Annotated in this window: 60 protein-coding genes, 1 tRNA gene and 1 pseudogene; 16 read left to right on the forward strand and 46 right to left on the reverse strand. The window is 40.9% G+C overall.

The window, feature by feature from the left end; genetic code table 11:
* The 4 genes from A3I9_RS13115 to rpsF all read right to left on the reverse strand — a co-directional run.
* The coding region (locus tag A3I9_RS13115; protein WP_211207796.1) for a transposase at positions 1–137 on the reverse strand (137 nt) is incomplete at its 3' end.
* Between the two features lie 191 nt (positions 138–328).
* Positions 329–568: a 30S ribosomal protein S18 gene (gene rpsR, locus A3I9_RS0101885; RefSeq protein WP_002939250.1), complete on the reverse strand. Its 240-nt coding sequence runs from the start codon at positions 566–568 to the stop codon at positions 329–331.
* Positions 569–604: 36 nt separating this feature from the next.
* A complete protein-coding gene (locus A3I9_RS0101890) occupies positions 605–1,105 on the reverse strand; it encodes a single-stranded DNA-binding protein (RefSeq protein ID WP_018377394.1) in 501 nt (166 codons plus the stop codon).
* A gap of 11 nt (positions 1,106–1,116) precedes the next feature.
* Complete coding sequence (gene rpsF, locus A3I9_RS0101895) at positions 1,117–1,407, reverse strand: 30S ribosomal protein S6 (RefSeq protein WP_018377395.1); 291 nt, start codon at positions 1,405–1,407, stop codon at positions 1,117–1,119.
* A 356-nt stretch (positions 1,408–1,763) separates the two neighbouring features.
* Here rpsF and A3I9_RS0101900 point away from each other — a divergent pair, with 356 nt between their 5' ends.
* The 9 genes from A3I9_RS0101900 (at position 1,764) to A3I9_RS0101940 (ending at position 9,843) form a co-directional block, all read left to right on the forward strand.
* Positions 1,764–2,504: an N-acetylmannosamine-6-phosphate 2-epimerase gene (locus tag A3I9_RS0101900; protein WP_083903909.1), complete on the forward strand. Its 741-nt coding sequence runs from the start codon at positions 1,764–1,766 to the stop codon at positions 2,502–2,504.
* Between the two features lie 149 nt (positions 2,505–2,653).
* Positions 2,654–3,973 carry an ABC transporter substrate-binding protein gene (locus tag A3I9_RS0101905; protein WP_018377397.1) on the forward strand — a complete coding sequence of 440 codons (1,320 nt, stop codon included), beginning with the start codon at positions 2,654–2,656 and terminating at the stop codon, positions 3,971–3,973.
* An 80-nt stretch (positions 3,974–4,053) separates the two neighbouring features.
* A complete protein-coding gene (locus A3I9_RS0101910; RefSeq protein ID WP_425423175.1) occupies positions 4,054–4,962 on the forward strand; it encodes a carbohydrate ABC transporter permease in 909 nt (302 codons plus the stop codon).
* 16 nt (positions 4,963–4,978) lie between these two features.
* On the forward strand, positions 4,979–5,803 hold the full coding sequence (locus tag A3I9_RS0101915) for a carbohydrate ABC transporter permease (protein WP_018377399.1): 825 nt from the start codon (positions 4,979–4,981) through the stop codon (positions 5,801–5,803).
* A gap of 30 nt (positions 5,804–5,833) precedes the next feature.
* Positions 5,834–6,286 (forward strand): NanQ anomerase/TabA/YiaL family protein, encoded by a 453-nt coding sequence (locus A3I9_RS0101920; protein ID WP_018377400.1) that lies wholly within the window; start codon positions 5,834–5,836, stop codon positions 6,284–6,286.
* 15 nt (positions 6,287–6,301) lie between these two features.
* Entirely contained in the window at positions 6,302–6,970 is a 669-nt protein-coding gene (locus tag A3I9_RS12360) for a YesL family protein (RefSeq protein ID WP_018377401.1), read from the forward strand.
* Between the two features lie 17 nt (positions 6,971–6,987).
* Positions 6,988–7,908 (forward strand): dihydrodipicolinate synthase family protein, encoded by a 921-nt coding sequence (locus A3I9_RS0101930; protein WP_018377402.1) that lies wholly within the window; start codon positions 6,988–6,990, stop codon positions 7,906–7,908.
* 20 nt (positions 7,909–7,928) lie between these two features.
* Complete coding sequence (locus A3I9_RS0101935) at positions 7,929–8,828, forward strand: ROK family protein (protein WP_018377403.1); 900 nt, start codon at positions 7,929–7,931, stop codon at positions 8,826–8,828.
* A 49-nt stretch (positions 8,829–8,877) separates the two neighbouring features.
* A complete protein-coding gene (locus A3I9_RS0101940; protein ID WP_018377404.1) occupies positions 8,878–9,843 on the forward strand; it encodes an alpha/beta fold hydrolase in 966 nt (321 codons plus the stop codon).
* A gap of 26 nt (positions 9,844–9,869) precedes the next feature.
* Here the strand turns inward: A3I9_RS0101940 and A3I9_RS0101945 are convergent, their stop codons facing one another.
* The 8 genes from A3I9_RS0101945 to A3I9_RS0101980 all read right to left on the reverse strand — a co-directional run bounded on the left by A3I9_RS0101945 (position 9,870) and on the right by A3I9_RS0101980 (position 17,569).
* Positions 9,870–10,697, reverse strand: a complete 828-nt coding sequence (locus A3I9_RS0101945; protein ID WP_018377405.1) for a MurR/RpiR family transcriptional regulator — start codon at positions 10,695–10,697, stop codon at positions 9,870–9,872.
* 329 nt (positions 10,698–11,026) lie between these two features.
* A complete protein-coding gene (locus tag A3I9_RS0101950; protein ID WP_018377406.1) occupies positions 11,027–12,694 on the reverse strand; it encodes a DAK2 domain-containing protein in 1,668 nt (555 codons plus the stop codon).
* Between the two features lie 2 nt (positions 12,695–12,696).
* Complete coding sequence (locus A3I9_RS0101955) at positions 12,697–13,062, reverse strand: Asp23/Gls24 family envelope stress response protein (RefSeq protein WP_018377407.1); 366 nt, start codon at positions 13,060–13,062, stop codon at positions 12,697–12,699.
* Positions 13,063–13,261: 199 nt separating this feature from the next.
* A complete protein-coding gene (rpmB, locus tag A3I9_RS0101960; RefSeq protein ID WP_018164578.1) occupies positions 13,262–13,450 on the reverse strand; it encodes a 50S ribosomal protein L28 in 189 nt (62 codons plus the stop codon).
* Positions 13,451–13,573: 123 nt separating this feature from the next.
* Positions 13,574–14,908: an APC family permease gene (locus A3I9_RS0101965; protein ID WP_018377408.1), complete on the reverse strand. Its 1,335-nt coding sequence runs from the start codon at positions 14,906–14,908 to the stop codon at positions 13,574–13,576.
* A 161-nt stretch (positions 14,909–15,069) separates the two neighbouring features.
* Entirely contained in the window at positions 15,070–15,603 is a 534-nt protein-coding gene (locus A3I9_RS0101970; protein ID WP_018377409.1) for an ECF transporter S component, read from the reverse strand.
* Positions 15,596–16,450, reverse strand: coding sequence for a pyridoxamine kinase (locus tag A3I9_RS0101975; RefSeq protein ID WP_018377410.1), 855 nt, complete (start codon positions 16,448–16,450; stop codon positions 15,596–15,598). Before A3I9_RS0101975 ends, A3I9_RS0101970 begins: the two co-directional genes overlap by 8 nt.
* A gap of 237 nt (positions 16,451–16,687) precedes the next feature.
* The gene (locus tag A3I9_RS0101980; protein WP_018377411.1) at positions 16,688–17,569 is read right to left on the reverse strand and encodes a class II fructose-bisphosphate aldolase; all 882 of its coding nucleotides are present in this window, start codon (positions 17,567–17,569) and stop codon (positions 16,688–16,690) included.
* A gap of 287 nt (positions 17,570–17,856) precedes the next feature.
* On the opposite strand from A3I9_RS0101980, the gene A3I9_RS0101985 reads away from it, so the two are divergent.
* The 4 genes and pseudogenes from A3I9_RS0101985 to A3I9_RS0102000 all read left to right on the forward strand — a co-directional run bounded on the left by A3I9_RS0101985 (position 17,857) and on the right by A3I9_RS0102000 (position 19,654).
* On the forward strand, positions 17,857–18,177 hold the full coding sequence (locus tag A3I9_RS0101985; RefSeq protein WP_018377412.1) for a DUF3847 domain-containing protein: 321 nt from the start codon (positions 17,857–17,859) through the stop codon (positions 18,175–18,177).
* 101 nt (positions 18,178–18,278) lie between these two features.
* Positions 18,279–18,662 (forward strand): annotated as a pseudogene (locus tag A3I9_RS12365) (hypothetical protein); the annotation flags it as partial.
* A 38-nt stretch (positions 18,663–18,700) separates the two neighbouring features.
* A complete protein-coding gene (locus A3I9_RS0101995) occupies positions 18,701–19,387 on the forward strand; it encodes a hypothetical protein (RefSeq protein WP_245538921.1) in 687 nt (228 codons plus the stop codon).
* A 102-nt stretch (positions 19,388–19,489) separates the two neighbouring features.
* Entirely contained in the window at positions 19,490–19,654 is a 165-nt protein-coding gene (locus tag A3I9_RS0102000) for a transposase (RefSeq protein WP_018377416.1), read from the forward strand.
* A gap of 349 nt (positions 19,655–20,003) precedes the next feature.
* Here A3I9_RS0102000 and A3I9_RS0102005 read toward each other — a convergent pair.
* The 8 genes from A3I9_RS0102005 to truA form a co-directional block, all read right to left on the reverse strand.
* A tRNA-Leu gene (locus A3I9_RS0102005) sits at positions 20,004–20,089 on the reverse strand.
* A gap of 51 nt (positions 20,090–20,140) precedes the next feature.
* Positions 20,141–21,070, reverse strand: a complete 930-nt coding sequence (locus A3I9_RS0102010; protein WP_026217289.1) for an alpha/beta hydrolase — start codon at positions 21,068–21,070, stop codon at positions 20,141–20,143.
* Between the two features lie 68 nt (positions 21,071–21,138).
* Positions 21,139–21,729, reverse strand: a complete 591-nt coding sequence (rpoE, locus tag A3I9_RS0102015) for a DNA-directed RNA polymerase subunit delta (protein ID WP_018377418.1) — start codon at positions 21,727–21,729, stop codon at positions 21,139–21,141.
* A gap of 113 nt (positions 21,730–21,842) precedes the next feature.
* The gene (gene tig / locus A3I9_RS0102020) at positions 21,843–23,126 is read right to left on the reverse strand and encodes a trigger factor (protein ID WP_018377419.1); all 1,284 of its coding nucleotides are present in this window, start codon (positions 23,124–23,126) and stop codon (positions 21,843–21,845) included.
* Between the two features lie 154 nt (positions 23,127–23,280).
* The gene (locus A3I9_RS0102025; RefSeq protein ID WP_018377420.1) at positions 23,281–23,844 is read right to left on the reverse strand and encodes a TIGR01440 family protein; all 564 of its coding nucleotides are present in this window, start codon (positions 23,842–23,844) and stop codon (positions 23,281–23,283) included.
* Between the two features lies 1 nt (position 23,845).
* Entirely contained in the window at positions 23,846–24,313 is a 468-nt protein-coding gene (locus tag A3I9_RS0102030; RefSeq protein ID WP_018377421.1) for an ECF transporter S component, read from the reverse strand.
* Complete coding sequence (locus A3I9_RS0102035; RefSeq protein WP_018377422.1) at positions 24,294–25,067, reverse strand: bifunctional hydroxymethylpyrimidine kinase/phosphomethylpyrimidine kinase; 774 nt, start codon at positions 25,065–25,067, stop codon at positions 24,294–24,296. The genes A3I9_RS0102030 and A3I9_RS0102035 overlap by 20 nt, the downstream gene beginning before the upstream one ends.
* Positions 25,054–25,806 (reverse strand): tRNA pseudouridine(38-40) synthase TruA, encoded by a 753-nt coding sequence (gene truA, locus A3I9_RS0102040; RefSeq protein ID WP_018377423.1) that lies wholly within the window; start codon positions 25,804–25,806, stop codon positions 25,054–25,056. The genes A3I9_RS0102035 and truA overlap by 14 nt, the downstream gene beginning before the upstream one ends.
* A gap of 132 nt (positions 25,807–25,938) precedes the next feature.
* On the opposite strand from truA, the gene A3I9_RS0102045 reads away from it, so the two are divergent.
* Entirely contained in the window at positions 25,939–26,388 is a 450-nt protein-coding gene (locus A3I9_RS0102045; RefSeq protein WP_018377424.1) for a Fur family transcriptional regulator, read from the forward strand.
* A gap of 76 nt (positions 26,389–26,464) precedes the next feature.
* Here the strand turns inward: A3I9_RS0102045 and dnaJ are convergent, their stop codons facing one another.
* The 8 genes from dnaJ to A3I9_RS0102085 form a co-directional block, all read right to left on the reverse strand.
* Complete coding sequence (gene dnaJ, locus A3I9_RS0102050) at positions 26,465–27,601, reverse strand: molecular chaperone DnaJ (RefSeq protein WP_018377425.1); 1,137 nt, start codon at positions 27,599–27,601, stop codon at positions 26,465–26,467.
* A 708-nt stretch (positions 27,602–28,309) separates the two neighbouring features.
* A complete protein-coding gene (dnaK, locus tag A3I9_RS0102055) occupies positions 28,310–30,133 on the reverse strand; it encodes a molecular chaperone DnaK (RefSeq protein ID WP_018377426.1) in 1,824 nt (607 codons plus the stop codon).
* 455 nt (positions 30,134–30,588) lie between these two features.
* Positions 30,589–31,113 carry a nucleotide exchange factor GrpE gene (gene grpE, locus A3I9_RS0102060; protein WP_018377427.1) on the reverse strand — a complete coding sequence of 175 codons (525 nt, stop codon included), beginning with the start codon at positions 31,111–31,113 and terminating at the stop codon, positions 30,589–30,591.
* A gap of 25 nt (positions 31,114–31,138) precedes the next feature.
* Positions 31,139–32,173 carry a heat-inducible transcriptional repressor HrcA gene (hrcA, locus tag A3I9_RS0102065; protein WP_042361592.1) on the reverse strand — a complete coding sequence of 345 codons (1,035 nt, stop codon included), beginning with the start codon at positions 32,171–32,173 and terminating at the stop codon, positions 31,139–31,141.
* A gap of 169 nt (positions 32,174–32,342) precedes the next feature.
* A complete protein-coding gene (locus A3I9_RS0102070) occupies positions 32,343–32,531 on the reverse strand; it encodes a hypothetical protein (protein WP_018377429.1) in 189 nt (62 codons plus the stop codon).
* Positions 32,528–33,067, reverse strand: a complete 540-nt coding sequence (locus tag A3I9_RS0102075) for a DUF2812 domain-containing protein (RefSeq protein WP_018377430.1) — start codon at positions 33,065–33,067, stop codon at positions 32,528–32,530. The genes A3I9_RS0102070 and A3I9_RS0102075 overlap by 4 nt, the downstream gene beginning before the upstream one ends.
* A gap of 50 nt (positions 33,068–33,117) precedes the next feature.
* On the reverse strand, positions 33,118–33,621 hold the full coding sequence (locus A3I9_RS0102080) for a DUF2812 domain-containing protein (RefSeq protein WP_018377431.1): 504 nt from the start codon (positions 33,619–33,621) through the stop codon (positions 33,118–33,120).
* On the reverse strand, positions 33,611–33,934 hold the full coding sequence (locus A3I9_RS0102085; RefSeq protein ID WP_018377432.1) for a PadR family transcriptional regulator: 324 nt from the start codon (positions 33,932–33,934) through the stop codon (positions 33,611–33,613). The genes A3I9_RS0102080 and A3I9_RS0102085 overlap by 11 nt, the downstream gene beginning before the upstream one ends.
* A gap of 158 nt (positions 33,935–34,092) precedes the next feature.
* Here A3I9_RS0102085 and A3I9_RS0102090 point away from each other — a divergent pair, with 158 nt between their 5' ends.
* Positions 34,093–34,827, forward strand: a complete 735-nt coding sequence (locus A3I9_RS0102090) for a MerR family transcriptional regulator (RefSeq protein ID WP_018377433.1) — start codon at positions 34,093–34,095, stop codon at positions 34,825–34,827.
* An 80-nt stretch (positions 34,828–34,907) separates the two neighbouring features.
* Here the strand turns inward: A3I9_RS0102090 and A3I9_RS0102095 are convergent, their stop codons facing one another.
* The 17 genes from A3I9_RS0102095 to pfkB form a co-directional block, all read right to left on the reverse strand.
* Positions 34,908–35,603: a histidine phosphatase family protein gene (locus tag A3I9_RS0102095; protein WP_018377434.1), complete on the reverse strand. Its 696-nt coding sequence runs from the start codon at positions 35,601–35,603 to the stop codon at positions 34,908–34,910.
* 81 nt (positions 35,604–35,684) lie between these two features.
* A complete protein-coding gene (locus tag A3I9_RS0102100) occupies positions 35,685–37,022 on the reverse strand; it encodes a PFL family protein (protein WP_018377435.1) in 1,338 nt (445 codons plus the stop codon).
* Positions 37,023–37,033: 11 nt separating this feature from the next.
* On the reverse strand, positions 37,034–37,300 hold the full coding sequence (locus tag A3I9_RS0102105; RefSeq protein ID WP_018377436.1) for an ACT domain-containing protein: 267 nt from the start codon (positions 37,298–37,300) through the stop codon (positions 37,034–37,036).
* Between the two features lie 121 nt (positions 37,301–37,421).
* Positions 37,422–38,507, reverse strand: coding sequence for a type 2 isopentenyl-diphosphate Delta-isomerase (gene fni / locus A3I9_RS0102110; protein ID WP_018377437.1), 1,086 nt, complete (start codon positions 38,505–38,507; stop codon positions 37,422–37,424).
* A 9-nt stretch (positions 38,508–38,516) separates the two neighbouring features.
* Positions 38,517–39,593, reverse strand: a complete 1,077-nt coding sequence (locus A3I9_RS0102115) for a phosphomevalonate kinase (RefSeq protein WP_018377438.1) — start codon at positions 39,591–39,593, stop codon at positions 38,517–38,519.
* A 4-nt stretch (positions 39,594–39,597) separates the two neighbouring features.
* A complete protein-coding gene (gene mvaD / locus A3I9_RS0102120) occupies positions 39,598–40,623 on the reverse strand; it encodes a diphosphomevalonate decarboxylase (RefSeq protein WP_018377439.1) in 1,026 nt (341 codons plus the stop codon).
* Between the two features lies 1 nt (position 40,624).
* Complete coding sequence (gene mvk / locus A3I9_RS0102125) at positions 40,625–41,548, reverse strand: mevalonate kinase (RefSeq protein WP_018377440.1); 924 nt, start codon at positions 41,546–41,548, stop codon at positions 40,625–40,627.
* 79 nt (positions 41,549–41,627) lie between these two features.
* Positions 41,628–42,914 carry an MATE family efflux transporter gene (locus A3I9_RS0102130; RefSeq protein ID WP_018377441.1) on the reverse strand — a complete coding sequence of 429 codons (1,287 nt, stop codon included), beginning with the start codon at positions 42,912–42,914 and terminating at the stop codon, positions 41,628–41,630.
* A 33-nt stretch (positions 42,915–42,947) separates the two neighbouring features.
* Positions 42,948–43,424, reverse strand: coding sequence for an NUDIX domain-containing protein (locus A3I9_RS0102135; protein ID WP_018377442.1), 477 nt, complete (start codon positions 43,422–43,424; stop codon positions 42,948–42,950).
* A 43-nt stretch (positions 43,425–43,467) separates the two neighbouring features.
* On the reverse strand, positions 43,468–44,952 hold the full coding sequence (gene thrC / locus A3I9_RS0102140; RefSeq protein WP_018377443.1) for a threonine synthase: 1,485 nt from the start codon (positions 44,950–44,952) through the stop codon (positions 43,468–43,470).
* Between the two features lie 108 nt (positions 44,953–45,060).
* A complete protein-coding gene (locus tag A3I9_RS0102145; RefSeq protein WP_018377444.1) occupies positions 45,061–45,762 on the reverse strand; it encodes a hypothetical protein in 702 nt (233 codons plus the stop codon).
* Positions 45,763–45,912: 150 nt separating this feature from the next.
* On the reverse strand, positions 45,913–47,190 hold the full coding sequence (gene ltrA / locus A3I9_RS0102150; protein ID WP_018377445.1) for a group II intron reverse transcriptase/maturase: 1,278 nt from the start codon (positions 47,188–47,190) through the stop codon (positions 45,913–45,915).
* Positions 47,191–47,759: 569 nt separating this feature from the next.
* Positions 47,760–50,408 carry a bifunctional acetaldehyde-CoA/alcohol dehydrogenase gene (adhE, locus tag A3I9_RS0102155; protein WP_018377446.1) on the reverse strand — a complete coding sequence of 883 codons (2,649 nt, stop codon included), beginning with the start codon at positions 50,406–50,408 and terminating at the stop codon, positions 47,760–47,762.
* Positions 50,409–50,762: 354 nt separating this feature from the next.
* Positions 50,763–51,743, reverse strand: coding sequence for a tagatose-bisphosphate aldolase (gene lacD / locus A3I9_RS0102160; RefSeq protein WP_018377447.1), 981 nt, complete (start codon positions 51,741–51,743; stop codon positions 50,763–50,765).
* Between the two features lie 15 nt (positions 51,744–51,758).
* A complete protein-coding gene (locus A3I9_RS0102165) occupies positions 51,759–52,205 on the reverse strand; it encodes a PTS sugar transporter subunit IIA (RefSeq protein ID WP_018377448.1) in 447 nt (148 codons plus the stop codon).
* A 9-nt stretch (positions 52,206–52,214) separates the two neighbouring features.
* Positions 52,215–53,609 (reverse strand): PTS fructose transporter subunit IIC, encoded by a 1,395-nt coding sequence (locus A3I9_RS0102170; protein WP_018377449.1) that lies wholly within the window; start codon positions 53,607–53,609, stop codon positions 52,215–52,217.
* Positions 53,606–54,550, reverse strand: a complete 945-nt coding sequence (gene pfkB / locus A3I9_RS0102175) for a 1-phosphofructokinase (protein WP_018377450.1) — start codon at positions 54,548–54,550, stop codon at positions 53,606–53,608. Before pfkB ends, A3I9_RS0102170 begins: the two co-directional genes overlap by 4 nt.
* A gap of 117 nt (positions 54,551–54,667) precedes the next feature.
* On the opposite strand from pfkB, the gene A3I9_RS0102180 reads away from it, so the two are divergent.
* Positions 54,668–55,414 (forward strand): MurR/RpiR family transcriptional regulator, encoded by a 747-nt coding sequence (locus A3I9_RS0102180; RefSeq protein ID WP_018377451.1) that lies wholly within the window; start codon positions 54,668–54,670, stop codon positions 55,412–55,414.
* A gap of 114 nt (positions 55,415–55,528) precedes the next feature.
* Here A3I9_RS0102180 and hisS read toward each other — a convergent pair whose 3' ends face one another.
* Positions 55,529–56,809: a histidine--tRNA ligase gene (gene hisS, locus A3I9_RS0102185; RefSeq protein ID WP_026217290.1), complete on the reverse strand. Its 1,281-nt coding sequence runs from the start codon at positions 56,807–56,809 to the stop codon at positions 55,529–55,531.
* Positions 56,810–57,073 lie beyond the last annotated feature (264 nt).

Below are 57,073 nucleotides of genomic sequence, written 5' to 3' on the forward strand. Positions count from 1 at the left end.
CATAGATGACGGAAAATCTCGATGAAGTTTTGTCTAATTTTATAGTAGATGGATTTTCTACGATACTTCGGAGTGAAGACAATGTGATATTTGCACATCCATTTGCTGTGTGATAAACTATAGCTGGTTTTAGCCATTGCTAAAATAGTCCATTGGACTATTTTACTCCTTTCTTTATCTAACCTGAACAATTAGATGATACTTGGAAAAATAAATGGAAGCTAGAAGCCTTATCAGCCACCAGATTAGCTGGTGGTTTTCTTGTTTTTCTCTACGAGAAAAACTGGCTTGAAGCCATAACAAAAAACCAGCCTTAGCTGGTCTTCAATCAATCTTCATTTACGAATGGTAGCAAAGCCATTACGCGTGCGCGTTTGATAGCTGTTGTTACTTTACGTTGATTCTTCGCTGACGTTCCAGTTACACGACGTGGTAAAATTTTTCCACGTTCTGAAATGAAACGGCTAAGAAGCTCAGTGTCTTTGTAATCAACATATTCAATTTTGTTCGCTGCAATGTAATCAACTTTTTTACGGCGTTTGAATCCGCCACGACGTTGTTGAGCCATGTGTTTTCTCCTCTTTATATTGTTATATTCGTTCCATTAAAATGGAAGATCGTCATCTGAAATATCCATTGGATTTGACGCTCCAAATGGACTTTCGTCTCTGCCAAAGTTAGGTGTTTGTGGTTGTGAATAACCAGCATTTGACGATCCGCCAAATGAATTATTAAAACCGCCAGCAGATTGCCCATAAGAACCAGATGCTCCGCCTTCACGTGCAGTACGACTTTCCAACAATTGGAAATTGTCAGCAATCACTTCTGTTACATAAACACGTTGACCTTGTTGATTTTCATAATTCCGGGTTTGAATCCGTCCTGTAATCCCAACAAGAGCGCCTTTTTTTGCCCAGTTTGCCAAGTTTTCAGCAGGTTGGCGCCAGATGACACAGTTGATGAAATCTGCCTCACGCTCACCAGCTTGATTTTTAAAATTGCGATTTACAGCAAGTGTAAAAGTCGCAACAGCTTGGTTAGATGGAGTATAACGAAGTTCTGCATCTCGGGTCATTCGACCAACAAGTACTACATTATTAATCATATATTACCTTCTTAAGCGTCAACTTTAACGATCATGTGACGAAGAATGTCACCGTTGATTTTTGACAAACGGTCAAACTCATTAAGAGCTACAGCGTCAGTCGCTTCAACGTTAACGATGTGGTAAAGTCCTTCGCGGAAATCTTGGATTTCGTATGCAAGACGACGTTTTTCCCAATCTTTTGATTCAACAACAGTTGCACCGTTGTCAGTCAAGATAGAGTCAAAGCGTGCTACCAAAGCGTTTTTAGCTTCTTCTTCAATGTTTGGACGAATAATATAAAGAATTTCGTATTTAGCCATTGATATTTCCTCCTTTTGGTCTAATGACTCATGACCTTTGCCATGAGTAAGTGAGGTGCACTCACAAATAATCATTATACAGGAAATACGAGAGAATTGCAAGGAAAACTATCTTTTTTATTGTTCAAATTTAGCTCAAATTTTAGCCAACATACAACTAGATTCAAGAGGAGCATTCCCATTTCTAAAAATAGTTTCAAAAATCACGAAAATTTGCTTTTCTGTGAAACTATTTTCTGTTTTGCCAAAAGGAATTGAAATGGTGAATTGAAAGTATTACAATACCAATGTAAACGTTTACCAGATGGTTGGTTTGGCATCTATTCACATTTCAAATCAGCTTCTATCCACTATAAATGAAGACATTTCATCGGACTACTATCAGACATACTAAGGAGGTCAATGTGAAAAAAGAAGCATTTATGGAACAAATCAAAAATGGAATCATTGTTTCCTGTCAAGCTTTACCTGGAGAACCTTTATACACAGAGCAAGGAGGCATCATGCCCTTGATGGCTCTTGCAGCTGAAAGTGCTGGTGCAGTTGGTATCCGTGCTAATTCAGTACGCGATATTCAGCAAATTAAAGCTGTCACTAATCTCCCTATCATCGGGATTATTAAGCGAGATTATCCACCGCAAGAACCCTTCATCACTGCCACAATGAAAGAAATTGATGAATTAGCAGCTCTGGATATTGCCGTCATTGCCTTTGACTGTACTCATAGAGAACGCTTTGATGGAAAAACAATTCAAGAATTTATCCAAGAAGTTCGAACAAAATATCCTGACCAACTCTTCATGGCAGATATCAGTACCTTAGAAGAAGGATTGACCGCTTTCGAACTAGGGATTGATTTTGTTGGGACTACACTCTCTGGATATACTTCTTATAGTAGACAGGCAGAAGGTCCTGACCTTGAACTTATCGAGGCACTGTGCAAAGCAGGTGTTGATGTCATCGCAGAGGGAAAAATTCATTACCCAAGCGATGTGACCGAAATACTCCATTTGGGTGTAGCAGGCATAGTTGTCGGAGGAGCAATTACCCGACCTAAAGAAATTGCCGAACGTTTTATCGCTGCTACAAAATCCTAACTTGTCCACACATCTTCTCTTTTAAAGAGAACTAAAACATTACTTATAAAGGAGGACATGCCATTACGAGTTAGCCATCAAACTTACTTTATACGTCTACTATCCTAATTCTAGGATTCACTTTATTTAATCTTTTAAAGGAGAAAATCATGAAGAAATTCCTACGTTCAATGTTAACTGGTGCTGCAGTCCTTGCTCTTGCAGCATGTGGCAATGCAGGAGGCGATGCAAAAGAAGCAGATACAAGCTCTAAATCCGGTGATAAAACAGAAATTACTTGGTGGGCTTTCCCAGTATTTACACAGGAAAAAACAAGCGATGCTGTAGGTACTTATGAAAAATCTATTATTGCAGCATTTGAAAAAGCAAATCCAGATATCACAGTGAAATTGGAAACAATTGACTTCACATCTGGTCCTGAAAAAATTACAACTGCTATCGAAGCAGGTACAGCACCAGATGTCCTCTTTGATGCACCAGGTCGTATTATCACTTACGGAAAAAATGGCAAATTAGCTGACTTGAATGATCTCTTCACAGATGAATTTGTGAAAGATGTGAATAACGACAACATCATCCAGTCAAGTAAAGCTGGCGACAAAGCCTACATGTATCCAATTAGCTCTGCTCCATTCTACATGGCCCTAAACAAAAAAATGTTGGAAGATGCAGGCGTAGCTGACCTTGTCAAAGATGGTTGGACAACAGAAGACTTTGAAAAAGTGATCAAAGCCTTGAAAGACAAAGGCTATAACCCAGGTTCACTCTTCAGTAACGGTCAAGGGGGTGACCAAGGTACACGTGCCTTCCTTTCAAACTTGTACAGCGGTAGCATTACAGACGAAGGTGTAACCAAATATACAACAGACGATGCGAAAATGGTCAAAGCTCTTGATACTGTGAAAAAATGGATGGACGATGGTCTCATCATGAACGGTTCACAATATGCAGGTGGTGATGACATTCAAAACTTTGCAAATGGTCAAACTTCTTATACAATCCTTTGGGCACCTGCTCAAAACGGTATCCAAGCACAACTACTTGAATCAAGTGGTGTAGAAGTTGTGGAAGTACCATTCCCATCTGAAGATGGCAAGGCAGATTTAGAATATCTTGTTAATGGATTTGCAGTATTTAACAACGGTGACGAAGCAAAAGTAGCAGCATCTAAGAAATTCCTTCAATTTATCGCCGATGATAAAGAATGGGGGCCTAAGAATGTGATTCGTACTGGTGCATTCCCAGTTCGTACATCATTTGGTACATTGTATGACGACAAACGTATGGAAATGATTAGCGATTGGACAGAATACTACTCACCATACTACAATACAATTGATGGATTTGCTGAAATGCGTGCTCTCTGGTTCCCAATGCTTCAAGCCATTTCTAACGGAGATGAAAAACCTGAAGCGGCTTTGAAGACATTTACTGAAAAAGCAAACGAAACGATTAAAAAAGCTCAATAATTCGTAAAATCTACTAACTGACCACCCCTTTCTCGTGACAATTTGTGTGGTATGAGAAAGGGGCTTTTTTCAAAAAATAAATGCAAAGAGAGGTACTCCTTGTGAGAGTTAATCAATTAAAAATGAGAGAAACATTAGTTTCTTATGCATTTTTAGCACCAATTCTACTCTTCTTTACAATATTTGTTTTAGCACCAATGGTAATGGGGTTTGTCACTAGTTTCTTTCACTATACGATGACAGATTTTACCTTTGTTGGTCTAGCAAACTATACTCGCATGTTTCAAGATGAGGTCTTTATCAAATCTTTGATTAATACTCTCATCATTGTTGTTGGTTCTGTACCAGTTGTTGTCTTCTTCTCTCTATTTGTAGCCTCACAAACTTACAATAAAAATGTTTTCAGCCGTTCCTTTTACCGTTTTGTATTCTTCCTTCCAGTAGTAACAGGTAGCGTTGCTGTAACGGTTGTTTGGAAATGGATTTATGATCCACTGTCTGGAATATTAAATTTCGTCTTAAAATCCGGTGGTATTATCGAACAAAACATTAGCTGGCTAGGAGATAAGCAATGGGCCCTTATTGCCATTATTATCATTTTATTGACTACTTCAGTAGGCCAACCAATCATCCTCTATATTGCCGCAATGGGAAATATTGATAACTCTTTGATGGAAGCAGCTCGTGTTGACGGCGCTAATGAATTCCAAGTTTTCTGGAATATCAAATGGCCAAGTTTACTGCCAACAACACTTTATATCGCCATTATCACTACTATCAATTCCTTCCAGTGTTTCGCACTCATTCAGCTCTTAACATCTGGAGGACCAAACTATTCAACTAGTACCTTGATGTACTACCTATACGAAAAAGCCTTCAAATTATCTGAATATGGCTATGCCAATACAATGGGAGTCTTCTTGGCTGTTCTCATTGCTATCATCAGTTTTGCCCAATTCAAGATTTTGGGTAATGATGTCGAATATTAGAAAGGAGACGGAAGCTATGAAAAAATTTAGTATTTTTGATGTGTTCACCACTCTTATCCTCTGCCTCCTCACAGTCTTGTTCATCTTTCCATTCTATTGGATTTTAACAGGGGCATTCAAATCTCAACCTGCGACCATTATGATTCCACCACAATGGTGGCCACAAGAGCCGACATTAGAAAACTTCGAGAAGCTCATCGTACAAAACCCAGCTCTTCAGTGGTTGTGGAACAGTGTCTTCATTTCGCTAGCAACCATGATTCTCGTGTGTGTTACTTCTTCACTGGCTGGATACGTACTTGCGAAAAAACGCTTTTATGGTCAAAAATTACTCTTTAGTATTTTTATCGCAGCTATGGCCTTGCCAAAGCAGGTAGTGCTTGTTCCACTTGTTCGTATCATTAACTTCATGGGAATTCACGACACATTGGCAGCTGTTATTTTGCCTCTCGTTGGGTGGCCTTTCGGGGTTTTCCTTATGAAACAATTTAGTGAAAATATCCCAACTGAGTTGCTTGAATCTGCTAAAATGGATGGCTGTGGTGAAATCAGAACATTTTGGAGCGTAGCCTTTCCGATTGTTAAACCCGGCTTTGCAGCTCTTGCAATCTTTACCTTCATTAATTCATGGAATGACTACTTCATGCAGTTGGTTATGTTGACTTCCCGTCAGAATTTGACTATCTCTCTTGGTGTTGCAACCATGCAAGCTGAAATGGCGACCAACTATGGGTTGATTATGGCAGGCGCAGCTCTCGCAGCTGTTCCAATTGTAACCATCTTCCTCGTCTTCCAAAAATCCTTTACTCAAGGAATCACAATGGGAGCTGTCAAAGGATAAACTGCTGCTCTTCCAGTTTTAGGAGGTCTTATGTTATTTGATACACTGAACCAACTTCAACGGTATCAAGGGCTGCATCCCAACCTAGATACTGCCCTTCATTACCTTATGTCTCATAACTTAAAAGAAAAAGCCAATGGGACTTATACTGTCGAAGGAAATAAGGTTTTCTTCTTCATACAAGAAAATCAACTCAACCAAGATACTAGTCAAGAATTTGAATACCATCACCATTACCTAGATTTACACTTCTTACTCGAAGGAACCGAGATCATTCAATTTGGCCATCTTGTAGACCAGGTCACTTCTCCTTATGATGAAATAAAGGATATCGGCATGGTTACCTGCCAGGAACATACTACTTTCCACCTAACAGGGGATGATTTCGTTGCATTCTTTCCGGGAGAAGCGCACCAACCTAACCAATACAGCGGACAAGAAACCCATGTTAAAAAATGTGTATTTAAAGTATTAATCGACTAAACCAAAGGAGGAATTATGGAGAATAATGCACGCAGACTCATGAAATCACTTTTCAATGTAGATAGCCGGTTTATGAGAATTGCTGAGCGCATTTACGACTTGGTCATCTTAAACCTTCTTTTCCTCTTGACTTGTCTGCCAATCATTACCATTGGATGTGCCAAACTTAGTCTTTATCACGTTTTACTTGAAATGAAACAACAACAGCACCTACCAATCATCAGTCTCTATTTTGGTGTATTGAAAAAGCATTGGAAAAATGGACTGATTCTTGGCAGCATTGAATTAGGAATCACACTGATTTGTGGAATAGATTTCTTTGTCTTGCAACAGGTTCAGGCTACTTGGGCAACAGCGCTGAAAGTTCTCTGCATCAGTCTGATGATTCTAACTACTATCACTTTTCTCTATGCCTATCCACTGAGCATTCACATGCGCTTTCCTACACGAGAGCTGCTAAAAAATGCCTTTATGATTGCGGGTTTACATTTCCCAAAAACTTTTCTTATGCTTGGAATTTTGGTCATGCTATTCTTTAGTTTATACCTTTCTTCTTGGAGCTTTTTATTAGGAATTTCTTTATTCTTAGTGATTGGCTGTTCAGGATTAGGATTCTTATATATGCAACAAATGGAGAAGATTTTAGGAACATACGTAAATGCACAATTGGACAACAATCACTAAAATGGAGTTATTATATTATGAAAGATTTATCAAAATACCAAGGCGTTCTTCCTGCCTTCTATGCCTGTTATGATGAAAACGGAGAAATTAGTCCTGAACGAGTACGCGCCTTAACAGAATACTTTATCTCAAAAGGTGTACAAGGTCTCTATGTAAATGGCTCTTCAGGCGAGTGCATTTACCAAAGTGTCGCAGACCGCAAATTAGTCCTAGAAGAAGTGATGGCTATCGCAAAAGGGAAGTTAACCATCATTGCCCATGTCGCTTGCAATAGCACAAAAGACAGCATCGAACTTGCTCAGCATGCTGAAAGTCTAGGAGTAGATGCGATTGCTGCGATTCCACCAATTTATTTCCGCCTACCGGAGTATTCTGTGGCAGCTTATTGGAATGCGATTAGCGCTGCAGCGCCACATACAGATTTCGTTATTTACAACATCCCACAACTAGCTGGTATTGCTCTAACGCCTAGCCTCTATCATGAAATGTTGAAGAATGAGCGCGTCATTGGGGTTAAAAACTCTTCCATGCCAGTACAAGATATTCAAACGTTCTGCTCTATCGGAGGCGAAGACCATCTTGTCTTCAACGGTCCTGACGAACAATTCCTAGGCGGTCGCTTGATGGGTGCTGCTGGTGGTATCGGTGGTACCTACGGTGCCATGCCTGAACTCTTCTTGAAATTAAATCAATTGATTGCAGAGAAGGAATTAGAACGGGCGAAAGATTTACAATTTGCCATCAACGACATCATCAGCGTATTGACTAGTGCACACGGAAATATGTATGGTGTCATCAAGGAAGTACTTGCTATCAACGAAGGACTTGAACTAGGATCTGTTCGTTCGCCACTAACACCTGTAACAGAAGCAGATTGTCCAATAGTGGAAGAAGCAGCCCGTTTAATTCGCGAAGCAAAAGCAACCTTTTGTAACTAATCACAGATAGGAGGTTTAGGATGAAAACCTATGTTGCAATTGATATTGGTGGAACCAGTATCAAATACGGTTTAATTGATGAAAACGAGCAACTACTAGAAAAGAGCGAAATGCCAACAGAGGCCCAGTATGGCGGACCTGGAATTCTCAAGAAGGTGAAAGGGATTGTTGAAAAATATCTTGAAACCCAGAAAATAGCTGGTATTTGTTTGTCATCCGCCGGTATGGTCGACCCAGATAAAGGAGAAATCTTTTATGCCGGTCCACAAATTCCAAATTATGCTGGAACAGCCTTCAAAAAAGAACTAGAAAATGCTTTTCAGATTCCTTGTGAAATCGAAAATGATGTGAATTGTGCAGGCTTAGCAGAGGTCATGTCAGGAAATGCTAAAGAAAGCCAAATCGCAGTCTGCCTAACCATTGGTACTGGTATCGGAGGCTGTCTGATTAACCAACGCGAGGTCTTTCACGGCTATAGCAATTCCGCTTGCGAAGTAGGCTATATGCACCTACCAGATGGGGCCTTCCAAGATTTGGCATCAACAACTGCCTTGGTGGAATATGTTGCAGAACTTCATGGCGAATCAGCAGATCAATGGAATGGTTTAAGAGTCTTCACAGAAGCTACTGAAGGCAACACATACTGTATGCAAGGAATCGAGCGAATGGTTGACTACCTCGGAAAAGGAATCGCAAATATCTGCTACGTTGTTAACCCCGAAGTCGTTGTTCTGGGAGGAGGAATCATGGCTCAGGAAGCCATCCTCAAACCAAAAATCCAAGCCGCTCTCCAAGCAAATCTAGTTTCAAGCCTTGCAGAAAAGACAAAACTCGCCTTTGCCCATCACCAAAATACAGCAGGCATGTTCGGCGCTTACTACCATTTCCATCATCAACAAGCCAAACGATCACTACCATAACCATTAGAGCTGCGGATTTCCCACAGCTCTTTCCAAATAGGAGTACATTATGATTGATACTATGTCATTAGAAGAAATGCAGACCTATACAGGTAGGCAAGACGTTCCTGAAGATTTTGACCAATTTTGGCAAACTGAACTCGAAACGATAGTTCCGATTCCACATTACCAATTAAAAGCAATGGATTTCCAATTTTCACATGCTGATTTCTATGAATTGCGTTTTACTGGAACACTAGGGGCTGAGATATTTGCAAAATGTATTTTCCCAAAAACCAATCAGCCTTTCCCAGTCTTATTTTACTTCCATGGCTATCAAGGACAGAGCCCTGACTGGACTGAAAATCTAAAATTTGTGGCAGCTGGTTTTGGTGTAGTTTGTATGGATGTTAGAGGCCAAGCTGGGCAATCCATTGACCGAGGCGATTTTGATGGTATAACTGTAAAAGGGCAAGTCATTCGTGGAGCAGTTGCCGGAAAAGACAAACTATTCTATAAAAATGTCTATTTGGATGTCTATCAACTCATTGAAATTATTGCCCAACTCGATAACGTGGATGACACAAAACTATATAGCTATGGAGCTTCACAAGGAGGGGCCTTAGCACTCGTAGCAGCTGCTCTCAATCCTCGCATCCAACAAGTTGTGGCGATTTATCCATTCCTTTCAGATTTTAAACGAATTTTGGAGCTCGGTAATCTGGCAGAACCTTACGATGAAATGTTCCGCTATTTCAAATACTCTGATCCTTTCCACGATACGGAACAAACTTTTCTAAACACCTTATCCTACATTGATATTAAAAATATGGCCCATCGCATCCAATGTCCTGTCCATATGATAACAGGTTTAGAAGATATCATTTGCCCTCCTTCCACACAATTTGCTATCTACAATCGATTAGATTGTCAAAAAACAATGAAAGTACTCCCTGATTACGGTCATGACGCCTTAAATATCAAAGTAAATGACTATGTCTACGACATACTATTTGGGACAACTATCACCAGCTAAAATGACAAAAAGGTCTGAACAAACATTCAGACCTTTTGTTTCATTTTATCAATATAAGCATTGAAAATCGCTTCTTTTCGTGGACGATCAATTTCAAGGAAATAAGCATACAAGATATCTAGGACGAACAACATTGGAAACTGAGGGGAAATCCTTGTCCCATAATCCAAATGTCGTACAGAAGCCAATGCAATCGTATCAGAAAATTTACCCTGAAACTCCTTGCTTGCCGTCGTGAACAAGACCACCTTGGCTCCCTTTTCCTGCGCCGCAAACAGACTATCGATGACAGATGCACTCTGCCCAGATAAGGAAAACCCCATCACTAAACATTTTTCATCCAAAATACTCAATGACCAAGCAAAACTATCTCTCTCTGTAAAAGCTTCACAAATGACCCCTAGACGCATGAGTCGAAGCTTCAATTCTTTCGCAACTAAACCTGAGCTCCCTTTACCAAAGAAATATACTCGCTCTGCCCCTTCAATCATCTGTGCGACACGTTGCAACTGCTCCTCATCAATCAACTCATGACTTTGTCTAGTGAGCGCATCATAATCCAAGAACACTCGCTTTGTCAGATCATGCTGAATCGTTGGAAAGGTTGCTCGAATCTTCTCTTGATGACTCAAAAATTCAAAAACAAATTCACGGTATCCATTAAATCCACATTTTTTTGCAAAACGTGTTAAGGCTGCTTGAGAAATATGAAGGACATTCGCAATATATTGCGAAGATAAGTCGTCCGACGTCAAAGCTTGCTCAATAAAGTAGTGAGCGATTAACTGTTCCACATCGGTCATATCCGATAGATGGGATTCAATAACAGTGATAATGTTGGATTTATTTTTCATATATGTTAGCGTTTTCTATTATTCTTGTTTTTATTATATCATATTTTGAAACAATCCTTTTAAATATTACTCTGATTCATGAAAACAGAGATGCTCCTACAAATTTTTGCATCTCTTCTTCATGCTATCACTTGAAGAAATATCATTGACTTTTCCTTCTTTATTGAATTTTTAAAACCTTATTTTCAAATCCTTAAATTCACGAGAAATAGCCCACCAGTACCTATTGCGCTTCCGAATTTTTAAGCACAAGAAAAAACAGTCCCCCGGACTTAACTCGCTTTCCAGTTTCTAGGCTCGTGAAAAAGAAGTCCGTTAGGACTTCTTTTTTACTCTACACTAAACAAGTATGGATAGACTGGTTGGTCTCCTTGATGGATTTCAACTTCGATATCTTCGAATTTTTCTTCTAAGGTTTCAGCTAAGGTTTCAGCTAATTCTTGTTTTCCTTCTTCACCGACATAGATTGTCACAATTTCGCTATCTTCATCTAACATCGCATCAAAAGTAGCTTCCAATGTTTCCATCATATCAGGATTAGAGACAACAATCTTACCATCTACCATACCAAGGTTATCATTTTCATGAATTTCAAGACCATCAATCGTTGTATCACGGACAGCAGTTGTCACACTGCCACTCTTCACATCAGCGAGAGAAGCTGTCATCGCCTCAAAATTCGCTTCAATATCACGTCCTGCGTCAAAAGCAAGCAAACTTGTCAACCCTTGAGGAACTGTGCGAGCTTCAACAACTTTTACCGCAACCTCTGCCACTTCTGCTGCAGACTGTGCAGCCATGAAGATGTTTTTGTTATTTGGCAAGATGATGACATTACGTGCATTCACTAAGTCAATTGCTTTGACAAAGTCCTCTGTAGAAGGATTCATTGTTTGACCACCTGAAATCACATAGTCTACTCCTTGAGATTTCAAAATTTCTGTCAATCCTTCGCCAGCAGCTACTGCAATTAAAGCATATTCTTTCTGCTCAGTAGGTTTTTGGAAACCAGTCGCTTCTTTCTCAAGGACAGCATCATGTTGGTTCCGCATGTTGTCCACTTTGACTTTGACTAAGCTACCATATTGAAGTCCCGCCTGCATCACAAGTCCTGGGTCTTCAGTATGAACGTGTACTTTTACAATCTCATCATCATTGACTACAAGGAGAGAATCTCCGAGATCATTGAGATAGTTACGGAATTCTTCGTAATCAAAATCTTTCACATAAGTTGGGCCTTGACGAAGTGCCACCATAATTTCAGTACAGTAACCAAATGTAATGTCTTCAGTTGCCACATGACCAGCAACAGACTTATGGTGTTCTGCATTAATCATCTCGCTCATTACAGCCGGAGTTGCCTGAAATTCATCTGATGCGATGTATTCGCCAGTCAAAGCAGAAAGGAAGCCCTCATAGATGTAGACCAAACCTTGACCACCAGAGTCCACAACGCCTACTTCTTTCAAGACAGGAAGCATATCTGGCGTTTTAGCAAGAGCGCGTTTTGCACCTTCAACAGTTGCACGCATAACCTCAACGGCATCATCTGTCTCTTCTGCCTTTTTACGCGCAGCAGTGGCTGCTCCACGAGAGACTGTCAAAATGGTCCCTTCAACAGGCTTCATGACTGCTTTGTAGGCTACTTCTACACCATTTTGGAAGGCAAGTGCCAAATCTTTCCCATCAAGTTCCGTTTTTCCTTTGATAGATTGCCCAAAACCACGGAATAACTGAGACGTAATCACACCTGAGTTTCCACGCGCGCCCATCAAAAGCCCCTTAGATAAGATTTGACCAACTTCCCCAACAGTATCCGCATGCTTATCTGCTACTTCTTTTGCTCCGTTCGTGATGGTCATTCCCATGTTTGTACCTGTATCTCCATCTGGAACAGGAAAGACATTTAAAGAGTTGACATATTCGGCTTGTTTATTCAAACGAGTCGATGCAGCCTGCACCATTTCTTGAAATAAACTTGTTGTAATTTTTGACACAATTATTCTCCTACGACCTTGATATTTTGAATATAGACATTAACAGTATCAGCTGTGATACCCAATTGATTTTCCAAGTTAAATTTCACACGTTCTTGGATATTGCGTGATACTTCAGAAATCTTCACACCATAGCTCATCACAGTATAAACATCTACTGCAATAGCACCATCTTCTGTCGTCTTGACCACAACGCCCTTAGCATAATTTTCTTTTCTTAAAAGAGCTTGGAAGTTGTCTTTAATGGCTGCTTTACTAGCCATTCCCACTACACCGAAAATCTCAGTCGTCGCACCACCAACCACAGTAGCAATCACTTCGTCTGTCAATTCGATTTGGCCGTCTTTTGTATTAATCTTAACAGTCATGTTTGGTTACCTCAAATAGTTTTATCACTCTATTTTACCACATTTCCTCTTGAGTGTAAAAAGAAGACTGTCACAACTGAAAGAAGAAATAGGGATTCCCCTTGTATGCAGACGACAAAAGACAGCCCCCACTAGGTGCTTTGCGCTTTTGCATTTTTGGAGCAAAAAGAAAAAACAGCCCATTGGACTGCCATTTCAATTAAACGCGTTCTACTTTGCCTGATTTAAGGGCACGAGCTGAAGCCCAAACTTTTTTAGGTTTACCATCAATCAAAACAGTTACTTTTTGAAGATTTGGTTTAACAGTACGTTTTGTTTGGTTCATTGCGTGTGAACGGTTGTTGCCTGATACAGTCTTACGACCTGTAAAGTAACATACTTTAGCCATTTGTGTTTCCTCCTACGTAGTATATATAAGGATGTGCTAGCACCACATACTTAAACATTCTATCAGAATTCTAGTGTTTTGGCAATAGAAATCTCCCAAATATTTTCATCTAAGAGCGTAATTCTACTCATTTTTTTGATTTTTTTGGTAAAAGGCAAAGCTACATAGACAGAAAATAAGACAAAACACAAAGAAAAGACAAACTGTCGCAAAATTCGTCATCAAGCCACCAACAAGTAAAATAAGTGCGGATAATATAGCTAGTATTGGTGCCACCAGGCCTGTCAATTTATTCTTTATGATACCTTTTCGATAAAGATTTAGAACAATGCCATAAAGAAAGACAAAGGACAAATTATTAAAGACAATCGTAATTTCACTGATATCACTTCGCGGTAGAAGATTAAACTTGGTTACTATATAATGAACCCCCAGCCACATCATCGTAACAGCCGCAACTGATAAACTAGCGGGAATAGACAATTGATATTTCAAGTGGATACGGGCAAGTCGTGGGCTATTAATCCAACCTAACTCCGCAAATGCTTGTGGTAATCGCATGGTTGCTAAAAGCATCCCATTTGATACCCCTAACACAGCAATAATAATGACTACCAAGAGTAATTTGCCAATCATTTTTCCATAAATCATACTCGTCGCATGTACAACAGCATCATTGCCAGCTTGTAAAATAAAATCTGGTCCCAAAATACGATTTAGTCCATAAAAGAACAGAAGATACAAACCCAATATGACAAGGGGACCTATCACAAAGGAACGGGATAAATTCCGTTTAGGATTTTTAATTTCAGGTGCAATACTAGCCACAATTGTCCAACCATCATAGGCAAAATAGAGTGGTAGTAAGCCCGATACCCAATTCCAGCCCACATCAATTGGCGTCACTTGAGGTGCAGCAGGAAATTCTCCCTGCCAAAAAATCCCAACAAGCGCAATTGCTAATAGCGGAAGTACCTTTACGATTGTCGACAACGATTGAAAATATCCAGCCAACCACTTTGAATAGATATTTAATCCGGTCAAAACAAGCAAATAAATAGCCGCCAAAAGGGTGGTCATCTCTAGGCTAGCCTGACTCCCTAAAGTAAAATTAGCCGCCACCCAAGCGACTACCGCAATGACCGTTGGCAAATAAACATAGGCCGTGAATATACCTAGAGAAGCTGCTAAGCCCGGATGGATATAATGGGCATAATAATAGAAAATTCCCCCTGCTTCCGAGTGACGAATGGCTAATTCGGATAAACTCAAACTACCAAAAACAATCGCAAAGGATCCTAGAACAATAATCAACATTCCAAGCCACACATTTCCTCCTGCATAACTTAAAATGTCATCGACCTTAAAATAAATTCCAGAACCAATGACAATCCCAACAATCATAGCAATCGTCATCATAGGGCCATACGTTTCCCTACTCTCTATTTTATGTGACATTTTTCTCTCCTCTGTACACTATTTTGTCTATTATAACGTAAAAAAACCGAATATACAATAGAGTGTCTTAGCCCTACACGATATAAAAGAACTGCATCAACAAAGGAGGTTTCTTTCTAAACTGAACCAGAAACAATAAGCCATGGCAGGACAGAAAAATTTTATTGTTTGCTAAGCAGTTTTTTAAATATAGGGTACAATAACGGGACAGCAACTATCGTCACAAGAGCACTGCCAAATGTCCCCGTTATTTTTACTAAAGAAGCCATCAGAGCAGCAGAAACTGGCAATTCTGCAACGATTATTCCAGTAACTGTATACTTAAAAATATTCAGTATAATTTTCGTCACTGCAGCAACGACACCAGACGCAATGATATTCCCTAGCTTGTCATTTCGATTTAATAGTCGTTCATAAAATAAATGTAGGAACAAGCAGACAAGTAAGGACTCTAGCACCGTTATCCAAACCACACTGGCATACCCATTTAACACATCGAAAACCCCTAGACCAATCGTTGCAGACAAGGCCCCTCTTTTCGAGCCAAATAGCAATACTCCCACGACCACCAGTGCATTTCCCACATGTACAAACTGACCACCTGGTACAGGTATTTTTAAAACTGAAACTGCCAAAAAAATCAAAGCTGCAAACAAACTTGTTTCTGCAATCCTTCGCGTCTGTGTATTAATCATCTTTCTCCTCCAGATAGGGGGTTATGTGTTGTATTAAACGAGCTAAATGAGGCTCAAAATAAAGACCATATTTTAAATCTCGTCCCAGCGCCAAAGTCGTCTCAATAGTCTGTTCAATAAAATCAAGTGCTGTTTTGATTCCCTCTTCAAGAGGCGCTCCCTGGATATAGAAAGCCGACACAATTGATGTGAACAAATCCCCCGTTCCAAAAAAATGATGGGGGGACGCTGGTCCTGCAAAGTAGCTAAATTGTCCCGTCCTCGCATGATAGTAAGCAGCTCCTAGCTTTCCTTCTTCTAGACTGACTCCAGTTATGATAACTTGTTTCGGACCCAATTCTGAGAGGGCAACTAGCAACGCTTCAACATCTGCTCGGTGGTATGTTTCACCTAGATAGGGCCTTCCCGTTAGAAATACCGCCTCTGTAAGATTGGGCAATAACAATTCTGCTTCTTTCGCAAGACGTTTTAAGTTCTGCACCTGTCGCAGATCAAATCCAGCATATAATTGACCACGATCTCCCATTATTGGATCTACGAGCAATGGCAATCGCTTTTGTTTCGCAAACGTCACTATTTCATCCACTAACGAATCAGACGTTACGTATCCTGTCACAATTCCATGGATTGGGCGTTCTATCTCATCCCACTGCTTCAGAAACTCGCGTGCCTTTTGGCTATAATCTTCCACAAAGATATCTGAAAATCCACCTGTATGCGAAGATAAAATCACCGTGGGTAGTAAACTGGTCTCTATTTGACAATTAGCCATGACCACCATACTAGGGAGCATGGCAACCTTTCCCATTCCAGCCAAATCATTGGCAATGATCACGTGTTTTGGCATACTTCCTCCATCATTCTACATAGACTTATTGTAATGAAAGTCTCATCTTTTCACAAGTCCCTTCTCCACCAACTGTATGGGGACAGATTTTACCAATCTCCTTATAAGAACGTTCGAAATTGCAATTGACGAGATTGACACGACTCCTGTTTGAGCATTCTTTCGCAAGTAGAGAACTTGTATTTAGCTAAAAAAAAGCCTACCGAAGTAGACTTTTCATATTATTCGTAAGATGAATTAAGCTTTACCAGCTGAACCGAATACGTCGATACGTTCTTCAACTGATTCTTGGATAGCTTTCACACCATCAGCCAAGAATTTACGTGGGTCGAAGAGTTTCTTCTTGTCGTATTCTGCTTCGTTTGCTTCATAAGCTGCTGCAAATTTACGAGTTGCGTTTGCAAATGCGATTTGGCATTCAGTGTTTACGTTAACTTTTGCAACACCAAGTTTAATCGCTGCTTGGATTTGGTCATCAGGAATACCTGAACCACCATGCAATACGATTGGGAAACCTGGAACAGCTTCTGTCAATTTCTTCAAGTGGTCAAGGTCAAGACCAGCCCAGTTTGCTGGGTAAGGACCGTGAATGTTACCGATACCTGCTGCCAAGAAGTCGATACCAGTTTCAACCATAGCTTTTGCATCTTCGATTGGAGCCAATTCGCCTGAACCGATGATACCATCTTCTTCACCACCGATAGTTCCCACTTCAGCTTCTACTGAAATGCCTTTAGCGTGAGCCAATTTAACAACTTCACGAGCTTTCTCAAGGTTTTCTTCAACTGGAAGGTGTGAACCGTCAAACATGATAGAAGTGTAGCCAACTTCGATACACTCAAGTGAGTCTTCGTAGTGACCGTGGTCAAGGTGAATAGCAACTGGAACAGTGATGTTCATAGATTCGATCAAGTTTGCGATCAAATTACGAGCAACTTTGTAACCACCCATGTACTTAGCAGCACCCATAGATGTTTGGATAAGTACTGGAGCTTGTTTTGCTTCTGCGGCACGCAAGATTGCTTGAGTCCACTCCAAGTTGTTTGTGTTAAATCCACCTACAGCATATCCGTTTTCACGAGCTGCTTGGACAAATTTTTCTGCTGAAACTAATGGCATTAGTATCGCCTCCTATTATTTTTTGGGGTTAACCCCATACAAGTTCATTTTATCACTTTTTCGACGAAATTGCTAGCTAAAATTAAAGAACCTACAAGATTTTCAATTTTCTTTCAAGAAATATTTTCCTCAAGATTTTGATAGCGTCATAAAGAGAGAGTCTATTCTTCATAAAAAGGCATAACTGACTCCATTTCCTATCTGATAGTTTGGACAATTTTTAATCTTTATTTTCTATTTATTCTTAGCATTTCTCCTTAATTTTAGGAAAAGAAAGGACAGGGAAAATGAAAAACATAGATGAAAAAATTTTAATGGCAGAAGAAGAAATTAAGCAGTTACAAAATAAAAGAAAAAAGCTCATCAGTCAGCAGAAACAGGAAGAACGAAAAAAGAGAGATAGACGCCTTTATGAAAAAGGAGCAGTTTTTGAAAGTATCTTTACCGAAAGCAAGGACTTTAGCAAAGACGAATTCTATCAGCTAATCACATTTTCAAATATCAAAGAAGCAATCAATCAAAAAATCTTAAAAATCATAGAGAAGCGAGAAGAAAACGAAAACCAAAATATAGAAACACAAGAGGAAGAAACGGACATAGAGGAATAGTCCCTTGTTTACAAGGGCGCACTTATACACCCTAAAGGGTGTGTGCGTTCTCCGAAGGCTCTTGCAGAGAGCATATCAGCTAAAGCTGATACAGGGGAGCTACCGAAAAGCAGATTGATGATAGAGTACAACTTATCAACCAAGCCGAGAAATATTTGAATCATAAAGACACTTACAAAGCCTATACCAAGCTAAAGAAAAACAAACAAGATACTTTCTACAATGAACATACCGCAGAGATTATTTTATTTGAAAATGCAAAGAAATATCTCAAAGAGCATTTAGGAGAAAGCAAGACCTAAAATGTATCCAAATGGAAATCGGAAGTTGCCACTTTGAAGAAAGAAAAAAAGAGCCTATACAATCAAATATTAGAAATACGAGAAGAAGTTGAACAGTCAGAAAAAGTTAAGACCTGCATAGAGCAGTTACAGGAACAAGAAAAGCGACTAACACAGGTAAAGAGGAACGAGTTAGACCTATAAAACTTGGCTTAAATGTGGTATAATATCATGGATATAGAGTGAAACAAATTAGAATTTGTGGGGTATTTATGATAAGGGTTTTGAATGATATAAGGAATGCTGAAAATCCAATATCTAATAATAAAAAAATTATAAATACTATTGTGCTATTGTTTCTTGGAATAGCTTTGGGAACCTTTTCAAAATATTTGGATTTTAGTCAAGCTGAACTTCCGAGTGTGCTTATGGCAATAAATGGAGCATTAGATATTGGTAATTTTCTTGGACGTTTTGCAATCTGGATATTGATTGCATTGTGTATCTCTATTTATAGCAATTCTGCAAAAAGAGCAAGCATCAATGTTTTTATATTCTTTGTTGGTATGGTTGGAAGTTACTATTTGTATTCAAACTATATTGCAGGATTTTTCCCAAGAAGTTATGCGATGATTTGGTTTGGATTTACAGCTATATCTCCATTGTTGGCTTTTGTTTGTTGGCATGCAAAGGGGAAAAGCAAACTGGCATTTATACTGTCGGTGCTGATTTTGGCAGTATTGTTCAATATGTGCTTTGTATATGGGTGTTGGTATTTTAGTGCATGGTCAGTGTTGGAATTGATAGTATTTATTATTGGACTTATTGTTTTGAGGAGAGATACATTGAGGAGTTTTGCATTAATGGGAACAATTAGTATCGTTCTTGCATTCCTGTTTAATATTATTATTCCATTCCCTTTTGGATAGACAACTCCCAATTTGCTTAATTGAATATAAGAATTTGAGGAATAGTAAATTGAAAAAAAGGTTTACTGTTTTTTCTTTGTCTAAAAGTGGAAAGGAGGACTTATGGAAGACGAAAAAAGAGAAATAAAAACACCACCTAATGAACAGTTAATAATGAATATTGGAAAGACAAAATATACTGTAAACCTATATTTTAAGCAAGGTACAGGGGAAACATACAAGGATAAAATAATAAAGCTAATCAAGATAGAAACAGAGAAGATATAAATTTATCAAAGAAATTTTGTTTATGTCCTTGACAAATCTTTCCAAATGGACAGGTCAATATATTTCCCAGATTATATTATAAAAATTCCAATATAATCTATTGATTTAATGATTATGTTTTCTGAAGTACTTGATAGCTACCTATAAAGTTAACGCACACCAACTTGCTATTTTCTGCCTTTTTCTTTCCCATGTTGCTTTGTTGAATACTATTTTTTCTCTCCACTCAATTATCACATTCATTTATCGCTCAATATGTCTTGTACCTACCTAGCCTTCTTCGAGACATTCATCTCCTTCTCTACCTGAAAAAACAAAAAAACAGGCCTTATGCCTGTCCATCTTTCGATGCGGAAAGGGGGACTTGAACCCCCACGACCTAAAGCGGTCACAGGATCCTTAGTCCTGCGCGTCTGCCAATTCCGCCATTTCCGCTATTCTTAACAACGTAGATTATTATATCAAGTTAGAAGAACTCTGTCAATACTATTGACCATATTTTTTCAAAAAATCAGCAATTCTTTTTTGATAGGCTTCTGGGTCTGTCGCAAAAGCCTTGGCATGCTTAGCCCCTTTTACAATATAGAGTTCTTTTTCGCCTTGACTTGCTTCATAATTGTCATAGACCATTTCTGTCGGTACAAAATCATCCGCATCTCCATGGATAAAGAGCGTTGGCAAATCATTCTTAGCCAGTTGCTTCACACTGCTAGCTTCTCCATAGGTGAATCCTGCTCGTATTTTTGAAATAGTAGACACCTCGTACAGAATTGGAAAAGCGGGAAGCTGGTACATATCTTTTGCTTGGTATTTGAGTTCTTCCCATACACTGCTGTAGCCACAATCTTCAATGATATTTACCACCTGAGATGGGAGACTTTCTTCCCCACTCGCCATCATTACGGTTGCCCCTCCCATTGACAATCCAAAAAGGGTCATTTCGCTAGATGGATTTTTTTCAGCCATCATCTCAGACCATTTGATGACATTCAGACGGTCATTCCAGCCAAAACCAATCAAGTCACCCTCACTTTTCCCATGAGCCATATTGTCAGGCATAAGGACATGATATCCTAAGGTATGAAATAGAAAGGCATACGGTCTCATGTCTTCCTTATCGCTTCCAAAACCATGTACAACAATTGCTACTTTATTGGTCTCAGAAGCAGCCGGTACATACCATGCTTCTTGTTTGAGCCCCTGATGAGTCATCGTAAGGGTTTCTTTAGGCAATTGATCGAAGGATTTCTCATAGGAATAAAGTGGATCCTTTTCCGTCCGAGGTTTATTATTGATGAAAGATTTCTCTTCTCTAACTTGGGCTACATGGAAGAAATAAAAGCTGGCAGCGACCGAAATCACAGCAAATAATAGTACAGCAAACATAAAATACTTTGATAATCTAATTTTTTTCATACTCCCTATTATACACTATTCTTTTCAAACAGTAAAAAAATAGCCTCCTAATTTAGGAGACTACCACATTATTCTTCATCCAAATTTTCTTCGTCGTCTGAAAATTCGTCATCCTCTTCATTCAACTCAACTTCTTCATCACCTAACTCATCATCAGGAATGATTTCATTGATTTCAGAATCGTAGGATTCCACTTCATCTTTCTCATCATCTGGATTTTCTTCATCATAAGATGCATGTTCATTGTCACCATCATATGAATCTTCATCTTCAGGATCATCATTTCCATAATCAATGGCATCATCATCCCCGTCCATGAAGGCATTGACACGTTTTTTCTTACGTTTTGGTGCATCTTCATCATCTTCTTCCAAGGTGATGACTTCTTCGTCGATCTCGTCAATCGCATACCACGAACGAAGTCCCCATTTATTCTCACCAAGCGGAATAAAGCTACCATCTACATTTAAATCTGAATAGAAGGTTGGAAGTGCTGCACGAATCTCACTGTTTGATTTCTCAAGGTAGTTTTGAATCTCATTGACCAAGTCATTGAAGTACATTTCATTGTCACGGCCACGCTCTTCTAAGATAGCACGCGCCACTTCAATCATGGACAATTCACTTTTTTCTTGACCTGCAAATACGTTTAATTCCAAGGCTGTTCTCCTTTTTTGTCTTTCCTTACCATTTTACGCTAAAATCAACAATTAGTCAAAAATTTTCGCGTTAAAATAGAAAAGTCGAGAAAACTCTCGACTTTAGAATGTATTTATTTTACAGTTGCAGTAGATGTTACCAATTCAACTGCTTTTTTCACAGCGATGTCGTGTTGTAACATTTCTGGTGAAAGAAGGTTACGAACTTGATCTGCTTCCATGTTGTAAGTTGCTGCTAATTCTTCGATTTCTGCATTCACTTCTTCTTCAGTTGCTTCAAAACCTTCTGCTTTCGCAATCGCTTCTACAACCAAGTTTGTCTTCGTACGTTTTTCAGCATCTGCTTCGTATTGTTTGTGAAGATCTTCTTGAGTTGTACCAGTGATTTGGAAGTACATTTCTGGTGAAATACCTTGTTGTTGCATGCCGCTCAAGAATTCATTCATCGCACGGTGTACTTCTTCATGAACCATTTCACCTGGAAGGTCAACGATTTCTGCATTTTCCACTGCCAATTCAAGTGCTGCTGCTTCAACTGCGTCATCAAAAGCGATTTCTTTTGCTGCTTCTAATTCTTTGCGGTATTTTGCTTTCAACTCATCAAGTGTTTCCACTTCTTCGTCGATATCTTTTGCCAATTCATCGTCAAGTGCTGGTACTTCTTTTGCTTTTACTTCATGAACGGTTGTTACAAAGAGGGCATCTTTACCAGCAAGATCTTCTGCTTGGTAATCTTCTGGGAATGTTACGTTTACATTGACAGTTTCACCAGCTTTGCTACCGACCAATTGGTCTTCAAAACCTGGGATGAATTGACCGCTACCAAGTTCAAGAGAGTAGTTGTCGCCTTTACCACCGTCAAATTCAACACCGTCAACCGAACCAACAAAGTCAATCACAACAGTGTCGCCAGATACAGCAGCATCTTCTTTAATGACTAACTCAGCCAAGTTATTGCGCTCGCGTTCTACTTTTGCATCTACTTCTTCATCAGAAACTTCTTTTGACACATCTACTGAAACAGCAAGGTCTTTGTAGTCACCCAATTTTACTTCAGGTTTTGTCACAACTTCAGCATTGATCACCCATTCTTGACCTTTTTCCATTGATACAACATCAATTTTTGGTTGTGCCACTACTTCAAGTGCTGCTTCTTTCACAGCTGCTTCATAAGCGTTTGGCAAAAGGGCATTAAGAGCATCTTCGTAAAGTGCTTCTTCACCAAATTTTTGGTTGAAGACAGGGCGTGGCAAGTGGCCTTTACGGAAACCTGGTACGTTAATGCTTTTCTTAACTTTGTTAAAAGCGCGGTCCAATTCTGGTTGGATAGCATCTTGACCAATCGTAAAGGTCAATACACCGCGGTTTGTTTCTTTTGATTCAAATGATACAGACATTCGGTCTTACTCCTTAAAATTTTATTGTCATTCCTAACAATTCTATCATAAAGTGTGGAAAAATAAAAGATTTTCCTACTTTTTTTGTAAATTATCGTGGATGGTAGCAAGCAAAAAAAGCAGAAAGAAATGCGCCTTTCTACTTTCCACTTACTTATGATTTCCGGATTGCATCTTCTAAATACTGGGCACGTGCACCGCCGATGAGTTTAGGACGACTTGCAAGCGCCGTTACATGAGCACCACCTAGTTCTCGTTGTATTGGAACAAGTGGTACCTGCACACGTTTGACATGCATACCAATACTGGTGTCTCCAATATCCAGTCCAGCATGAGCAACCACTTCTTCGACCTCAACAGGGTCTGTCATAAATTTAAAAGCAGCTAATTGCCCGCTTCCTCCTGCATGAAGGCTAGGGAGGACATTGACAATCTCCAAGTCTTTCGCTTCAGCTACTTCACGTTCTACCACAAGGGCACGATTCAGATGTTCACAGCCCTGTACTGCTAAATGAATTTCGCGCTTCGTCAGTTCTTCCAGCAAGGTTTCAACAATTACCTCACCGATTTCAAGGCTACTGTTCTTGCCGATTTGCCCGCCCGCTACCTCGCTTGATGACAAACCAAGGACAAAAAGTTGCCCCTTGCGAATTGCAGAGCGTTCAATGATATCCACAGCAATTTGCCGTGTTTGTTCTTCTAAGAGTTGCATATCCATATTATTTCACGTCCATTCGTTTAAAAGCCAATAGGAGAAGGTAGCCACCAATCACACCAACGACATTTTGCATAGTATTGGTCAATACTTCTGCTAAGGCGGCGCCGACACCGTTCATAACACTAGATGCCAGAAAGTAAGTCCCAACCATGACAAGGGTAGCGAATACGATGCCAAGCGGCCGTTTCTTTCCTTCCAAACCTGCCAGATAACCTTGAGCCCCGTGGGCAAAGAGGCTGATAAACATCCACTGCGGATAACCTGCAAGCATGTCAAAGAGAAAAGCAGAAAGGCCGCCGACAACAACTCCTTGCTTCCCCCCTAAATAGAAGGCCGTAAAATAAATCCCCACATCTAATAAGGTGGTGACACCTGTCGGAGTTGGCATTTTACCAAACATTCCTAAAACGATAGTCAGAGCTGTTAAAATGGCAAGCAAAGTGATTTCTTTAGTCTTCATGTGTTGCATATTGTTGTTTTACCCCGTATTGATCTGAATGTAGAATGGCTTGATAAACAAAATCTTTGGCTTTTTGAACAGCGGTTGCTACCTCTTCTCCCTTGACAAGGTTACTTGCAATGCTCGAAGCGAAAGTGCATCCTGCACCGACATTATTGGTTTGTGAAATAGGATGTGTGAACACCTGAAATTCTTGTCCATCATAAAAGACATCAATCGCCTGTTCTTGACTGAAGCGATTACCACCCTTAATAACAACAGTTTTAGCCCCTAAATCATAAAGAATCTTCGCCGCTTCTTTCACATTGTCCAATGTTTGGATAGTAATTTGCGATAAAATTTCCGCTTCTACCAAATTGGGGGTGACAATCGTTGCACAGGGGAAGAATTTTACCAATTCATCCCGAAGGGCGCTGACCTCTACATCGTGGGTTTCTTTACAAACCAAGACAGGATCTAAGACAACTGGAATATCTGCATGAGCTTTGACAAAATCCAATGCCTGCTCTGCAATGTCCACATTGGGCAAGAGCCCTAGCTTAATAGCAGCAAAAGGAACATCTTTGAGACTGGCTAATTGGTGACCGAAGATCACGGGATCAGTACCGAAGACTTCAAATCCATTTTCAGTCATAGCTGTCAAGCAGGTCACCGCAACAAAGCCATGCATGCGATTGGCAGCATAGGTCGCCAAATCCGCATATAAACCGCCACCACTATAAATATCATTTCCCGAAATGGCTAAAATATTACTCGTCTGCATATCGAATCTCCTTTAAATACAAGCCATTCCCAGCAGCAGTCGGGCCAGCTAAATCACGATTTTTACTTTCCAGAACTGTCTTAATTTGACTGACTGGCATCCGCCCGTTACCAATCTTGAGAAGGGTTCCGACCATATTGCGCACTTGCTTATACAAAAAACCATTGCCAGAGAATGTAAAGACGAGGAAACCTGTCTTGTCATCCACCGCTAGACGGGCCTCTGTAATCGTACGAACCTTGTTTTCCACACTCGTTCCCGAGGCTGTAAAGCCGGTAAAATCGTGGGTCCCGACTAAATCCTGAATCGCTTCTTGCATAAGAGCGATATCCAATGGATAAGGATAGTGAGTTGCATAGTGGCGCATCATTGGATTTTTCGGACGACCATTGTCCACCAGAAATTCATAGGTCTTGCTATGCTTGTTGTAGCGAGCGTGAAAGTCTTCTGAAACCTTTTCAACTGCGCAAACATCAATATCCTCTGGTGTCTGAGTATCGAGTGCAAAACGTAATTTCTCCAAATCACGCTCTTGTGGTAAATCAAAATGAATGACTTGTCCATAAGCATGAACGCCTGCATCTGTTCGACCCGCTCCATGAATAATGACTTCTTGGCCCCGATTAAGACGTTGAAGCGTCCGTTCAATCTCCTCTTGAACGGTACGTGCCTGTGGCTGCCGTTGAAAACCTGAAAAATTTGTTCCATCATAGGAAATAATCGCTTTATATCTTACCATAGACACATTGTACCATTTCTTTTTTTACGTCACTAGCCATTCGTTTTCAAACTGTCCCCGTACAGTTTCAGCCAGCAATTTCATTCGCACTTTCACCATAAAAAGTGTATAATGACAAAAAGGAGGACTACGATGAAAAACGATCATGCCACTGCCTTTCAAGATGTGTTGGACTACCTAAAACAAAAACAGATCCGCGTAACTAAGACGAGAAAGGCCGTTATCCAATATTTAATTGAGAGTACAGCGCATCCTAGCGCAGAGATGATTTATCAAGATCTGCTTGTGCATTTTCCAAATCTTAGTCTTGCCACAGTTTATAATAACCTTAAATTGTTATTGGAGGCTGGTTTTGTCACAGAGATTAAGCGCAATAATGATACCACTGTCTATTACGATTTTATGGGGTACAACCATTTGAATCTTATCTGTGAGCAATGCGGAAGCATTTCCGATATCGAAATGGAACGCCCATCATTTGCATCAGTTTTACAGGAACAAACAGGTTACAAAATCACAAAAGAAGTCCTCACTGTGTATGGACTTTGCCCAGATTGCCTCGTTAAAAGCAACTTGTCCTAATGTATCTAAATCGATTACCACATCATAAAAAAGTGTTGAAAACCAAACTAGTTTTCAACACTTTTTTATTGTATATTTATAAATCTTCCAAAGCATCTTTCATCTTATCGAAGAAGCCTTTTTTCTGTGGCGCTACTTTGATATTTCCAGCATCCGCAAATTCTTTTAAAGCTTTTTTCTGACGGTCATTTAAACCTGTCGGAGTTACTATATTGACAGTGACATATTGGTCTCCTGTTGAATTACCACGGAGACTTGGCGCACCTTTTCCTTTAAGGCGGAATTTACGACCTGTCTGTGTCCCTTCAGGAATCACCAAGTCCACATCACCGTGAACAGTTGGTACATGAACGGTATCACCCAGAGCCGCTTGCACAAAGTTTAAATTCAACTTGTAATGAATGGTTGTTCCATCACGTTCAAACTTATCAGAAGGTTGTACTTGGATAATGACAAAGAGATCCCCATATGGTCCTCCGTTGAACCCTGCTTCTCCTTGGCCTGCCAAGCGAATTTGTTGGCCAGTTTCAACTCCAGCTGGAATTTTTACCGTTACAGTATGAGATTTCTTCTCATGACCAGTACCATGACAGGTTGTACAAGGATCTGTAATTTGTTGACCACGACCATGACAGACATCACAAGTCATTTGACGACGCATGGTGCCAAGAGGCGTTTGTGTATCCACATTGATCACACCAGAACCATGACATCGACTACATGTAACGGGGCTGGTCCCAGGTTTCGCACCTGTACCTGTACAAGTATGACAAGTAGCCTCACGATTATAGCTGACCTCTTTTTCTGCTCCAAAAATCGCTTCTTCAAATTTTAATTGGACACGGTATTGGAGGTCATCCCCTTGACGCGGCGCATTTGGATTACGTCGTGAAGTATTCCCTCCAAAAAAGCTAGAGAAAATATCTTCAAAACCACCAAAACCAGCACCATCAAAGCCACCAAAACCACCAGCCCCGCCTCCGAAGCCACCATTGGCACCAGCAGGGCCATATTGGTCATAAGCAGCACGTTTTTGCTCATCACCTAATGTTTCATAAGCTTCCTGAACATCCTTGTATTTCTGCTCAGCACCAGCCTCCTTATTGATGTCTGGATGGTATTTCTTTGACATCTTGCGATAAGCTTTTTTTATTTCGTCTTGCGAAGCGTTTTTAGAAACGCCCAGACGATCGTAATATTCTGTATTGTTCATATAAGATACCAAGGGCGTTAAGCGAACACTGCAAAAATAGGAGATTTGACAACGGATGCGTGCATCCTAGGAAAATCTATCTTTTTTGCACAGTCCGTAGCCCGGGTTCATTTCCTTTCTATGTAAAGGTTCTTCTTTCGACAAGCTCCCAAGAACTAGAAAACTGCCCGATGATGTCTTGCATCTAGGTAAAGTTTATCTTTTTCACTAGGTTTTTAGCCTGTGTTCGAATAAACGAACTTGTATTCCTTTCTACATATTTAGAAGGTTATTTTTTGATAATTTTCTTACGTGGTGGGGACGGCAGTAACCGACTTCGTCGTTTCATGACTTATTTTTGGGCCTAACGTCTCAAAAATCCCCTCATGGCGAAAATTATTGTAGTAGACGGTCTTTCAACCGCTTTAGTGCTGTCGTTTTTAGCCAAAAACAGAGGCTGGGGTTCAACCTCTGTGATTGGTTTTTATCGTTACGACATGAGAATGCAAAATCAATACTATTTTGCTGACGAGTTAGTAAGACACTTGACAATCATGAATTGCTTGGTAACCTTCACCACTCGCTCCTAATTTCTAAGCTCGTGGGCTAAAATAGTCCACTGGACTTACCTCGCTCTTGAATTTCTAGGATCGGGATAAAAAGGTTCCCCGAGCCCACTGCTCGTTTCTTATTTCTAGCTCGCAGGCTAAAACAATCCACTGGATTGTTTTACTTCTCCGTAAACTCGCCATCTACCACATCATCGCCTGCGTTATCAGCTGTTTGTGCACCTTCTGCGCCTTGAGCTGCTTGTTGTGCTGCGGCAGCTTGTTCGTACATCTTAACTGCAAGAGCTTGTGCTTTTTCATTCAAAGCTTCCAATTTCGCTTTCATATCGTCGATATTGTTGGCTTCTTGGGCTGCTTTCAATTCATCAAGAGCAGTTTGAGCGGCATCACGTTCAGCATCAAAGCCTTTGCCTTCCGTTTCCTTGATAGTCTTTTCAGTCGCAAAGATCGCTTGGTCAACGTTATTGCGAAGATCTACTTCTTCTTTACGTTTTGCATCTGCTTCGGCGTTTGCTTCTGCATCTTTCATCATGCGGTCAATTTCTTCGTCAGTCAAACCTGAGTTAGATTGGATCACGATATGTTGTTCTTTTTGTGTACCAAGGTCTTTTGCCTTAACAGACACGATACCGTTTTTGTCGATGTCAAATGTTACTTCAATTTGTGGAATACCACGAGGTGCTGCAGGAATGTCTGTCAATTGGAAGCGTCCAAGTGTTTTGTTGTCAGCTGCCATTGGGCGTTCACCTTGAAGCACGTGAATGTCAACAGCTGGTTGGTTGTCTGCTGCAGTTGAGAAAACTTGTGATTTAGAGGTTGGAATCGTTGTGTTACGGTCGATAAGTTTTGTAAATACACCACCCATCGTTTCGATACCAAGTGACAATGGTGTTACATCAAGAAGAACAACGTCTTTGACATCACCAGTAATGACACCACCTTGGATAGCAGCACCCATCGCAACCACTTCGTCAGGGTTCACTGATTTGTTTGGTTCTTTACCAGTTTCAGCTTTCACTGCTTCCACAACAGCAGGAATACGAGTTGAACCACCGACCAAGATAACTTCGTCAATTTCTGACAAGCTGAGTCCAGCATCTGAAAGGGCTTGGCGAACTGGGATTTTAGTGCGTTCCACAAGGTCACGAGTCAAATCGTCAAATTTCGCGCGAGACAAGCTCATTTCCAAGTGAAGAGGTCCAGCTGCGCCGGCAGTAATAAATGGCAAGCTGATTTGTGTTTGAGTCACACCTGAAAGATCTTTTTTCGCTTTTTCAGCAGCGTCCTTCAACCGTTGAAGAGCCATCTTGTCCGCTGACAAGTCAATTCCGTTTTCTTTCTTGAATTCTGCTACTAAGAAATCAATAATTTTTTGGTCAAAGTCATCACCACCGAGTTTGTTGTCACCAGCAGTTGCCAATACATCAAAGACACCATCACCTAATTCAAGGATAGACACGTCAAAAGTACCACCACCAAGGTCAAATACCAAGATTTTTTCATCTTTATCTGTCTTATCAAGACCATAAGCAAGAGCCGCTGCAGTTGGTTCGTTGACAATACGTTCTACTTCAAGACCTGCAATTTTACCTGCGTCTTTTGTTGCTTGACGTTGTGCATCGTTAAAGTAAGCAGGAACTGTGATAACAGCTTTCGTCACTTTTTCACCAAGGTAATCTTCTGCATAACCTTTCAAATATTGAAGAATCATAGCAGAAATTTCTTGTGGTGTGTACTCTTTGCCGTTTGCTGCAACTTTTTCAGCTGAACCCATTTTTGATTTAATAGACATAATCGTATCTGGGTTTGTAACTGCTTGGCGTTTTGCAGCGTCACCAACGATGATTTCACCATTTTTAAATGATACTACTGAAGGTGTTGTACGGTTCCCTTCTGGGTTTGCAATAATTTTTGATTCAGTTCCTTCAAGAACTGCAACTGCTGAGTTAGTTGTTCCTAAGTCAATACCGATAATTTTAGACATAATATAAGATACCAAGAACGCCGAGAAAGCGATTAGAATTTTAGGAAATCAACGCAGTGTGCTTGCACACAAGGCGATTTATCTAAATTCCGAGCTTTCCGTTCGGGTTCAATTCCTTTCATTTTCCTCTTTAATAATTTTTTCTTTTTAATAGTTTTCTTAGGTGGTGGGGACGGCAGCGACCTCCAAAGGAGTTCCATGCCTAAATTTTGAACCTAAGGTTTCAAAATTTCCCTGTTAGATAACAATTCTTGTTATCTAACTAGCACCACGGCGAAAACTATCGCTTTAGGCAAGCCAAAGGCTTGCATTCTCTATCTATTTTCATAGTTTACCGTCATTTCGGACGTGATTGCTAGAGACAGTTGGGCAAAGTCAATCTAGGTAAAGCCTCGATGATTGTACTGATGGTACATCAAGAGGCTTTAACGACGAGTGACGCAGGCCAAATGTTTCTAGTTGTACACCACCACCATAGCCGGTCTTAATAGGCGTTCATGCAACTTATAGCCTTTTTGGAAGACTTGTGCAATGCTGTCTGCTGGGTGTTCGTCATCTGCTGGTAGGGTTTGAACAGCCATGTGAAGGTTGTGGTCGAATGTTTCCAATGGAACCTCTTCGATTCCTTCTTCCTTGAGAGCTTGAATGAGACTCTCTTGCACCATTTCAAGACCTTTTTTCACATCGTCAGTCAAGCCTTCAACAGCAAGGGCACGCTCCAAGTTATCCAAACTTGGTAAGATTTTCTTTGCCAAGTCCTGAGAACGATACCGTTGTAAGGTTTGGCGTTCTTCGTTAGCACGGCGCTGAATATTTTGCATTTCAGCATGTGCTCGAAGGTATTTATTTTCAAAATCCTCCGCACGTTCGTTTGCCAATTCTAATTCTGTTTTTTCAGGAGTTTCAGTTGCTTCTTCGACGACTTCTTCCGCCGTTTCCACTTCCTCAACGACCTCTTCGTTTTTTGTTTCTTCTGACAAGGTTACACCTCTTTCCTTTCATTCATTAATGAACTTCATAGTGGTTACTGTTCAAATAGCGATAATAATCACCCAGTTTCATGACCAGAACACGACCAATAACATTGATCAAGCTGACACTTCTACGGTAATCCATATCAATGGGACCAATCAAGCTGAGAAGCCCAAAGCCACGATAGGGAATGAGAAATTTATGGGTCAGCACTGTCACATTAGCGAGGGCAAGTTCTTGGCTATCCGCCACCTGCACACTGGCCATCTCATCTTCCGACAAGGTTCTCCGTAGTGCCAAAGCAATGTGCTGAGGATTATCCAAAAATTGGTAGGTCCTCAAATCTGCATAGTCTAGGGAATTGACCTTTCCAGCTACAAAAACCGTTTCCTTGAAAAGTTCTGCAAAAACGTAATCAAACAAATCCAAGACATTGTCTGTCGTTGTAAAATAGCGTTGCACAATTTGCGGAATTTCCGTTCTCAGCTTGTAATGAATATCCATTACAGAGCGCCCCAACAGTCGATCCTTCACAAGAGCTTTCAGTGTCAGTAAATCACGTGCTAGGAAATTTTTAGGAATAGCAAATTGAACTGTTACTGGTTTGGATTCATCCAAGGTCAAGACAGCTAATGCATCATGACTAGAAAACTGAACAATGTCAAATCCTGTTAATTTTTGCTGAGCAGGCTCCACATCCAGCAAAACCGATGTATAACCTGTCATATCCGATAAAATCTGCCCTGCCTTTTGCAAAATATCTTCCAAGCGGAAGGCTTCAAAATCAAAGGCCTTGACTACTTGATAAATATCTTGTTCATCAATGTTATCTAGACTCAATGAATGAGTAACAAAATATTTAAAACCGGCTGGGCTAGGCATTCGACCACTAGACGTGTGGGCTTTTTCTAGCAGCCCTAACTTTTCCAGTTTTGCCATGTCATTGCGAATGGTGGCACTAGACGAATCAATGACTGCTTGAAGCGCTTTGGAACCTACAGGCTCATGAGTCTGCGTGAACAATTCTACAATCAGATTTAAAATCTCATTTTGCCGTTGTGTAATCACAAACCCAATCACCTCTCTTTCAATTTTAGCACTCTAACTCATCGAGTGCTAACTCATGATTCTATTATACTCCATTGTTCCCCCATGTCAAGAGAAAAATCACAAAAATTAGCACTCTTTTGCCAAGAGTGCTAAAAATCGGTCTGAGGACGGATACTGACTTTGACAGCTACTGCCCTTTCTTATCTTTTAAAAGATGGTAGCCCAACACCAGCATCAAGACCACTTGTACCATTGCCAAGTTATTAATCAACCATTTTAAAATAGAATCGGATTGAAAGTCTACTCTTGGTAGGATATAAAGTCCAAAGAGCATCAGATTCAAACCCAGTGACGCCAACACTTTTTCTCTTTTCATCTTCCGTACTCCTTTTTCAACCGATAAAACTGCCAAAATACATAACTGAACCAAGCTAGCAACAATGCTCCTTCAAACAACCAAGAACCAAGCGATTTTTGACTGTTTAATAGAAAATTTGGGATAGACGTCATCACAGGAACAGCAAAAACTAAGCATCGTTTCCAGACAATTTTCTTTTGATAACCATAGACTGTGTCGCGATCACTATATAATTCTAACTCCGCTCCCTTTGTTTCATCCGTAACAGGTTTTCTGAAAATCACATACGGCGCCACTCCACAAACCATTTCCCAACCAGCATCTTGAAAATACTGTAAGTAGATATGGTCATACTCTGGAAAGAAGCCCGCTTCAGAATGACTCGGCTGGTAAACATCAATACGATAAACAACACGAGCAGGTTGACATTCTTTAAATGTTACATTCCCTGTAAAAGGACTGATTTCTTTTAAGGCATATCCTTGACGGTGTTGCTCTTCAAGATAAGTCAGGATACTCTCTGGGTATAAGGCATTAAACATCTTTTCTTTCATAAATGATACCTCGACTATTCTGATACATTTATAGGTAATCTAATTCCAACTTACTTTAATTGTTTGCGCAATTGGTAGAAGCGATAAGCTAAGTAGAGAAGGAGCGGTAGATAAATCAGGCTAACCCCAATTCGGAAGGTTGTGTTTTCATCTTGAAGGACAATCAAGTAAAGATATAAAAACATGCTAAACAAGAACCGTCGTTTAAAAATTCGTCCAATCATTTCTAACTTGCTAGCGTTATCGCTGAAAATCTCGACATCTTCGCCATCCACAGCATTCTTACGAAACAGTCGAAAACTACGACACGTATTTACAAGTTCCCAATCATAATCTTGATAAAACTGCACATAAGAGACACTTTCTTCCTTTTTCATAGGCTTGAAGTCAATCTTATAAACCACATCGGCTGGGTCACATGCTTCAAAATGGTAAAATACTCCCCACTTTACTTCAGTCAACTTCCAGCCTTTTTTGTGCATATCTGCTAAATATGCTTCTATCTTTTCAAAATCCGTGATAAGAAATAATTTAAATACAACTTTAGTTTTCATACTTTTCTCCCTTACTATTTTTATACAACCGCTCAATCCTAGCGAGTTCGATCCCTAAGACTTCTTTGCCTAAGCCTGTGATGCGATAGAGCTTTCGCTTCTCTACTTCTCTTACAAAGGCAATCAAGCCATCCTTCTCCATCTTAGACAGCGTACCGTACATAGTCCCTGGACTAATAACGACCTGCCCTGCTGTCATTTCCTTGGTTCGCTGGGTAATCTCGTAACCATGACATTCTTCCTGCAAAGCAAAGAGAATATAGAAAGCCGATTCTGTCATCGGCAGATAGATGCGTTTAATTTTATCCTCCATATTATGTACCCTCCTGTATTGCAATTTGATATATCGACCTTCGATACATCGAGTATATCGCACTGCGATATATTTGTCAATCCTCTTTAAAAAAATTTTTTTACCACTTGACCCTCACCTAACGTTATCCTTTATAATAAACTTGTCAGGAGGAAAATATGTATTTCGTTAAAGAAGTTGCGCAACTTTCAGGTGTATCTGTGCGTACCCTGCACCACTATGATCGCATTGGCCTGCTCTGTCCGCAAAAAGCAGAAAACGGCTATCGCTACTATACAGAGGAAAATCTGACACAATTACAGCAGATTCTCTTCTATAAATATCTGGGATTCCCACTCAAGAACATCAAGGAACTTTTGGAAAACGAGACAGACAGCCTCGTTCAACTTGAAGAGCAGCTCCGCTTATTAACAGCTGAACAAGAGCGACTAAACACTCTCATTGACACCCTAACAAAAACCATTCAAGCAAAGAAAGGAATGATTCAAATGACAGCAAAAGCAAAATTTGCAGGATTTACCTATCAAGATAGCCTCGCCTATCAAGACGAAGCAAAACAAAAATATGGAAAAGAGGTCATTGACCAGTCACTCGCCAAACAAAAAGGACATGAGAACGAAGTCACAGAAGGCTTCAACTCTATTTTCCGACAATTTGCAGACAACCTACTCTCTGGACTGACAGTTGAAGAAAAAGAGAATCAGAATCTAGCCAAACAACTCTTAGCGCATATTCGTTCCTATGCTTTTGACTGCTCGCTGGAAGTCTTTGGCTATATCGGAAAAGGTTACGTTGAAAACCCAGACTTTAAACACAATATCGACAAATTTGGCGAAGGCGTCGCCCAGTATATCTGCGATACCATTCAAACCTATGTCCGGCAACAAAGTTAGATTCACAAGAAGCATAAAAAATAGAGATCCGTATGAATCTCTATTTTTTATAGTTTGAAACGAATATTCAGTACCGTTTCCTATTTTCCTTGCGCAATGAGTTCTGCACCACGATGGCGATAGGACATATCACCTACTGATTCAATGGTGAGTTTCCCATCTTTATAGTTTAAGACAGTAATACTACCGTTATCTAATGCAAGATTGGTTGGTCGTTCTGGCTCTAACAAGTCTACTAAAGTCGCAATGGTCATACCATGGCTCACTACGAGAGCATTGCCCCCTCCCAATTTTTCAACTTCTTGAGCAATTGATTCGAAACCAGATAAAATCCGGCCACTCAATTCTTCCCAAGTTTCTGACCATTTGGCAGAATCCGCTTGATAAATACCATTTGCAATCTCTTCAAAAGTCATATCATCCGCTTCAACAATACCATTAATCCGTGGCAAAACACCACTGAATAATTCGACATCGTACATCCCTTCAAAGCTACCAAAACACCATTCGCGGATTCGCTTGTCTTGATAATAAGGAATCTTCCCTAAAATTCCTAGCTCACGCTGAGCAATCGTAATGGTCTGTACAGTTCGACCCAAATCACTAGATACTGCTAATTTAAAATCAAGTCCTGCATCTTTCAAGCCCAGACCTAACTCACGAATCCCTTCTTCTCCAATCTTGGTGAGAGGGGTATCACACCATCCTTGGATTCGACCAATGGTATTAAACATGGTTTTTCCATGACGCGAGATATATAGTCTTGTTTCTGTCATAACTTTCCTCCTCGTATGTATTTCTATTATATCACGAAACAAAGAAAACGTTCGCACTTGTCGAACGTTTTTCCGCATTTTTTAATTCTTAAAACTATGAATCGGAGCTGGAATTTGTCCGCCTCTATTGATGAAGTCTGCTGATGAGTTCTGATTGACCTTCATAACTGGTGCAGTTCCTAAGAGGCCACCAAACTCAATCATGTCCCCTTCTTTGCCTTTTGGAATAATCCGAACCGCTGTTGTCTTCTGATTGATGACACCGATAGCTGCTTCGTCCGCAATCATAGCCGCAATGGTTTCAGAAGGCGTGTCTCCTGGAATCGCAATCATATCCAGACCAACCGAACAGATGGCTGTCATAGCTTCCAGTTTTTCCAAGTTAAGAGAGCCACTCTGCACCGCTGCAATCATTCCCTCGTCTTCTGATACAGGAATGAAGGCACCTGACAAGCCACCCACTTGGTTGCAGGCCATAACACCACCTTTTTTGACAGCATCATTTAGAAGCGCAAGCGCAGCTGTTGTCCCATGTGTTCCAACTGTTTCTAAGCCCATCTCTTCAAGTACACGCGCTACCGAGTCGCCAACAGCAGGTGTTGGTGCAAGAGATAAATCGACAATCCCGAATTTGACACCGAGGCGCTCACTAGCCATTTGACCGACTAATTGACCAATACGGGTAATCTTGAAAGCTGTCTTCTTAACCGTCTCAGCCACCACATCAAAGCTCTCACCACGGACTTTTTCAAGAGCACGCTTGACCACACCTGGACCAGATACCCCAACATTGATCACTACATCAGCTTCGCCGACCCCATGAAAAGCACCTGCCATAAAAGGATTGTCCTCAACCGCATTAGCAAACACCACCAATTTTGCAGCCCCCATATCAGAAGCCTGAGCGGTTTCCTTAATGATACGTCCCATATCACGCACAGCGGTCATGTTGATACCCGACTTGGTCGACCCAATATTAACTGAAGCACAGACCTTGTCTGTCTGAGCCAAAGCTTGAGGAATCGAGTTGATGAGAATCTCATCCCCTTTTTGGTAACCTTTTTGTACCAAGGCGGAAAAGCCACCGATAAAATCAACTCCAATCGTTTTAGCCGCACGATCGAGGGCATGTGCCAATGGCAGATAATCTGTCGCATTCGTTGCCGCACCAATCAAGGCAATCGGTGTCACACTGACACGTTTATTGACAATGGGAATCCCAAGCTCTGCTGCAATCTCATCACCAACCGCTACTAGGTGCGCTGCCTTAGTTGTAATTTTGTCATAAATTTTCTGCGCAGCTTTTTCAATATCTGAATCCATACAGTCTAAAAGGGAAATCCCCATGGTAATGGTCCGAATATCAAAGTGCTGTTCTTCAATCATAGCAATCGTTTCAGTAACTTGTCTAATATCCATCCCGATTCTCCTTACAAATTGTGCATGGCATCAAAAATAGCTGCGCTCTGGATATTGATTTTCACATTCAAAGTCTTGCCAAATGCTTCCAAGTCTGAACGGAGTAAGGTGAAATCTTTCGAATCACCACTCGATACAAGTGCCATCATGGTAAAATATTCATCCAAAACAGTTTGCGAAATGTCATCAATATTTAAATCTAACTCCGCCAGTTTCCCTGCAACACCAGCTACAATCCCCTTGCTATCTTTTCCAACGACTGTTACAATTGCTTTCATCTCATTGCTCCTTTTGTTTTTCTTTATTCTAACACAATGCATCGTGAAATGAAATATTTCACAGACAAAAAAGCCTTTAAAAGGCTTTTTTACTCGTTTTTTCCGAACATTTTATCCAACTCTATCCCTTAGAACGATTAGCATAGTGTTGCCAGTCAATTCCACGAGCCTGGCACCAGTTTTGCACAGCTGGCGAAAGAACCAAGTCCTTCTGTCGCAATTCAGACACTGAACGAGCACCCAACATCGCCATCAACATCTGGATTTGTTCTTCTATGATGCGGATTTCAAGCAGGGCATTCTCCAAATTTGAATCTTGTTGTACCAGCTGTAAAATACGATTTGACATCCCAACAGCATTGGCGCCCAAGGCTAACGATTTGACAATATCCAGTGGATTTTTAATCCCACCAGAAGCAAGAATTTCAGGACGTTCTGCTTCAGCAATTGACATAGCTTCCACTAAGGATATGACAGTCGACTGTCCCCAACCATGTAAGTAACTGTAATGGTCTAAGGAACGACGAGCGTCTTCAATTTTTGCAAAATCCGTGCCCCCAGTCCCAGATACATCAATCGTTTGAACACCGACAGAGGCAAGTTGGCGGACGGTTTCACGACTCATGCCAAAGCCAACCTCTTTAACAATCACAGGAACTCCTACCTCTTGCACGATTTTTTCAATATTGGCCAGCCACATACTGAAATCCCGATCACCTTCAGGCATGACAATTTCCTGAGGAGCATTGACATGAATCTGAAGAGCGTTGGCCTCGAGTAAATCTACTGCACGCTTAGCATTTTCCACATCATGGTGCGCTCCCAAATTGGCAAAGACAATCCCTTTCGGATTTTCTTCTCGTATGACTGAAAAGGTTTTGGCAACTTCTGGATCCTTAATGGCTGCACTAACAGAACCAGAAGCCACTGGAACCTTGGTGATTAATCCAAGAATCCCTAAATTTCGATTAATTCGTCCTGTCTTTTCAGTACCACCTGTCATGGCATTAATGAAGAAAGGCATCTTGGTTTTAATTCCAGCGATAGTAGAGGAGGTATCTACATCATCTACCTTTAGTTGTGGTAAAGATTGATGGACGAGGCGGGTTTCCTCAAAATCGCGTGCTGATTCCTTTTGAAACTGCTGGCGCGCCAATAATACGTGCTGATCCTTGCGATTTAATCCAAAGTAACTATAATCAAACATTGTTTCTCCTTATTTTTCTGGTGCAATAGAAAAAGGTAAGGGTAGAATGCCTTTTTCCTGCCATTTTTCATAAATGATTCCTTGCTGCTTTGAACTGGTCACAAAACAAATCCCACAATCACCACCGCCAGCACCAGAAGATTTGGCAACTGCACCTTCTTCCAATGCGATGTTACAAAGTTCCGCCAAAGTTGGTGTCTCAATGACCAACCCCATCACTGCAGCAAATTTTCCTAATAACTCACGATTTCGCTGAATCCCTTTCTGAAACTCTTCACATTGATTGTCTACACAGGCTTTGACAAGGGCTGCCACACATTGTCGACTCTCCTGCAAGAAAACAGGATAGTATGCTGCTTTGCCGTCTTGATAAGAATTATATCCTGCTTGTTTCACCAACTTTTCTGTAGAAGCAGCACTACCAGTCCAACCAATTGACAGGGTCAAGTCTGTCGGTAAAGAAACCGTTTGGATAGACAACCCCTTCCACGAAAGGCGAAGTAAATCACGTAATAAATAGTGCTGAACAGCATCTTGTAGCCAGCCACGATCTACAGAGCGATAGGCGACGACACCACCATAACTGGAAGCTGCTAAATCACCAAAAGATCCCGTCATTCCCAGTTGGAGTTGCGTTAAGACCGATAGCTGGTAGACAAGATAAGGATCTACTACTTGTCCATAAAAGGCTAATAAAGACTGAACAGTCGCGACTGTTACAGCTCCCGATGATCCCAAACCATATTTAACACCTGTCTCTATGTGGTCTAGTTCAGTTTCAATCATGACAGAAAAAATGCCCGTCGTCTCCACACCCTGTTGTTGCACGTAAGCTTCGACCTGCCTTAAGGCCGTTACAATCAATTTATATGGATGACCAGCCACCACCTTAATCTGGTGACCAACACGATCCCAAAAAACAGTCTCTTTTTGTTGGTCAGAATAGATTCTCCCCTCAGTACTGGTCTCAATTGTCACTGTAATCGACTGATCAATCGCCGCAATGAGGGCAGGATTCCCTGCCTCCACCACAGCATATTCCCCAGCTAGAAACAACTTCCCTGGAGCACTGGATTGCACTTTCATTTTACTACATTCTTTCTGAAAATTTTTTCTGAGATGCGCCCCATTCCACCTCTGTTAAGAACCGAGCCGCCTCACCTGGTAAACTCGTAATAATTTTTTCACTTGGAAAATATTCTCCCAGAACCGATACCAAACGATCCATATCACTAGCACGACAGAGAACCTTTACATTTGGACCGGCATCCATGGTCATATAAGCAGGCACTTGTAATGTTGCCCGCACCTGACGCACCGCCTCCTGTGCTAGTAGCGAATCTGCAGACCAATAAGTAAAAGGAGGATTAGCCGATAAAGTCGTTGCGTGCATCTTCATCCCATTATGCTCTGTAATCTTGCCAACTGCCTCAAAATCCTTATCTGCAATCGCTTTTTTTATGGCTACTAGATCTGTCTTGGCCGTTTGAACCCAACTATCATAGAAGGGGGATGTTTGAACCGTGTGTTCCATGCCAACCCGACTGGCGATTTTTTTCTGTTGCGTATCAACCGCAAGGACAATCATCCCAATGTCCCAATCTGCATCATCAATCGGATGCGCCATCGAATCCTCAGAACACGTTCCCATGTCCCATTCGACAAAGCCGCCAAAAAGACTGCGGGTGCTAGATCCAGACCCTCGTCTAGCAATCGTTGACAATTCTTCTCTGGAAATCGTGAGATGTAAAGCTTGAGCAGTCGCCATAGCAAGAGCTGCAAAAGCAGAAGCAGAGCTTGCTAAACCAGCAGCTGTTGGTACAAAGTTGAGACTTTCAACTCTGGCAAATCCCCGTTCACCTATATATTCGCAAAACAAATCCAAAAAATGCGAAATTTTTTGAATTTCTTTTTCTGATTGCAATTCCCCATTTAGATAAAAAGTGTCTGTTGTGAATTCGTCATCAAAAACCACCTTCGTATCTGTATAGAAGGCGTCCAAAGTCAACGATAAACTCGAATTCATCGGCAAAAATAATTCCGCATCGCGTTTTCCCCAATATTTTATCAACGCAATATTGGTATGCGCACGCGCTATTCCCACAGCTTGTGTCATCTTATTCTCCTAAGTATTGTATCCAAGTCTGACGAGCGCCAGCTTCTTGTAGGGCTTGGGCAATATTGTATGCAACGGCCTTTTGATTGGTCAAGGCAATCATGCAGCCTCCACGGCCTCCTCCTGTTAGCTTGGCTCCCAAGGCTTGATTTTTTCTGGCTACTTCGACTAAAAAATCGAGACGTTCATCCGAAACCCTTAGTGCCTGCAATAAATCATGGGACCGATTCATCACACTTCCCAATAAGTCTACTTGATTCATTGTCAAATACTCTTTTGCTTGATAGGTCAAATCCCCTAATTCTTCAATCCAATTTTTCGCATCCGGATTTTCCTCACAAAGCCTAGCTACATCTTGCACCGCCTCTAACGTATGCCCTGTTTTCCCTGTATCTCCTACAACTAAATAGGCATCCATCTTAATCGGCAAAGGTTCAATAGGCTGATTTTTCACAAAGAAAATTGGATGCTCTCCACTCGTTGTCGCAGTATCCACCCCCGATGGATTACCATGCGCAATTTTTTCAGATGATTGCACAATATCCCAAAGTTCCTGTGGATGCAATTCTTTCTCATAAAAGGCAAACAAGGCTCGGGCTACTGCCACAGCGACCGCTGCACTAGATCCCATCCCACGTTCCGCTGGAATAGTCGACGTAATCTCAATATGAATGGCTGGGTCCGTGGGAGCTCCTATTCGGTACAGCGAAAAACGAATTGCATGTTTCAACCCTTCCCAAATTTTTGGCATCTCATGCACCAGACCTTCATAAAAATCACAGGAAACGGTCAACGCCTCACCAACAGCTGTCACCATTGCAGAAATTTCGACAGCAGAAAAAGGCATAGCAATGGCTGGCTGACCATAGACCACTGCATGCTCTCCCATCAAAATAATTTTGCCACTTGCCTTTCCCTCGCTCATACGCAACTCCTTTTCACTCCTACCATTATATCATTTTCAGCACAATCCTTCTAGATTTCCTAACAGAAAGAAAGGCACCCTAGTGAGGTGCCAATATCTTGCGAGAATTTCTTCTAAACATCACATATAAAAAGATCCAGCGACACAAATTATCCAGCAAGGTTGCCAACCAAACCCCAGCTAATCCACATTCTAAAAATGTGATGATGCAATAACCGACTCCAATCCGAATCACCCACATACCAATCGTCGTTGCATAGAAAGGAAGTTGAGCATTACCATTCCCTTGCCAAACCGCTGTATATACAAGAGTACCAGCAGTCATTGGTGTTCCAAGCAAGGAAGAAACGATCACTACCAAACTAGACTCTATTGCAGTCTGATCCTGTGTGTACAATGCTATCAGAGGATTTGCAAATAAAAATACGAACAAAGATATAAGGAGCATTGTTACAAGAGACAAGAGGAAACCAGCTTTTCCCAACCTACGTACTTGTTTTATGTCTCCTTCTCCCTGAGCCTGTGCCACCAAAACCACCAGCGCTGTCGCAATCCCCATACCAGGCATGTAATTAAATTGTGTCAATGTTTCTCCAATGGCATTTCCCGCTACAACCGCCGTTCCAAGCGAAACAATTAAAGCGATAATCACCACATCTCCAGCCCGCATCATCAATCGCTCTCCCGCCGCCGGTAAGGCCAAGCGCAACAAGTCCTTATTCATTTTCCAACTAGGGGCATTTAGGCGAAATGGCAACTGTTTCCACAAAATCCAGCAAGCAACAACACGAGCTAGAACGGTCCCAAGTGCCACTCCTACAATCCCCGATTGAAAAACAAACACAGCCACAGCTGAAAAAAAGGCATTTAACACATTACTGAGTAGACTTACAAACATGGGAGTCCGACTCTTTCCTGCCACTCGTAAAATAGCTCCTAGGGTCGTCATCAATCCAAGTAAGACAACGCTCCCACCAACCACAGAAAGATAGAGTCCACCCGCTTCTGCCACAGCAGCTTCTGTTCCCAATAAACTCAACAAGAAACGTCCTCCAAAAATGGAAAGCAACCCCAAAAGAAGGCTCACCATCACCGTTAGTTGGATGCTTTCTGTTGCTGACACCGATAGGCGGTTCGTTTGTTTCTGTCCTATGAAACGAGCTAAAAGTGCCGAGGTCGCAGCTCCCAACGCGATAAACAAAGCCTGATAAATCGTAATGATATTGTTTGCAACCGATACCCCTGAAATGGCAATGAGCCCCAAATGGGCTATTAAATAGGAATCGATCATCCCCATCAAAAACTGTAAAAAGTTTTCTGCCATAGCTGGCAAGGCGATATGTAAAATTTTTTTCGTTTCCGTCATATTATTTAAAGAAGAAAAAGCTGAGATTAGCACTCAGCTTAAAGGTTGAAAAGTAGCATTAGTGTCTGTCACTAACACACCATACATGTTATTGGAATATTGTCCCTCATTTGTATAATGTCGTATCACTAATTCTGACGTCCGAGGCATTGGTAACTTTTCCAAGTCTTGAATATCCATCCAATGCAAGGTCCCTTCCTTACTTTCTGTAATCAATGTTTTATCTGGTAAATCTGCAAAATAGTAATAATTTTGGCGTAACTCCCCGCCAGTAAAGTATATACTAAGATAGCGGCATTGAAGATTGTTTATTTGAGATGAATCAAGGCCAAGCTCTTCTTCCAACTCTCGTAATACACAACCAGTAGGATTATTCAATTCTTCTGGCTCAAAATGACCACCCGCAGAGCCGATATAAAGATTATTGACGACGCAAGAACCTTGTCTGTAAAGTAGCAAAAGTTCATTTTTATATCTAAGATAAAGACTTGTCATATTACGTAGTTTCATTTCAACATCCCCTGATTTTGGCCAATACTTCGTATAACAGCTGCTACAGTCCTAAATAGCGCTCCACTTCTGCCTGCATCTCTGCAGTAGCAACAACAGTATCATGAAGCACAGGCGCTGTTTCCAAGCCATCGACTGCTTTTGGATAAGGTACACCAGACACCTCATGCAAGACCTCTAATGCCTCAAAGTCTGACAAGTCTGTCCTACCTGTGACTGCTTCTACCGCCACAACTGGGAATTTATAAGGACTCGCCGTAGAAACAATCACTGTCGGCGTCTCATCTCCTGTTTCCTGACGATAAGTCTGATGCACAGCAGAAGCAACCGCCGTATGCGGATCTTCAATGTAGGCATTTCCATCATAGACACGTTTGATTTCAGCTACCGTTTCATCTTCTGTCGCAAATCCTGCTGCGAACAAATCAAGAATTTCTTGGTTCACATCGGCCAATGTATACTCTCCATCTGCCCCCAATTGTTCCATCAATTCTTTGGTTTTTGCAGCACTATTTCCTAGCAAGTGGAAAATCAAGCGCTCTAAATTTGAAGAAACCAAAATATCCATAGACGGGCTTGTTGTCACCTTGAAAGTACGTTTTTTATCATAAACCCCAGTTGCAAAGAAATCAGTCAACACCTTATTTTCATTTGACGCACAAATAAGTTTTCCAACAGGAAGGCCAATTTGTTTAGCATAAAAGGCTGCTAGGATATTTCCAAAGTTTCCTGTTGGAACCGTGAAATTCACCTCATCGCCCGCAGTAATTTCACCCTGTTTCACCAACTGTGCGTATGCCCAGACATAATAAACCACCTGCGGTACCAAACGACCGATATTCATTGAGTTGGCAGATGAGAACTGCTTGCCATGCGCTGCTAATTTTTCCCGCAAAGCCACATCATTAAACATCCGCTTCACATCTGTCTGTGCATCATCAAAGTTCCCATCAATGGCTACAACGTGCGTGTTGCTACCGGTCTGCGTCGTCATCTGCAATTCCTGCACCTTGGATACCCCATCACGTGGGTAAAAGACAATAATCTGGGTCCCTGGAACATCTGCAAAACCAGCCATCGCTGCCTTTCCAGTATCACCAGAAGTCGCTGTCAAAATCACAATTTCCTTGTCCAAACCATGCTTTTTGGCAGCCGTTGTCATCAAGTACGGCAAAATAGACAAGGCCATATCTTTAAAAGCAATCGTTGATCCATGGAAAAGTTCCAAATTGTACTGACCATTTAACTTGACCAGAGGGGCAATTTCTGGTGTATCAAATTTACCATCATAAGCCGACCGGATACAGTCATCCAATTCTTCTGATGTAAAATCATCCAAGAAAGCAGACAAAACAAGCTTCGCCACTTCTTGGTAACTGGCATCTTTTAACTTGTCAAAATCCAGCTCTACCTCTGGACATGTCGTTGGAGTGAAGAGTCCACCGTCATTTGCTAGCCCCTGCAAAATGGCTTGACTAGCTGTTACAGTGTTCTTTTCGTCACGAGTTGATTGGTATATTAGAGCCATCGTCATCCCTCATCTAAAATCTTTTTTTCTATTGTATCATAATTTGTCTGAAAATTTGCAAAAACCACCCAGCATTTACAATCCTAGGTGGTTATATCTTTCTATTCGCTATTTTTTCTTTTCAAAGACCATATCGTCTTCATCTTTTTCACCTTCGAGTGTTAATTTACCATCTTCGTAGGTATACTGATAAGATTCTCCCTTCTTAACAAAATCTTTTCCGAAGGCCCCACCAACTTTTTTAATTTCAAATACTCTTGATCCGCGATTAACATCTGCTTGAAAAACAGTTGCCTGGATAAGGCCTTTCTCAGCAGAATATGACCCGCCCATGTCCTTTGCAAGATGTCCAATCGTCTCCGAAATAAATGTACGCATCATGTCTTCCGACTGCATTTCTGCTTGCATTTGTGTTTTTTCTTCTGGAGTCAAATTATCATAAGAGAGCCCCTGTTTTTCAAATTCTGCACGAACAACAGCTTCTTGTTCCTCTTTCAAGGCATTGACAAAGGCTTCCTCATCAATATGAATGAACACTTCGAACACCGCCTTGTCATCCTTGATATCCAATTCAATCTCACTCTGAGTAACAAGTTCAGCAAAAGAATGGTCTGTATAAGTAAACACTCCCTCTCCAGCTGCTTTGATGATTTCATCATACATATCTTTGGCAGCTGTAGGACTAGTCCAATTCCCATCTAAACTTTCCCCTTGCAGAAGAGAACAAGCAGACAAGCCAATAAAGGCCATCACAACGAACAAACTTTTCAATACAAGTCTCATGACTGCTTGACCAGTATTCTTTTCCATATAGATACCTCGCTTTATATATTTATACAAATATTATAGCGTGAATCCGAAAAAAAGTAAACTGTTACCCAGATATCCCCTCCACAATCGAGTAGGGACTAAGACTAGTCCCTCTCACACCACCGTGCGTGCCGCTCGGCACACGGCGGTTCAACTAACTTTTAACGCATGTCGTTCAAGATAATAATCTAAGCAGGAAACCAGTCCTCGTTTGATGAGGACTGGTTTTGATATGGCTCGTTTTAAGACTGACTTGTGCGCCACTAATTGATAGTGGTCACCCCAGCCAGATACTTTATCAGCTATCCACCTCGGAACGCCTAGTTTAAGAAGTCCCCAATGTCGCCTTGATTTCTTCTTCCATTGTTTCCAGATATCAACTCTAATTCGTGTCCGCAATCGTTCATCAATTTCTGCCATAGCAGATTTCATGTTAGTCAAGGAGAAATAGTTTATCCAACCTCGGATAAGCCAGTTGAGTTTCTCAATACGACTGTCCAAGTCAATGCTCCATCTGCGTGTTGTAAGTTTCTTAAGTTTCCTCTTGAAACTCTGTACACTATCTTGATGCGGACGACTTTTCCAACCTTGAGCTGACTTCCAAAATCCAAATCCTAAGTATTTCAGCTTGCTTGGTCTCACAACCTTAGTCTTGATTATGTTGACTTTCAATCCTAGTCGTTTCTCAATAAAGCGACTGACAGAGTGCATCACTCGCTTAGCAGCTGCCTCACTCCCGACAGTGATAACGCAGTCGTCTGCGTATCGGACAAAGTGGAGTCCTCGGTTTTCAAGTTCCTTATCTAGTTCATTGAGCATGATATTAGACAAGAGAGGAGAGAGGTTTCCACCTTGAGGGGTGCCTATCGGAGTTTCTTCTACTTGACCATCACTGAGAACGCCTGATTTGAGGTATTTTCGAATCAGTGATTCCGTCTCACCATCTTGTATGATAGTATGGACAAGCGACATCAGTCTATCTTGAGGTACTGTGTCGAAGAATTTCTCAAGGTCAATGTCTACAATCCACTCATAGCCGTCATTAAGGTATTCTAATAACTTGATGATGGCTTTTTCACATGACCTCATTTCTCTGAACCCATAACTGGTTTCAGAGAAATGAGGTTCACATAGGGGACTGATAACTTGTACGATGGCCTGTTGAATCATTCTGTCCATTACTGTTGGGATACCAAGCTGACGGACTCCCCCATTAGGCTTTGGGATTTCAACTCGTAGAACTGGTTGGGGTTTGTACTTCCTCTGTTTTATCAATTCCTTGGTTGGACGCCAATGTTGGCGGAGATAATCATCCATTTGGTCGATAGTAATACCATCAATTCCAGCAGAGCCTTTGTTGGCTTTCACTTGATTGTAGGCTTCCAACATGTTGGAACGAGATAGAATAGTATCTAGTAACTGTGACATGTGCGTATTCCTTTCTTGTTTCGGTATCTGTGGGACATCTTATATTAGTGAGCCTTCTTCTAGTTAATACGTAACCGCATCCAGCTCTATCAGACCGTTAGTTTTACAGACACAAATGAAGTAGGTATACTTCGGTTAATTGTTCAGCCCTTCGCTCCACTCCCATTACAGAAGTTTCATAACTACTATGGCCTCGGATGACTTCTCATGATTCGTTGTTACTACGTCTAGGACGCTCATGAAACCTCACGGGATAAGTCAAACATCTTTCCTCGTTTACTCTCGTGATTTACGCATATAGGTTACGACTACCTATTTGGACTTTAGAGTTGATGGCCCCCTTATCCGCTATATACGCCTTGATATCACGTTTCTGTTCGTAAAGCCACGATTTCGCTATCCCTTCCTCTCCCCGCTATCTCACGATAGTCAGGATTGGGAGTCGCTATTGGGTTCACCGGTAGCGGGTGCCCACGGAGGAATTGCACCTCAGATGTACAACATGCCCGTCGTACCATCTAAAAAAGCGACCTTACGGCCGCTTTTTTGCTTAAAATTGGGTAACTAGTTTATTTCCGACGTCCTGGACGTTCTTTGTAGCCATAGTAAGCATCTGCCATGATTTCTTCCATGTCAGCCACCATTGGCAAGCGTGGATTAGCTGGTGAACATTGATCTTCATAGGCAAGAAGAGCAATTTCATGCAAGCTATCTTTCCAAACTTTTTCATCAATACCTTGATCTTTGAAGTTCATCTTGATACCAACAGCTTCACCGAGTTCGTAAACAGCTTTGGCGTAAGATTCAACCGCTTCTTCTGGAGTTGAAGCAGGAAGTCCCAACATACGAGCAATGTCTTGGAATTTTTCGTCTGCTTTCCAGTAGTTGTACTTAGGCCATGTTGTTGTCTTAGATGGGCGAGTACCATTGTAACGGATAACGTAAGGAAGTAAGATGGCATTTGTACGTCCGTGAACAGTGTGGTGTACCCCACCAATCTTATGTGCCATTGAGTGGCTCATACCAAGGAAGGCATTGGCGAAGGCCATACCAGCCATTGTAGAAGCATTGTGCATCTTTTCGCGAGCTTCTGGGTCAGATTCAAGAACAGATTTCTTAAGGTATTTGAAGACAAGTTTGATAGCTTGAAGCGCAATACCATCAGTATAGTCATTCGCAAAGTTTGAAGTATAGGCTTCTGTTGCGTGTGTCAATACGTCCATACCAGTGTCTGCTGCGATGAAACCAGGTACTGATTCAACCAAGGCTGGGTCAACAATCGCAATGGTTGGAGTTAAGGCGTAGTCAGCAAGTGGGTATTTACGATTGTTTGCTTTATCAGAAACAACGGCAAATGGTGTCACTTCAGAACCTGTACCAGATGTTGTTGGGATACCGATGTATTTCGCTTTCTTACCGAGTGCTGGGAACTTGAAGGCACGTTTACGGATATCCATGAATTTTTGAACAAGGTCACCAAAGTCTACTTCTGGTTGTTCGTAGAACATCCACATACCTTTCGCCGCATCCATTGGAGAACCACCACCAAGTGCGATGATTGTGTCTGGTTCAAATTGACGCATCACTTCTGTACCACGACGGATGGTTGTGATGTCTGGATCTGGTTCAACATCTGAGAAGACTTGAATTGTTACTTTATTCTTACGAAGGTTCAATTGGTCGATAACACGTTGTACGAAACCAAGTTTTTCGATTGACTTATCGGTAACGATCATAACACGTTCGATATCTTCACAAGTTTGAAGGTATTGAATAGAGTTACGTTCGAAGTAGATTTTTGAAGGAACTTTAAACCATTGCATATTATTTCTACGTTTCCCTACTTTCTTGATGTTAAGAAGGTTGATAGCAGATACGTTATCACCAACTGAGTTGCGTCCGTATGAACCACATCCAAGTGTCAATGATGGCAAGAATGCATTGTAAACGTCACCGATACCACCGAATGTTGAAGGCGAGTTCCAAATGATACGCATTGCTTTCATTTCAGTACCGAAACGTTTTGCAAGTTCTTCGTCTTTTGTATGGATAGCAGCTGAGTGACCAAGACCGTTGAATTCTACCATTTGACGAGCTTTTTTAAGACCATCTTCTGTATCTTCTGCTTTCAATACAGCGATAACTGGAGACAATTTTTCACGAGTCAATGGCTCATTTGGTCCAACTTCAGCACATTCAGCAGCCAAGATGTTTGTTCCTTCCGGAACTGTGAATCCTGCTTGTTCTGCAATCCATGCGGCTGGTTTACCAACGATGTCAGCATTCAATTTTGCACCAGCACAGTCTTTGCTGTTTGCTTTTACGCCAAAGCAGAATTCTTCAAGAAGGGCTTTTTCTTTTTTATTAACGAAGTAAGTTTTGTATGATTTGAATTCTTCCACAAATTCTTTGTAGATTTCTTTATCAATGATAACTGCTTGTTCAGAAGCACAAACCATACCGTTATCAAATGACTTAGACATAACGATATCATGTGCTGCTTGACGGATATCAGCAGATTTTTCAACATAAGCAGGAACGTTACCAGCACCTACACCAAGGGCAGGTTTACCACATGAGTAAGCAGCACGTACCATTGCATTACCACCTGTTGCGAGGATCGTAGAAATACCATCGTGGTTCATCAAAGCGTTTGTTGCTGCGATAGATGGTTGGCTAATCCATTGGATACAGTCTTTTGGTGCCCCTGCTTTTACTGCTGCTTCGTACACGATACGCGCTGCATGAGCAGAAGATTCTTGAGCTGATGGGTGGAAACCAAATACGATTGGATTACGCGTCTTCAACGCAATCAATGATTTGAAGATTGCAGTCGACGTTGGGTTCGTTGTAGGAGTCACACCACAGATAACACCGACTGGTTCAGCAATTTTTGTCAAACCTGTAATTGGATCATCTTCAATAACACCAACAGTTTTTACACCGCGCATGTTGTTCACGACGTGTTCACACGCAAAGAGGTTTTTTGTTGCTTTATCTTCAAAGACACCACGACCAGTTTCTTCAACAGCGTGCGCTGCCAAAATACCGTGTGCATCAAGGGCTGCTACAGAAGCTTTTGCTACGATGTAGTCCACTTGTTCTTGATTTAATTTGCGGAATTCGTCAAGAGCTACGAGACCTTTTTGGACCAATTCGTCCACGTGTGCTTGTGCAGCTTGCAATTGTTCTTCAGGTGATAGTTTTTTATCAGCCATTCGGTTGTTCCTCCAAAAATTGTTTTCCTGTCAACAAACTGTTTGTTAACTTTTTCACAATATTATTCTACCCTATTTCTTCCAGTTTGTAAAGAGTTTGTTAAAAGATTCACAATATTTCTTTTTTTCACTTGTGAAAAAAATATGAAAATCGTTTCATAGCGCTTTTTCTTTTTGTTTGTTTGTGATTTTTTTATCAAACTTTTTTTCTTTCACAAGTGATTTTTTGATTAGTAAGCGGATACATGTGTAAGATTATTCCTTAGATTACAAATAAAAAATCACCAGATTCGGTGATTTTTTTCATACCAATGTTGTAAAAATCGCTATCAAACATAGGGTTAGTCATAATATTTATACTTGTTGAGCCCACGGTGTTGCTGTTTCCTTCAAGACCTTGTTCAAGTCATTGATATTTTGGAAACCAGTGGTACGAAGCCATTCACGAGCAGCTGTTTCGCCTTTTTCAATGTAGTCCTTCACACCACCTGCCCAAGTGGCACGGCCACAAAGGACACCATTGAAGTTAGCTCCAGATTCTTTGGCAAAGACTAAGGTTTCTTGGAACAATTTCGCAGACACTCCAGCACTCAAGTAGATGTAAGGAAGAGTGGTCGCCCCATCTTGCTCCTTAAAGTATGCTGACGCTTCTGCCTTGGTGTATACGACTTCTCCAGTTCCAAACCCTTCCACAAAGTTCATGTTGACTGGCACTTCTACCTTCAAGACGTCAATACCAAAACGTTCTGCTGAAAAGACCTTCATGGCTTCAATGACCTTACGAGGTTTCACCTTGGCATATTCTACACTTGTTGCATCCGAAATGGTTTCATCGTAGGCTAAAATTTCTAGATAGAAAGGAATATCTTCTGCCACACATTCAGAGCCAATGCGTTCAATATAGGCTTGTTTCTGACGATTGGTTGCTTCATCGCTATCCACATCGTAATAAAGCAAGAATTTAATCGCATCTGCCCCTTCTTCTTTCAGGCGTTTGACAGACCAATCATCCAAGCAATCTGGGAGTCGTTTGGTGCTGGTGGTATCATAGCCCGTTTTCTCATAGGCAAGGAGAAGTCCAGCATCCTGATGTAAGACTTTTGTGGCAGGAAGACCATATTCTGGGTCGAGCAACATGGAAGAGGCAAATGGTGTCAATTCTTCAGCCACCAAGACTTTTAGCTCTTCCATTTGAGCTACAGTTGGTTCATCCGTTTGATACTGTGCCATCAATCGTTTTAAGGCTCCACGTTGGTCAAAGGCTAGGGCTGAGATAATGCCATTTTTAGCACTCAACTTTTCCATATAGAGACGTTTTTGTTCTGTTAGTGCCATGCTTTCCTCCTCATCTTACAATTCTAAAGAATGCTTCATTAAGCTCTCTAATTCTGACGGACTTGCAGCGGTCTTAAAAGCAGTCTTAAATTCTTCTCTAATCAACAATCTTGCTAATTGAGACAACAATTTTAAGTGGGTTGTTCCAGCTTCTTCCTCCGGAATAAAGAGAGCAACTACATAACGAATTAATTCTCCATCCATAGATTGCCATTCTACCCCTTGGTCTAATTTCAAAACTACTACGGATGGCCTCTGAATTGCAGTACATTTTGCATGAGGAATTGCAAAGCCATCCATCATCCCTGTTGTTCCCTCAGACTCACGTAGTTTTAATGCTTCGTAGACTGCTCTCTCATCTGTTGCATACCCTTCTTGAACAATCATTTCAGAGAGATTCTGGAACACCTCTTCTTGACTTTGAAAAACTTGTCCTACTTTTATTAAAGATTGATCAATCATGATATACTCCTACGCTTTTTCTACTTTTAATTTTTGCACATATCCCATAATAAGACCTGATATAATTGCGCCTATAGCAATGGCTAACACCCACATTACTGCATGAGTAACAACTGGAAGTACTAGAAATCCTCCGTGGGGAGCTGGTACTTGAACGTTCCACATATAAGTTAAAATAGCACCAATAGAAGAACCTAACATCAGAGTTGGAATATTGCGTAATGGATCTTTTGCTGCAAATGGAATAGCCCCTTCTGTAATATGGGTAGAACCTAAAATCAAATTAGCCAAACCAGCATTACGATCATCATCACTGTAATATTTTCTAAAGACTGTAGTCGCTACAAATGTTGTAAGTGGTGGTACAATACAAGCAGCTGACACTCCTGCCATAAAGGTTGTATTGCCCTGAGCAAGTAGAGCTGTTCCTGTAACATAGGCCGCCTTATTCACTGGACCACCCATATCAAATGCACACATACAACCAATAATAGCTCCCAAAACAAATGGATTGGCATTCTCAAACGCTCCCAACCAAGCCATCATACTTTCATTCACCCAAGCCATTGGAGAGTTAACCATTGCCATCACTAAGCCTGTGAAAAACACACCAAACACGGGGTATAAAAAGATAGCTTTTAAACCATCTAAGGATTTAGGTAGGCTTTCAAATACTTTCATTAAGGCAAGAACGATATAACCTGCCGCAAAACCACCTACAATTCCCCCAAGGAAGCCTGAGCCACCGTTTGCGGCCATCAAACCTGCAACTAATCCAGCTACAAACCCTGGTCGCTTCGCAATGGATTCAGCGATAAAGGCTGCTAGTATCGGAGTCATCATCCCCATTGCAACTCCACCAATATCTGTTTTCAAGAGAGCCGCAAACCAATTATACTGTTCACTATTTGGATCGAATGAATAAATCCCAAATAGGAATGAAATCGCAACAAGTACTCCCCCTGCCACAACAAAAGGAAGCATATGAGAGACTCCGTTCATCAAATGTTTATAAATTTGATGTCCGATATTCTCTGAACCAGCTATCTCAACTTCTGTCTGGACCACTGTCGCTGTACCATTCTTAATGCGTCCTTTCCCATTCAAAGCATCATCAATCAGCTGATCTGCTTTTCGTATTCCATCTGCTACCGAAACTTCAATCACACGTTTTCCTGCAAAACGTTCGGCTTGAACATCTTTATCTGCAGCAATAATCACTGCATCAGCCGCAGCAATTTCTTCTGCAGTCAATTCATTTTCTACCCCAATTTGGCCATGTGTTTCTACCTTAATAGTCACACCCTTTTCTTTAGCTGCTTTTTCCAGCGCTTCTTGCGCCATAAACGTATGTGCAATACCAGTTGGACAACCAGTCGCTGCAATTAATTTGTATCGAGTCATGATAAACCTCCATTTGATGTATATAAAATAATTTGTTTCTGTAAATCATCGACATCACTAAAATCTGTAATGCCACTACGAAAAGCGGTTGATGAGCCTGCTGCAACGCTCTTCATCAAAGCATTTTCAAGCTGTTCTCCCTTTAATAGGCTGGCCAAAAATGTCCCTAATAGAGTGTCACCTGCACAAGCAGTATTGACAACTTTACCTTTAGGTGATGTACAGCTATACACAGATAAATCACTGCCAACAAAAACCGCTCCCTCTCTTCCTAATGACAGCAAGACTTGCTGAGCACCTCTATTAACTAATTCTTTAGCACAATCAATTGCCACCTCTATATCAACAGAATCTCTTCCAAACCACTTAGCAATTTCTTCTTCATTAGGTTTCAATAAGTAGGGATGATATTGAACGCATTCTAATATCATAGAATCGCTCACATCATAGATAAGATGAAGTCCTTTTTGATAGGCAATTTGTGCGATTTCCACTAATATTTCTGCCCCCACTCCGCGCGGAAGGCTTCCGGATACAATTAGATAGTCTCCTGATTGTAGAGTATTTATCTTTTCTAATAGCTGTTTTTGAGCAGTTTGTCCAACCAGAGGGCCTTTATTAACTTGTTTAAACTCTTCTCCCGTTGAGTTAACCTTGGTAAATACATTGATTCGTGTAAAGCCATCTACTTCTACAAAATCTGTTGCGATAGCCTCAGATTCTAAGGTATCTGCAATAAATTTCCCTGTAAATCCGGCCGCAAATCCTAATGCTATTGTATCAATGCCCAGTTGCTTCATAATTAATGAAACATTCACACCTTTTCCGTTTGCCTGAATGTCATCCGATATCGTACGATTTACTTTCCCATTCTCTAGGTGTTCCGTTTCAATAAAAAGATCAATAGCTAGATTCATTGTACAAGTATAGACACTTGCCATAACTTTCCCTCCTATTGAGTTTTCTATTGTGCTTGTGTATACTTATCATAACATTTCCATTTTGGATACGTTTTCTATTTTGAAGACAGTTTAGAAAATCTTTTCAGAGGCAAGCTTATGCAACAAAAATTAACAGAAACAGAAGAATTTGTTTGGCAGTATATCACACATAATTTTGGCGAAGTATCTAAACTGACTATTTCAGAATTAGGTGAGATAGCTAATGTATCAAATGCTACTATTACACGAACCTTACAAAAAAAGGGATATAGCGGCTTTTCTGAATTTAAGCACGATGTCCGATTTAACAGTCAAAATAGCTTAAATGTTTTAAAAGACGATCAATTAACTAAAGATACCAAACGTTCCATTTTAAAAAGTTATCAAGAAGTGACTCGTACTTTAAACATGCTCGATATTGACACCATTGGAAGCGCCGTTGCGTGCATGAATCAAGCGAAACGAATCATTATTTTTGCACGTGGTTTTTCAGAACTCTTAGCCAATGAAATCATGATTAAATTACAACTTCTGGATAAAAGATGCGAAATGCATACAGACCCAAACATTATCCGCCTCATTAGCGAGCGGTTATCTACAGACGATGCTGTCCTTTTTATTTCTCTAAATGGTGAAACACTGGAACTAATAGATGCCGCAAAGAATTGCGATACAAAATCAATCCCAACCATCCTCATTTCCGCCAACCAGGCCAGCTCTCTTTCACAATATACGCAGCATAAATTATTTGGATATAAATCAGAACTTTCTTATTTTCCCGACTTTGAAGTCCATTCTAGGCTTCCCCTATCTGTTATTGCACGCTTATTATTGGATATCTATGCTGCTACTTTCTCTAACTAATCATTCCCTTCTTTCATGTAAAGAAAAAGACCCTGTTTGCATCGTCTCCCTAATAGTTAGCATTTCTATCTAACTTTTAGATACGGTACAAACCGAGCTTTTTCTATTATTCAATTATCCAATGATTGTTGCAAGAATCCCTGCAAAACCTGTCGCAATTTGTTCAAATGTGACTGTTTGTTCTTCACGAGTTGTATTATTCTTGATGGTCACTTGACCTGCTTCGACTTCACTTTCACCGAGAGTAATGATGGTTTTTGCCCCTAAAACATCGGCTGATTTGAATTGAGCCTTGATTTTCCGACCGAGGACATCACGTTCTACGGAGAAGCCTTGACGGCGAATGGCTTGTACCAATTCAAGCGCTTTACGGTTGGCACCATCACCTAAAACAGCAATGTAGACATCCAAACCGGTCTCAATTGGTAAGATAATCCCTTGTTTGTCCAAGATGAGGAGTAGGCGTTCCAATCCAAGACCAAAACCAAATCCCGGTGTCTCTGGTCCACCAAAATACTCAACCAAGTCATCGTAACGCCCTCCGGCACAGATGGTCAATTCAGACTTTTCAACTTTCGTAATAAATTCAAAAATCGTGTGGTTATAGTAGTCCAAACCACGTACCATATTGGTATCAATCACGTACGGAATCTGCAAATCTTCCAACATCTGACGCACGGCATCGAAGTATGCCTGACTTTCTTTATCAAGGTAATCCAAGATAGATGGAGCGTTTTCCACCGCTACCTTATCTTCTTTTTCCTTACTATCTAACACACGTAACGGATTTTCCTCTAGGCGACGTTGGCTATCTTTGGAAAGTGTCTCCTTCAGCGGTGTCAAGTAGTCAATCAACGCTTGACGATAAGCTGCACGGCTCTCTGGACTACCGAGAGTATTAAGGTGCAGGGTAATATCCTTGATTCCCAAATCTTGGAAGAGGTGGTAGGCCATGGCAATGGTTTCTACATCCGTTGCAGGATTTTTTGAGCCAAAGGCTTCTACCCCAATCTGGTGGAACTCACGCAAGCGGCCTGCCTGTGGACGCTCATAGCGAAACATGGAGCCGATGTAGTACATCTTAACAGGCTTTTGCACTTCTGGTGCAAACAATTTATTTTCTACATAAGAACGCACAACAGGCGCCGTTCCTTCTGGACGGAGGGTGATATGCCGCTCTCCCTTATCATAGAAATCGTACATTTCCTTGGTCACGATATCTGTCGTATCGCCGACTGAACGCGAAATCACTTCGTAATGTTCGAACATCGGTGTACGGATTTCACCATAATTATACTGTTTAAAAATCTCTCTCGCACGATTTTCCACATACTGCCACTTGGCAGCCTCCTGTGGTAAAATATCCTGTGTCCCTTTTGGTTTTTGTAGTTTCATATCTAAGATACAAAGAGCGTCAAAAAACGAGAAGAAAATAGGAGACCACGCCGTGTCTTCAGACACAAGAAGGTCTATCTTTTTCTTGACATTTTTAGCCCGTGTTCAGTTTAGAACACAAAGTCGCTCTCATCCTTTCTCTATTAGTCTCTAATGTCTTTTCTATTTTACCATAAAAGCTCTACCATTTTCAAAAAAAGAAAAAAATCGTGTCAAGTAACTTTACTTTACAAAAATCTTTTGATATACTATTAAAGTTGACGA

Origin of the sequence: Streptococcus ovis DSM 16829, from assembly GCF_000380125.1 — a bacterium.
GTDB classification, from domain to species: domain Bacteria; phylum Bacillota; class Bacilli; order Lactobacillales; family Streptococcaceae; genus Streptococcus; species Streptococcus ovis.

Bases quoted from the DNA above. Each gene is read 5' to 3' on its own strand.
- tig (WP_018377419.1), bottom strand. From the start codon at position 23,126: ATGTCTGTATCATTTGAATCAAAAGAAACAAACCGCGGTGTATTGACC.
- A3I9_RS0101915 (WP_018377399.1), top strand. From the start codon at position 4,979: ATGAAAAAATTTAGTATTTTTGATGTGTTCACCACTCTTATCCTCTGC.
- A3I9_RS0102000 (WP_018377416.1), top strand. From the start codon at position 19,490: ATGGAAGACGAAAAAAGAGAAATAAAAACACCACCTAATGAACAGTTA.
- A3I9_RS0102045 (WP_018377424.1), top strand. From the start codon at position 25,939: ATGAAAAACGATCATGCCACTGCCTTTCAAGATGTGTTGGACTACCTA.
- A3I9_RS0101890 (WP_018377394.1), bottom strand. From the start codon at position 1,105: ATGATTAATAATGTAGTACTTGTTGGTCGAATGACCCGAGATGCAGAA.
- A3I9_RS0102075 (WP_018377430.1), bottom strand. From the start codon at position 33,067: ATGAAAGAAAAGATGTTTAATGCCTTATACCCAGAGAGTATCCTGACT.
- dnaJ (WP_018377425.1), bottom strand. From the start codon at position 27,601: ATGAACAATACAGAATATTACGATCGTCTGGGCGTTTCTAAAAACGCT.
- A3I9_RS0102145 (WP_018377444.1), bottom strand. From the start codon at position 45,762: ATGGAAAAGAATACTGGTCAAGCAGTCATGAGACTTGTATTGAAAAGT.
- mvaD (WP_018377439.1), bottom strand. From the start codon at position 40,623: ATGACACAAGCTGTGGGAATAGCGCGTGCGCATACCAATATTGCGTTG.
- A3I9_RS0102080 (WP_018377431.1), bottom strand. From the start codon at position 33,621: ATGAAAACTAAAGTTGTATTTAAATTATTTCTTATCACGGATTTTGAA.
- A3I9_RS0102010 (WP_026217289.1), bottom strand. From the start codon at position 21,070: ATGAAAAAAATTAGATTATCAAAGTATTTTATGTTTGCTGTACTATTA.
- A3I9_RS0101955 (WP_018377407.1), bottom strand. From the start codon at position 13,062: ATGACTGTTAAGATTAATACAAAAGACGGCCAAATCGAATTGACAGAC.
- A3I9_RS0101985 (WP_018377412.1), top strand. From the start codon at position 17,857: ATGAAAAACATAGATGAAAAAATTTTAATGGCAGAAGAAGAAATTAAG.
- dnaK (WP_018377426.1), bottom strand. From the start codon at position 30,133: ATGTCTAAAATTATCGGTATTGACTTAGGAACAACTAACTCAGCAGTT.
- A3I9_RS0102100 (WP_018377435.1), bottom strand. From the start codon at position 37,022: ATGGATATTAGACAAGTTACTGAAACGATTGCTATGATTGAAGAACAG.
- A3I9_RS0102135 (WP_018377442.1), bottom strand. From the start codon at position 43,424: ATGAAACTACGTAATATGACAAGTCTTTATCTTAGATATAAAAATGAA.
- A3I9_RS0102090 (WP_018377433.1), top strand. From the start codon at position 34,093: ATGTATTTCGTTAAAGAAGTTGCGCAACTTTCAGGTGTATCTGTGCGT.
- A3I9_RS0102165 (WP_018377448.1), bottom strand. From the start codon at position 52,205: ATGATTGATCAATCTTTAATAAAAGTAGGACAAGTTTTTCAAAGTCAA.
- A3I9_RS12360 (WP_018377401.1), top strand. From the start codon at position 6,302: ATGGAGAATAATGCACGCAGACTCATGAAATCACTTTTCAATGTAGAT.
- fni (WP_018377437.1), bottom strand. From the start codon at position 38,507: ATGTTTGATTATAGTTACTTTGGATTAAATCGCAAGGATCAGCACGTA.
- A3I9_RS0102180 (WP_018377451.1), top strand. From the start codon at position 54,668: ATGCAACAAAAATTAACAGAAACAGAAGAATTTGTTTGGCAGTATATC.
- A3I9_RS0102105 (WP_018377436.1), bottom strand. From the start codon at position 37,300: ATGAAAGCAATTGTAACAGTCGTTGGAAAAGATAGCAAGGGGATTGTA.
- pfkB (WP_018377450.1), bottom strand. From the start codon at position 54,550: ATGGCAAGTGTCTATACTTGTACAATGAATCTAGCTATTGATCTTTTT.
- mvk (WP_018377440.1), bottom strand. From the start codon at position 41,548: ATGAGCGAGGGAAAGGCAAGTGGCAAAATTATTTTGATGGGAGAGCAT.
- ltrA (WP_018377445.1), bottom strand. From the start codon at position 47,190: ATGTCACAGTTACTAGATACTATTCTATCTCGTTCCAACATGTTGGAA.
- A3I9_RS0101900 (WP_083903909.1), top strand. From the start codon at position 1,764: ATGAAGACATTTCATCGGACTACTATCAGACATACTAAGGAGGTCAAT.
- A3I9_RS0101945 (WP_018377405.1), bottom strand. From the start codon at position 10,697: ATGAAAAATAAATCCAACATTATCACTGTTATTGAATCCCATCTATCG.
- A3I9_RS0101970 (WP_018377409.1), bottom strand. From the start codon at position 15,603: ATGATTAATACACAGACGCGAAGGATTGCAGAAACAAGTTTGTTTGCA.
- A3I9_RS0102170 (WP_018377449.1), bottom strand. From the start codon at position 53,609: ATGACTCGATACAAATTAATTGCAGCGACTGGTTGTCCAACTGGTATT.
- A3I9_RS0102085 (WP_018377432.1), bottom strand. From the start codon at position 33,934: ATGGAGGATAAAATTAAACGCATCTATCTGCCGATGACAGAATCGGCT.
- A3I9_RS0101980 (WP_018377411.1), bottom strand. From the start codon at position 17,569: ATGCCATTAGTTTCAGCAGAAAAATTTGTCCAAGCAGCTCGTGAAAAC.
- A3I9_RS0101940 (WP_018377404.1), top strand. From the start codon at position 8,878: ATGATTGATACTATGTCATTAGAAGAAATGCAGACCTATACAGGTAGG.
- A3I9_RS0101975 (WP_018377410.1), bottom strand. From the start codon at position 16,450: ATGCCAAAACACGTGATCATTGCCAATGATTTGGCTGGAATGGGAAAG.
- truA (WP_018377423.1), bottom strand. From the start codon at position 25,806: ATGGTAAGATATAAAGCGATTATTTCCTATGATGGAACAAATTTTTCA.
- A3I9_RS0101910 (WP_425423175.1), top strand. From the start codon at position 4,054: ATGCAAAGAGAGGTACTCCTTGTGAGAGTTAATCAATTAAAAATGAGA.
- A3I9_RS0102095 (WP_018377434.1), bottom strand. From the start codon at position 35,603: ATGACAGAAACAAGACTATATATCTCGCGTCATGGAAAAACCATGTTT.
- rpmB (WP_018164578.1), bottom strand. From the start codon at position 13,450: ATGGCTAAAGTATGTTACTTTACAGGTCGTAAGACTGTATCAGGCAAC.
- hisS (WP_026217290.1), bottom strand. From the start codon at position 56,809: ATGAAACTACAAAAACCAAAAGGGACACAGGATATTTTACCACAGGAG.
- A3I9_RS0102070 (WP_018377429.1), bottom strand. From the start codon at position 32,531: ATGAAAAGAGAAAAAGTGTTGGCGTCACTGGGTTTGAATCTGATGCTC.
- A3I9_RS0102030 (WP_018377421.1), bottom strand. From the start codon at position 24,313: ATGCAACACATGAAGACTAAAGAAATCACTTTGCTTGCCATTTTAACA.
- rpsF (WP_018377395.1), bottom strand. From the start codon at position 1,407: ATGGCTAAATACGAAATTCTTTATATTATTCGTCCAAACATTGAAGAA.
- A3I9_RS0101905 (WP_018377397.1), top strand. From the start codon at position 2,654: ATGAAGAAATTCCTACGTTCAATGTTAACTGGTGCTGCAGTCCTTGCT.
- A3I9_RS0101935 (WP_018377403.1), top strand. From the start codon at position 7,929: ATGAAAACCTATGTTGCAATTGATATTGGTGGAACCAGTATCAAATAC.
- A3I9_RS0101930 (WP_018377402.1), top strand. From the start codon at position 6,988: ATGAAAGATTTATCAAAATACCAAGGCGTTCTTCCTGCCTTCTATGCC.
- A3I9_RS0102130 (WP_018377441.1), bottom strand. From the start codon at position 42,914: ATGACGGAAACGAAAAAAATTTTACATATCGCCTTGCCAGCTATGGCA.
- adhE (WP_018377446.1), bottom strand. From the start codon at position 50,408: ATGGCTGATAAAAAACTATCACCTGAAGAACAATTGCAAGCTGCACAA.
- thrC (WP_018377443.1), bottom strand. From the start codon at position 44,952: ATGGCTCTAATATACCAATCAACTCGTGACGAAAAGAACACTGTAACA.
- A3I9_RS0102115 (WP_018377438.1), bottom strand. From the start codon at position 39,593: ATGAAAGTGCAATCCAGTGCTCCAGGGAAGTTGTTTCTAGCTGGGGAA.
- A3I9_RS0101965 (WP_018377408.1), bottom strand. From the start codon at position 14,908: ATGTCACATAAAATAGAGAGTAGGGAAACGTATGGCCCTATGATGACG.
- lacD (WP_018377447.1), bottom strand. From the start codon at position 51,743: ATGGCACTAACAGAACAAAAACGTCTCTATATGGAAAAGTTGAGTGCT.
- A3I9_RS0102035 (WP_018377422.1), bottom strand. From the start codon at position 25,067: ATGCAGACGAGTAATATTTTAGCCATTTCGGGAAATGATATTTATAGT.
- A3I9_RS0102025 (WP_018377420.1), bottom strand. From the start codon at position 23,844: ATGGATATGCAACTCTTAGAAGAACAAACACGGCAAATTGCTGTGGAT.
- A3I9_RS0101920 (WP_018377400.1), top strand. From the start codon at position 5,834: ATGTTATTTGATACACTGAACCAACTTCAACGGTATCAAGGGCTGCAT.
- rpsR (WP_002939250.1), bottom strand. From the start codon at position 568: ATGGCTCAACAACGTCGTGGCGGATTCAAACGCCGTAAAAAAGTTGAT.